Raw genomic sequence first — 57,671 nt, forward strand, 5'->3', positions numbered from 1 at the left:
GCATTGCGAAAGATCTTAAGCGTAAGGATTTCGATGAACGCAAGGTACTTGCCATCTGTGTGCAGGTAATGCAAAAGACGCTGATCCGTATTGGTAATGAATCGTACAAGGATCTTTATGGTACCTATGGCCTGAGTACGCTGAGGGATAAACATGCTAAATTTACGGATGATAAACTCACCCTGAGTTTCGTAGGTAAGAAGGGCGTAAAACATGATGTAAGCCTTACCGACCGGTCTTTAATTAAACTCGTGAAAAAATGCAAGGAGATACCTGGACAGGAATTATTTCAGTACTACACCAAAGACGGAGAGCGGCGTTCGGTAGATTCTGGTAAGATCAATAACTATATCAAAGAGATCACTGGTGCTGATTTCACCGCTAAAGACTTTCGTACCTGGGGTGGTACCCTCGAAGCACTAAGGCAGCTGGCCATCTGTACCGCAGATCCCGTAGAAGTGCTCAAGAAAAAGAAAGTGGTTGTACAGGTGCTTGATTGTGTTGCTGGTAAGCTTGGAAATACCCGTGCCGTTTGCAAAAGCTCCTATGTTTATCCGCTACTTTTAGAAGCTTTTGAGAACGATCAGCTGGGCAGGTATCTGAAAAAGATACACCGTGAAAAACCAAACTCCATCACAGCGATGGAGAATGATGAAAAGGTACTCATGAAGTTTCTTAAACAGGCGCAGCGGGATATTAAGAAGCGGGAGGCGTCTTAATTGGATTTACCGGCTGTTCATCAGTGCCTTTACGTTTGGCAGGGCCCGACATGTCCGCATTTTCCGCCTGGTAATCTTTGTCCTCCGGCTGCACAACCGCATGATCGGATGATGGCGCACCATCTTTAGGCACTTCCTCTTGATAATTGCTGTCAGGTCGCTCGTTTGTTTTTTTAGGGGTGTCGTTATTCATAATTCTTGCTTAAGGGTAAAGTAGATACTTCAGTCGCATTTCTTTGTAGGCGCTTAGCCCAGGTTCCCAGCTTGCCCGGATTTCCTTTTCAGACTTCCCTGCAATGATCTGCTGTTTTAGGGAGCTTACACCTGCAAGCTTATCAAACACCACCATTTCCTTGCTTAGTTTATTGTTAAAGAAGTCTGCTTTGTTCGGATAAGCCTTGTACAAATCAATTAACCACTTAAGCTTTAACGTTTTTTCCTTTCTAATGTTTTCAATGTCGTACTCACGCAAATCAATACCGTAGCAAACTTTATCCATGTGTAATGGTGTTTCCGCCATACCTTTAATGCTTTTTGGAGTGAAAGAAAACTTGTACTTACCTTTCAATGCCGGTGCACCCAAAACCGTGAATGGGAACATGGTGCCACGACCCTGACTTACATAGGTGCCTTCGAACAAACACACCGTAGGGTAGAGCATGATGGACTGTTGCGTATTCAGGTTCGGAGAGGGTTTAACCGGTAATTCGTAAGGCATATCATGATTGTAGTTTGCTACCTTAATGATGTTGATCTTACACTTAACCTTGTTCTTCATCCAGCCTTCACCATTTAACATCTGTGCATATTCGCCCACAGTTAAACCATGTACAATTGGAATGGGCTGTAATCCGATGCCCGATACTAAAGAGGGGTCAAGGATAGGCCCGTCAATATAAAAGCCGTTTGGATTTGGCCGATCCAGGATCAGTAACTCCTTATCGTTTTCTGCACAGGCCTCCATAACATGCTGTAGTGTGTTGATATAAGTATAAAACCTAACGCCCACATCTTGTATGTCGAAAATCATGATGTCGACATCTGCGAGATCTTCCTTGGTAGGTTTTTGATGTTTTCCATATAGCGATACCGCTTTGATACCGGTTTTGGTGTCTACATCATCATCAACCTTTACACCCGCACTTGCATTTCCACGGAAACCATGTTCCGGGCCGAAGATCTTCACAATATTCACACCTAAGGACAAAAGACTGTCTACCGAGGTTTGCGATCCAATAATCGAAGTGGGGTTTACAACCATGCCGACGCGCTTTCCCTTAAGTAATGGGAGGTAAAGTTCGGTCTGCTCTGCACCCGTCCGAATACCCGCAGTGTTTTCCTCATTAGCATTGACATCCGTTTGCGTTTGCGTTGCGGGTGGTATAACCTGCTTTACTGGTGTATTTCCACATGTTTTCAATGCGCTTAGTGCAATACTCAGGTTCAAAAGGCAGCAAAGGGTGATCTTCATATTGTGTTTTTTAGATAATATACTTTAAATCGAAATGTTATGAGCATTTTTGCTAAGGTAATCATATTGCAAAAATTTGAACACAGAATATTTCATTGCCAGGCGCATCGCTATAAAATCTGAACGTACGTTCTCCAAGCTGATTGTCCGCATCGCCATATCAGGTGTAATGCTCAGCCTTGCCGTAATGATGCTTTCCATTGCCATCATCAAAGGATTTAAAACTGAAATCCAGGAGAAAGTTCGAGGTTATGTAGGCGACATCCGCATCTATAAACTGGACCTGAATAATTCCTTTGAACTCTCCCCATTCGTGCCCGAGGCCAAAACCTATGCCGACCTAAAGGCCAACAAAGACATTGTTTATTTCCAACCCTACGCAACCAAGCCAGCCATCATTTCCGCCAATGAGGAAATTGAAGGCATCAACTTTAAAGGTGTAGATAGTACCTATAATTGGGACTACCTCAAGCAGCACCTGGTAAGTGGCAAGGTGCTCGACTTTTCTGATCCTTCAAAAACAGGCAGACAGGTGATGATCTCGCAGTACACCGCTAACCGGCTGAAGCTGAAAGTTGGTGATGATTTCATTATGCACTTTCTTATGCAGGACAGCAATGAGCCGCCCAGGAAGCGCCCGTTGAAAATTGTGGGTATTTATTCCATCGGGGTGGATGAAGTAGATAGAAGTTTTGTACTTGGCGATCTTAACCTAATCAGGCGGCTAAATAAGTGGTCTCCGGAAGAAGTTGGTGGCATTGAAGTCCGAATCAAAAAATTCCAGGAACTGGATAAAGTCACTGATGAGATCTACGAAAACCTGGAGATGAAGCTAAAGGCGGAAACAGTAACAGCTTATTTTCCAAATATCTTTACCTGGTTGTCGCTGCTTGATGTAAATACGAAAGTATTATTGGTCCTGATGATGACCGTTGGGGTGATCAACATGATCACAGCCTTACTGATCATGATTCTGGAAAGAACCAACATGATCGGGATGTTAAAAGCATTCGGTATGACCAACTACAGCATCATGAAAGTATTCCTGTATAACGCGATGTACCTGGTCGGCTTTGGTCTGCTGCTCGGCAACATCCTTGGTCTTGGACTCGGCTTCCTGCAGCAATTCACTCATGTGTTTAGTCTGGAACAAGGTTCATATTACCTGTCCTATGTACCTGTAGAATTCCATTTTCTGGACGTATTCCTGCTGAACCTCGCGACATTACTGATCTGTCTGATTGTGCTGATCCTGCCTTCATTGCTCGTGAGCAAGATCTCTCCATTAAAGGCCATCAGGTTTAAGTAAGTCCCGGCGTTCCTCTTCTAAAAACTTTCTGATGTCTGCTTTTGGCTGCTCCAGAATATAGATCTCGGTTTTAAACTCTCTCGCATACTTATTGTCAATTTGCCCGGCTAAATACACCTGTTCGAACAAGGTGTGTTCACCTTCAAGCCGTGTTGGATCATCATGATATTCTTTGATGCGGATGATCCTAACTACGGGTTCACTTTTGTACCAGTTGATGTAATCCGCGTTGAAAGATTGCGCACGGTAGGCCTCATTTTTCTTGTAATAGTTAATCGCGCCAGCCTGACCATAGTTGTCGCAGAAGACAAGAACTGAACGCTTATCCGGTATGCTTGCATAAACACTATCTACCTTCCTGGCCAGCTCCCGCCAACCCAGCATATCGGCGAAATCTTGTTGCAGTGTGTATTCTTTTCCATCTTCCCATCGGTGCATCTTACCCCTGCGAGCTGCGGTTTGCTCCAGGGTCTGAGGTGTATAAATTGGAAATGCCTCCTTTACCAAAGGGATAAAAACCAGTACTGGAAGCAATAGGCACAATGGCCGGAGATATTTTAACCAGTTTTTCTTAAGCACTTCTTCCAGGTAAACGGATCCAAATGCAAGTAAAACCGGGTACAATCCTATGGCGTAATAGCTTTTCGCCCGGAAATACAGGAACAGCAATGTCGTGAAGAGAAAGGAAAAGAATACAAAGCGATACGGCTTAAAAGGCTTGTAAATCAGTAAGGAAATTAGACCGGCAATCAACACGTATATGGTGCCTGCAAAATATAGAAACTGGTCGGTCAGATAATCGCTTATTCGTACATTCACCAACTGTGTGCGACTTAGTTCTTTCATGTGCCTGATCACCGGGAAATCGTTGTTGTATTGCCACAGCAGGTTGGGCAGAATCACGAGCAGAGCAATACCGATTGCAATGTAGAAATCTCTTTTCAGCAGTATCCGGTGTTGTCCCGTGATCAAAAGTGCAGGCAAGGTTCCAAGCAGAAGAAATAGAACATTGTACTTGTTCAGGAAGCCGAGCGCAAAGCCTGCGCCAAGTAGCCACAACCATTTTGGAGCGCCTGTACTGATGTACCGGATGAGCAAAAAATACATCAGCGTCCAGCTCAGGACATCAAAGGAATTGGGCTGATAAAGAATATTTACCCTGCTAACCACCGAAAATGTTACTGCAATAGCGCCCAATACTAAGGCAAAAAGGCCACCCTTAAGGGTTTCTATGATTTTCCAGACCAAGACGGTTGTAATTGCACCAAATAGCGCGGGAAAGAACTTCACCCAAAAAACGGAATTACCCAATGCTTTTATAATCCAGGATACCCAGGAAGTAAATGGAGGCACTGAAGTGTAACCCCATGCCAGATGGTTCGCCTGATCCAGATGCAGATACTCATCGCGTTGTAAATCATAAACCGGATGAATCAGAACATAGGTCAAAACAAACTTGAGAAGAATAAAGCCGAATAGCAGGTACTTCCTGTTAATAGCTGTAGTTAGTTGGTTAGAAAGCGGGAATTCCATGTCAGTTTAGATCAAGGGACACCGATAATGTTACAGCTGCAGGAGAAGCCTCCAGCATTACATCCGGGCTGCCAATATTCCCTGCAACGATAGTTGAGGGAATTGTGTAATTTTGCAGAAATACTAAAAAGAAAGAAGCGTGTCGTTAGATAAATTAAAGTTAAGTAAGTCGCTGGTAATCGCCATGACTGATGCCGGATACCTTACACCGAAGGCTATTCAACTTAAAGCAATGTCAAGGATCCTTGGTGGACAGGATATTATAGCAGTTGCGCCAGAGAAATCCGGTAAAACAACCACCTATGTATTGGGTGTATTAATGCGATTGAAATATACTAAAGACGACGCGCCCAAAGTGTTGATTTTAGTAGCGGATAAGGAGCGTGCAATTGCAGTGATTGATCAGTTTGTTTCTTTAAGCAAAAACCGGGATTTGAACATCATGGGTCTTTACGGCACCGGCGGGACAGATGCTGAAGTGAGTGAACTTGCTTTAGGTGTAGATATCGTTGTTGCAACACCAACGAGAGCGAGGGCGGTTTACCTGAAACTGGGACTGAACCTGAGCAAGCTACAGACCTTCATCGTAGATGATGCCGACCTGATCGTTAAACAAGGCATGCAGCTACCTGTTGCGGAACTGGCCCGCAGTGCCGGAAAATGTCAGCACCTGGTATTTACTGAGGTGGTGCATGATAAGTTGTTCAAGCTAACGGATCAGTTTATGAACTTCCCAACCCTGCTTGAAGTGGAAGAATTCGAAAATGATCAGGCGGAGGTCGTGACTCAACTGCTTTATCAGGTTCCAAACTACAAAACCAAGGTAAATCTCTTACATAGCATGTTGCGGGATGATGAGGTATTCAGCAAAGTAGTCGTATTTGTAAATACCAGATTGAATGCCCAAAAGCTGGCGAAGAGCCTGGAGAGCCAGAAGGAAGGTGAATTTTCAATGCTGAAGCCGCTACACTTTGATGAAAATGGCTTCGACGATTTTGAGGATTTCAAAGCCGAGCCTGCAGCAAGGGTGATTGTGGTCGCAAATGAGGGTGCAGCGGAGCTGGATTTAACCGGCATTCCCTTCATCTTCCACTTTGAAGTACCTGAAGAGAAGGAAACTTTCTTAGGCCGGATCATTAAAAACCAAGACAGTGAAGAGGAGGTGGTCTCCATTACCTTTGCAACCGACCTGGAGCTTGGCCTTATTCGGAAAATTGAACAATCTATCGGGCAGAAGATGGAAGTGCTTGAGTTGCCAGACGACATCCTGATTGATAAGGGCAGTAAACCTAAGAAGCCACTCAACAAAAATATGGTATCCGGTGAAAAAGATGTTGCTCCATCAGGCGGAGGTGCTTTCCATGAAAAGAAAGACAGCAATGCCAAGAACTACAACCTGGGTATCGGTCAAAAACTAAAGATGAATATGAAGAAGAAGCACAGCTAGTGCTTCTTTGCTTCATTCCAGTAAATATCCATTTCGGCAAGCGTCATATCCTGTAGGGCCTTGCCGTTTTCTTTTGCTTTCTCTTCGAGGTACTGAAAACGTTTAATGAATTTCTTATTTGTTTTCTCTAAAGCATTCTCGGGATTGATCTTAATAAATCTTGCATAGTTGATTAATGAGAACAGCAGGTCTCCGAATTCTGCTTCCGCTTTTTCAGCATCAATAGCGCTGTTGTCCTCAACGTTGAACTCCGCCTTAAACTCCTGCAGCTCTTCTTCAACTTTCTCCCATACCTGTGTTTTATCCTCCCAGTCGAAGCCAACGCCACGAGCTTTCTCCTGTATACGTGCAGCTTTAACCAATGCCGGGAGCGATGCGGGTACGCCGCCTAAAACGGATTTATTGCCTTCTTTTAGCTTAATCTTTTCCCAGTTACGCTTAACATCGTCTTCATTCTGCACATCAACGTCGCCATAAATATGCGGGTGACGGTTAATCAGCTTCTCGCAGACACCATTTAGCACATCCAGGATGTCGAAGGCACCTTGTTCTTCCGCAATGCGGGCATAGAACACCAGGTGCATCATCACGTCGCCGAGTTCTTTTTTTACCTCCTGCATATCGCCTTCCATTATGGCGTCAGAAAGTTCATAGGTTTCCTCAATGCTGAGATGGCGCAAGGTTTCCATGGTTTGTTTTTTATCCCATGGGCATTCCGTACGAAGGGTATTTAAGACTTCCAGTAGTCTGAGGAAGCCAGCGGCTGGATCTTTTGCTACTGCAGGGGGTATGAAATTTGGCATAATCTTAAAAAATGACGGCCTGTTCATTCAACAAGCCGGCACTAAAGGTAAAAATTTTAAACTACTTCCAGTCGCTTGCCTGATCCAGCAGCTGGATGTCTTCGGCACTAAGCTTTAGGTTTGCCGCATGCTCCAGGTCTTTAAGCTGCTCCATACTGGTAACACTTGCGATTGGAGCGGTTACAGATGGTCTTGCGATCAACCAGGCAATGGCAACACTTGCAGGCTGACTAGCCCGGCGCTCCGCAACCTGATCCAGGGCTTCGAGAATCTTAAATCCACGCTCATTTAAGAACGACTTAATTCCGCCACCACGCTGGCTCTTATTCAAATCTGCTTGAGACCTGTACTTTCCAGTTAAAAATCCACTCGCCAGGGCATAGTAATTGGTAACACCCAGCTGATATTCCTGTACAATAGGTTCGTATTCAACTTCGTACTGCTGTCGGCTGTAAAGGTTGTATTCCGGTTGATATACCTCGTACTTCGGCAATCCTGACGTTTTACTCGCATCCAGGGATTCCTTTAAGCGGGCTGCGGAAAAATTCGAAGCCCCGATGGAGCGTACCTTTCCTGCTTTAATCAACTCCTGATAAGCATCAAGTGTCTCTTCGACTGGTGTTTTCTCATCATCATAATGTGAGAAGTAAAGGTCGATATAGTCCGTTTGCAATCTTTTCAGTGAGTTATCCACTTCTTTCAGAATGTTTGCCTTGCTGATGTCCTTGCCGGTACCCATGTCAGCACCAACCTTCGTGGCAATGATCACCTCTTGACGATTGTTTCGTGACTTCAACCAGTTCCCGATGATGGTTTCTGATTCGCCCCCCTGGTTGCCCGGTTTCCATCGGGAATATACATTGGCGGTATCAATGAGGTTAAACCCCGCATCACTGAAACGATCAAGAATCCCGAAAGATGTTTGTTCATCAATGGTCCAGCCGAATACGTTACCCCCGAATGCAATCGGTGCGACCACTAAGTCCGTGTTTCCTAATTTTCTTTTCTCCATAATGTCTTGTGATTTTTAGACCTGAGCGACTCCGCACAGCATTCAATTCGCATGCCGATTTGAACCGCTGAAACCAAGCCTGGTAAATAAAACGCTAACAAGTCTGGTAAATAAAACCCTATAAAAGGAATGCAGTTTTAGACATTTGAAATTTGAATGTCAATTAAACTTTTGATTGTCAACTTTACGTTCAAAGCTTAGTTGCGCGAAGCATCTGCCTTTTACCAGGCGCGCCGACCAGCTTTTCGACTTTAAAGCCAAAACCAGTTAGTGCCCTTTTAAGATTACCTGTGATGGCATAGGTCACAAATACCCCACCCGGGCGTAGAAACTTCGTGGTATGTTCAATGATGTCATTGCTCCACATTTCGGGTTGATATTGCAAGGAAAAAGCATCATAGTAAACTAAATGATGGTTGTTCACAGGGGAAACTTCCGCAAGCGGGCGCTGCACAATTTCCAGTGATAGCCCAGGCATTAGTTCAACCCGGTTATCGATACACGCACTGTAATGATCTGAATAGGCCTTCCAAACTGCGGGAGCAACATACTGCTGATAATCTGTCGCCTGCAACTCTGCTTCAGTGATTGGGAAGGCTTCAATGCCGGTATACCGGACTGGAACCCGATGTTCCAATGCATAGTCCATGCTCAGCAAGAAGTTTAGTCCTGTACCGAAACCAACCTCAAGAATAGAAATCTCCTGCTGCGGGAAGAGGGTAGAGGTATGCAGCAGCCCCGCCTGCAAAAATACATGTTTGCTTTCCTGCAATGCGCCCCGAGTTGAATGGTAGTGCTCCCCAATGGTTTCATTAAACAGTGTCTTGGATCCGTCTTCCGTAAGGATAATCTTATTCATCCCACAAAATTACCGGAATTAAAGACAAACGTTTATAAATTAGCTTTTAATTACCACTAACATTCCTAACCAATAAAAATCAATTACAATGGATATCGAATCTTTCAGATCATACTGTCTAAGTCTGCCGGGAACAACCGAAGGTATGAAATGGGGTGAACACCTCTGCTTTATGATTCATGAAAAGCTCTTCGTCATCACCTCCCTCGATGATGGCCAGATTACCTTCAAATGTGATCCTGAAGAGTTCGATGAACTTGTCGCCCGCGACGGCATCATGCAGGCGCCACACATGGCTAAACGACAATGGATTTGCTTGCAAAACTTCGATGTCCTCAGCGACAAAGAACTCAAGGAGCGGATCTTAATCTCCCGTGCCCTGGTTATCAGTAAACTCCCTAAAAAAGTACAAGCCGAAATCTCCCAACTTTAGGAATTTAACAAGCATCTCGACCTTACTCTTTTGGCACATTCCCTATTATTACTCCAAAAGAAGCTATAACTGTAAATCAGCTCACAAACCGCTTACTCTTCCGTCGTGCTCCCTGATATCACTCCAAAAAGCCCTCAAATCAAACCAGTCATAAAGCGCTCACTCTTCTGGCGCTCTTATAATATCACCCCAAAAAGCTATAACGCTGAACTAGAAAGCGCCTAATTTTTCGGCAATCCCCCTAGTATTACTCCATAAAAAAAGTAGCACTGTGAAGCAACCTGCAAAACTTTGTTCTTCACAAAGGTTTGAGTTGCTGAACAGTACTACCTTTTTTTACAGTAATTTATTTCAAATTACCACATCCGGATCCTATCCTCAGGTTTCTTATACAACTTTTCCCCAGGCTTAACATCAAACGCTTCATACCAGGCATCCATATTCACTGGTGCACCAATGGTTCTGAATTCACCTGGCGAGTGCGGATCGGTCTTAATCTGTTGTGCAGCACTTTCCGGAAGAATGTTACCTCTCCAAACCTGTGCCCATGACAAGAAGAAACGCTGATCTGGCGTAAAGCCATCGATCTTCTCGTTAGACTGACCTTGCTTAGTCATCTTAAATGCAGTATATGCAGCATTTAGACCTCCTAAGTCACCGATGTTTTCACCCATGGTCAATTTACCAATCACATGAACGGTATCAAGTACGGTGTAAGCATCAAACTGCTCACCCAAGGCTTTCGCTTTTTCTTCGAATTTTGCACGATCCTCAGCGGTCCACCAGTTACGAAGGTTACCATCTTTATCGTACTGACTACCGGAATCATCAAAGCCGTGCGACATCTCATGCCCGATTACCGCACCAATACCACCATAATTGATGGCATCATCAGCATCCGGCGCAAAGAATGGGAACTGGAGAATACCAGCAGGGAAAACGATCTCATTCATCGTTGGGCTATAATAAGCATTCACTGTAGGTGGAGTCATGCCGAACAATGTGCGGTCTACCGGCTTGCCCAATTTATCGATCATATCGTTATAGCGCCATTCACCAGCACTTTTCAGGTTTTCAAAGTATGTGGTACGGGTGATCTTCATCCCATCATAGTTCTTCCATTTCTCAGGATAACCCACTTTAGGTCTGAAGGCGTGAAGCTTCGCAAGCGCTTTAGTCTTGGTTTCAGGGCTCATCCAGTCCAGGTTTTTGATCCTGATCTCGAAAGCTGAACGCAGATTTTTGATCATTTCATCCATACGCGCTTTTGCTTCAGGTTTGAAGTATTTAGCTACATATAGTTGCCCCAGTAACTCACCGATATTGTTGTCAGTCAAAGACGACATTCTTTGCCACCTTGGTGTTTGCACACGCTGACCTGTTTGAACTTTGTTGAATTCAAAACTTGCTTGTACAAAAGGAGAGCTCAAGCTGCTTGCAGAACTCTTTAATACGTTCCATTCCAGGTAGGTTTTCCAGTCCGCAAGGGGTACAGAGGTCAACATACCGTCCACAGCTGTGAAAAATTTAGGGGAGGAAACCAATACCGTATCCTGACCCTTAACTTTGAATTTGGTCAACAAGGTTGCCCAGTTCAGCTTAGGTGTGGTTTTGCTGAATTCCGCAACAGCAAATTTGTTATAGGTTTTATAAGGATCACGCATCTCCAGTCTACTCATTTGCGCCGCGGCAAATTGCTTCTCGATAGCCATCACCTTCTCTGCTTTAGCTTTTGCTTCCGCCGGACTACTTCCCGTTAATCCAAAAAGGGTAGTCATATAGGTCATGTAAGCCTCACGGATCTTTATAGAGCGTGCATCATCATTTAGATAATAATCACGATCCGGGAGGGTTGTACCACCCTGACTTAAAGAAGGCAGGTAATTGTCAACATTTTTCCGGTCTTGAGAAACGCCAAAGCCGAACATTGGACCGCCCATACCGGAGGTACGCATGTAAACCACTTCGTCGATAACACCGTTAACATCTTTAATCTTTTTAATTCTTGCAAGATCAGCCTTGATCGGGGTGTAGCCAAGTTTTTCAATCGTGGCGCTGTCCATCGCAGCAGCATAGAAATCACCAACACGACGCTTTACAGAACCCGCAGGTGCTGATTTGTCGGCAGCAGCTTCTTCAACCAGTGAACGTACCGCATTAATGTTAAAATCTCTGAGCTCATTGAAACTACCCCATCTGGTTTCCTTTGCAGGAACAGGGTTGTTTTTAACCCAGGTACCACTTGCATATTGGTAGAAGTCGTCACCTGGTTTTACACTTAGATCCATGTTTGCAGGATCAATGAATTTTTTAGGGGCTTGCGCGCTGGCAGAATAGCTCGCAGCGATTATACCCAAAGCAGCAAAATAGCTTTTAAGGTGTTGTATTTTCATATGTTTAATAAAAATGGTGTGTGATCGGGCCATCAAGTGGCAATCAGCACACAAAGTAGTAATTTGGAATTAACATCAGAATGTTCTAATGAAAATATTACTTATTGAACCAGTCGTAGATCTTGGTTAAACCGATCCGCCGAAACAAAGATTCTGAAGAAAGAAATAATTTGAACGATTTCATCTCTGGTGGTTTGATATGATATTAACATATTTTAACACTTTTTATTGTGTCGGATTGGAATATATTCAGCATGGCGAGGGGCCGTACGCTCGAGTCCGGCTAACCCTTTAACGCTCAAAAGAAATGATCGCCGAAACTGATAATCGCTTTTTTCTTGTTATTTTTGCATTTCAAAAGCATTTTCAATATTATAATGAGCATATCCACGAAATACGACCCGAAATCGACCGAAGATAAATGGTACAGCTACTGGCTATCTAAGAAGTTTTTCCACTCCGAACCAGACGAGCGTGAACCTTATACCATTGTAATCCCGCCGCCGAACGTCACAGGTGTATTGCACATGGGGCATATGCTCAACAACACCATTCAGGATGTATTGATCCGCAAAGCCCGTATGCAGGGTAAAAACGCCTGCTGGGTTCCTGGTACCGACCATGCTTCCATTGCAACAGAAGCCAAGGTGGTTGCCATGCTTAAGGAACGCGGCATCAATAAAAAGGACATCACCAGAGAAGAGTTCATGAAGTATGCCTGGGAATGGAAAGAGAAATACGGCGGTATCATCCTCGAACAGCTGAAGAAGCTTGGCGCGAGCTGTGACTGGGACCGTACACGTTTCACCATGGAGGAAGACCTGTCTGAAGCGGTTGTGGATACCTTCATACATCTATATAAAAAGGGCCGCATTTACCGCGGTATCCGTATGGTGAACTGGGATCCGGCAGGGAAAACTGCGGTTTCTGATGAAGAAGTGATCCGCAAGGAAGTGAACCAGAAGTTATACTACATCAAGTATTCCATCGCTGGAGCAAGTGGTGCTACAGACCAATCCTTGATCGTTGCAACCACACGGCCGGAAACCATTATGGCTGATGCGGCAATTTGTATTAACCCCAATGATGAAAGGTATACCCACCTGAAAGGTAAAAAGGTGTTTATTCCGCTGATCAATCGCGAGATTCCAATTATTGAAGATGAATATGTAACCATGGACTTCGGTACCGGTTGCTTGAAAGTTACGCCTGCGCATGATTTGAATGACTATGAGCTGGGTGTAAAACACAAACTCCCGGTAATTGATATTCTGAATGATGATGGTACCTTAAACGAACTTGCTGTAGTGCTTGTAGGGGAGGACCGTTTCGTCGCAAGGAAAAAGATTGCTGTGCTGTTGGAAGAAGCTGGTCATCTGGACCACGTAGAAGACTATAAATCGCAGATTGGTTTTTCGGAAAGGACCGATGCCGCTATTGAGCCGAAGTTATCGCTGCAATGGTTCTGTAAAATGGATGAGATGGCGAAGCCGGCACTTGAAGATGTGCTGAACGGCGACGTGAAGCTGATTCCTGAGAAGTTCGTAAACACCTACCGTCACTGGATGGAGAATGTTAAAGACTGGTGTATCAGTCGCCAGTTATGGTGGGGACAGCGCATCCCGGCCTGGTATGATAATCAAGGCAACTGGGTAGTAGCAAAAACAGAAGAAGAGGCTTTAGAAGAATTCCTGAAGCTTAAAGATATTGATGGTGTATTTACGGAAGAGGAAAAGGCCGGATTCAAACATCAGCTTAAACCTTTCGTACGCCAGGATGATGACGTGGTGGATACCTGGTTCTCCAGTTGGTTGTGGCCAATGTCCGTGTTTGATGGCTTCAAAGATCCAAACAATAAAGACATCAACTATTACTATCCAACAAACGACCTGGTAACAGCGCCGGAGATCCTGTTCTTCTGGGTAGCACGCATGATCATGGCGGGACATGAGTTTATGGGCAAAAAGCCATTTACCAATGTGTACCTGACCGGTATCGTACGCGATAAATTAGGTCGTAAGATGTCTAAGTCCTTGGGTAACTCTCCAGATCCTATCGGTTTGATCGAGAAGTATGGTGCTGATGGCGTACGTGTAGGCATGCTATTATGTTCACCAGCAGGAAACGACCTGATGTTCGATGAGAGCTACTGCGAACAAGGACGGAACTTCGCCAACAAGATCTGGAACGCATTCAGGCTGGTAAAAGGCTGGGAAGTGGATGAAGGTCTGGAAAATCCAAATACACAAGCTATTAACTGGTTTGAAAACAGGTTCAATCAGGCGCTTGTTGAAATTGAAGACAACTTCAAACAGTACCGTTTGTCGGAAGCCGTAATGAGCACTTATAAACTGGTATGGGATGATTTCTGTGCCTGGTACCTGGAGATGGTCAAACCTGCATATCAGCATCCAATCGATGCAGAGACGATGAAAGTGACCCTGGGGTATTTCGAAAAGATCCTTTCTTTATTACACCCATTTATGCCATTCATTACCGAAGAGATCTATCATGATGAGATCTTTGGCGAAAAGGAAGAAATGGATTGTATTATCGTTGCTTCGTACCCGGTTCCCGGAACAATCGATACCGCGCTGTTGAAGGATGTAGAAACGATCAAAGAACTTGTTGCGGGTGTTCGAAACGTGAGAAATACCAAACAGCTGTCGCCGAAGGAAGCGCTGCCTTTGAATATTAAGGTTAACTCCGCAGTGGATTACCAACAGTGGATGAATATTTTATTTAAGTTGGCTAACATCAGCGCTGTTGAATTCGTGAATGATAAGGTAAGTGGAGCAGTGAACTTCATGGTGGGCAGTGATGAGTTTTATATCCCATTGGAAGAAAATATAGATGTAGAAGCGGAGAAAGCACGTCTTAATGGCGAGCTGAACTACCTGGAGGGATTCCTGAAGTCTGTAAACGCAAAATTGAATAATGAAAGATTTGTTCAGAATGCTAAACCCGAGATCATTCAGAATGAGCGGAACAAACAGGCAGATGCCGAATCCAAGATCGCGATCATTCGCGAGAGCCTAAGCAGCTTGGGCTAAATTCTGTAAGGTTTATAATTCATGGAAAGCTGGTGTCGTCTAAAAACGGCATCAGCTTTTTTTTGTTCATGCGATTTACAGCAGTCGCAGAATTGTTAACTACGCGATATGAATTAAGCACACCTGGTCCAGACCTTAGGCACACCTCACCCACACCTTACCCACGCAAAACGTGTGTAAGGTGTTTTTAAGCCCTTGTACAGGTGTACCTAGAATCAGGCTAAGTTACGGGTTCAATGTTGTGCAGGGTTTTCGCTTATAGATCTTTGAAAAGGGGAAGTGCTTCACAAAATCGGAAGCTAGATTGTTCGTGGTCTATCCGTGCGTAACAATGGCGTAGCCCGTTGGTCACAACCAGCCAGGCCGCTTTGTGGACGGAATTATACCTGGACGCCTGGTCGAAAACCGCTTGCGTGATTTTGACCTCCGGCGCTTTACATTCAACGATCATGATCCGTTCTCCGGAGTGGTTAAATACAACGATGTCGGTTCGTTTCTGGAGCTGGTTCAAGCTAAGTCCGCCTTCTACCTGGATCAGGGCTTTTGGGAATTTTCTATCGTTGATCAGGTATTGGATGAAATGTTGCCGTACCCATTCTTCAGGTGTCAATACCAGGTGCTTCTTTCTGATGTCGTCAAAAATATAAAATTGAGAATCCTTTAATGTAATCTTAAATGGATGTTCAGGCAGGTTAAGTTCGGTAGGCGTAAACTTCATTTCTGCAAAAATAACCTTAATAATTAGGAATTAGCAATTACATTTGGGCATAATATGACTGCTTCAGAAATCATACGGGACATCAAGGCCCGGAAGTTCAAACCCGTTTATTTACTGCATGGTGAAGAGCCTTACTACATTGATCAGGTTATCGATTACATCGAAGCGCATGTCCTGAACGATATGGAAAAAGGATTTAACCAGACGGTACTCTACGGGAAAGACACCGATATGGCCACCATCCTGAATGCAGCCAAGCGTTACCCGATGATGTCTGAATACCAGGTGATCATTGTAAAGGAAGCGCAGGATCTGAAGTGGAGCAAGGAAACTGAGGGTAGCAGTAAGGCCGCGGAGTTTGTTCAAAATTACTTCGAGAAGCCGCTTAGCAGTACCATTCTGGTACTCGGGTTCAAGTATGCCACCTTCGATAAGCGGAAGAAAATCTTCAAGTCCATCAGCAAGAACGGGGTAGTGTTTCAATCTGATCCGGTGCGTGACTACAAGCTGGCCGAGTGGATCGAGAACCTGGTTAAAGAAAGGGGGGCGAAAATCGCACCACAGGCTGCTGCATTAATGGCGGAGTACCTTGGCGCAGATCTATCGAAAGTCGCCAATGAACTCGATAAGTTGTTATTGAATATCAGCAGCAATACCATGATTGATGCCGAACTGGTTCAACGAAACATTGGGATTAGTAAAGAGTACAATGTTTTTGAACTGCAGAAAGCACTGGCATTCCGGAATGTACTTAAGTGTAATCAGATCATCAATTACTTTGCGGACAACCCCAAGAGTAATCCGATGGTGCTGGTGCTTGCCAACCTGAATGCCTACTTTTCAAAGATCCTGAAGTATCATTACCTGGCAAATAAACACGATGCCGCGAAAGAACTTGGGGTAAATCCCTTTTTCCTTAAAGATTACGAGACTGCCGCCAGGAACTACAGCATCAATAAGACTTTCGAGATCATCAGTCTGCTGCGCGAATATGATTTAAAGAGCAAGGGTGTCGACAGCAGTGGTAATACGACTGATGGTGCGCTATTGAAAGAATTACTGTTCAAGATGCTGCATTAGTGTAACTGTAAAGTTATGATGGCCGCAATTCTTCATGGTTCCCAATCCGTTATATTTACGGGTTAAGAATCCACTATTTAAATGAAGAAAACATTACTACTCTCTTTGATCGCGGCGGGGGGGCTCTCCATGGCGCAAGCACAAACGCGACCTACAACAACGAAGCCAGCAACGGCTGATACAAGCAAACGCACGTCGAGCATGATGACGGCAGCGGGTAAGGCGGAACCCAAACCTTATGCAACCGTAATCACCAAGAAAGCAATTACGCGTAAGGGCATGATTACAACACATCGCCTGGAGGATAAGTTCTTCTTCGAAATCGCAGACTCGATCCTTGGCCGCGACATCTTGGTTGTAAACCGTATATCTAAGGCCGGTGCAGAAGTGCGCGCCGCATCTGGTTATGCTGGTGACCAGATTGGAAGCAATGTGATCCGCTTTGAAAAAGGTCCAAACAACAGGATATTCATGCGTAAGATCTCTTACCGTACTTATGGGCCTGACAGCACAACGGCGATGTACCAGAGTTTAAGGAACTCCAACATTCAGGCGATTGCTGCTGCTTTCAACATCGCCGCTTTTTCAGCGGATAAAAAGGGCAGTGTCATTGACATGACCTCGTTCATCAACTCAGATAATGAGATCTTTAACTTCAGTTCGGCATCAGCAAAAACCCGTTTCCGCCTGGGAAGCATGCAATCTGATCGGAGCTACATCAGCGGGATCCGCAGTTTCCCGATGAATGTGGAGATCAGAACGGTTAAAACATACGCTCTGTCGGCAGCAAGTTCACCATTCGGTGGTTCATCTTCTTCAAGCATGGGCGGCGGAGCATCAGGCTCTTCTACGCTGGAACTTAATACCTCCATGGTGATCTTGCCGAAAGTACCCATGAAAGCGCGTTACTTTGATCCACGTGTAGGCTACTTTACCGTGGGTTACACCGACTTTGATTTGAATCCACAGGGTGTAAAGGAAATTCAGCTGATCAAACGATGGAGACTGGAGCCTAAACCAGCAGACATGGCTAAATATAAGCGTGGCGAGCTGGTAGAACCTGCAAAACCAATTGTGTTCTATATTGACCCGGCAACACCGAAAAAATGGGTGCCATACCTGATTGCCGGTGTAAATGACTGGAAAGTTGCCTTTGAGAAGGCAGGATTTAAAAATGCGATCATCGCTAAAGAAGCCCCAACAGAGCAACAGGATTCTACCTGGAGTCTGGATAATGCGATGTATTCCGCCATCGTGTACAAGCCTTCCGAAATTTCAAACGCCAGTGGGCCAAGTATTGCTGATCCACGCAGCGGTGAGATCATTGAAAGCCACATCAACTGGTACCACAACGTGATGAAGCTGGTGCGCGACTGGTACATGATCCAAACTGCCGCGGTAGATCCACGTGCACGTAAAATGCAGTTCAGTGATGAATTGATGGGTGATTTGATTCGCTTTGTATCTTCACACGAAGTGGGACATACCCTGGGGTTACGCCATAATTACGGTTCGAGTTCGACCGTACCGGTGGAAAAGTTGCGTGATAAAGGCTTTTTAGAAAAGAACGGACACACCCCTTCGATCATGGATTATGCCCGCTTTAACTATGTGGCACAACCGGAGGATAACATCACGAAGAACGGCTTATACCCGAGGATTGGTGACTATGACCTTTGGGCTATTGAATGGGGATACCGTTTGATGCCTGAAGCTAAAACACCTTTGGCAGAGGTGCCTGCGTTAAACAAGCTAACCATTGAGAAGCTTAAGAATAAACGTCTGTGGTTTGGTACGGAAACAAACCCTGATGATCCGCGGTCACAGAGCGAAGATCTGGGCGATAATGCCATGATTGCAAGTACATACGGGATCAAAAACCTTAAGGTGATTATTAAGAACTTGCCGGAGTGGACCAAGACGGCTAATGAAGACTATACCGATCTTCAGGGCATCTATACGCAGTTAACCTCCCAGTTCAACAGGTATATGGGCCACGTATCAAAAAACATTGGAGGTATTCTGGAAACTCCTAAAACCGTTGAACAATCCGGTACTGTCTATGAGCGTAATCCTGCAAACCTGCAGAAGGACGCAATGAAGTTCTTGTCGGAGCAATTGTTCAATACGCCAAGCTGGATCATAGATCAAAAGATCCTGGATAATACAGGTGATGACCCGCTTGAAATGATTAATAAGGTACAAACACCGACTTTAAACCGTTTGTTAAGTGTGAATACCTTAACCAAACTAATTTCGGCTGAAGCTGCAGATGGTAAATCGGCTTATAAGATCACTGATTTCTTTGAAGATATGGATAACGCTGTTTTTACCGAATTGAAGTCTAATAAGGAAATTGACCTTTATCGTCGTAACCTGCAAAAAGCTTATGTCGATAAAATGATCGCTTTGATTAAGCCAGCAGATAGAATCCCTTCAACATTGACGATGACGGTTCAAAGAACAAGTTCAGGGTCGGGCAGCTCGCTTTCTGCCATGCAGAGCGATGTTGCATCTGTTGTTAAAGGTGAATTGAAGTCACTTAATACCAGTATTAAGGCGGCTGCAGATCAAGCTTCCGGGCTGAGTAAATACCATCTGGAGGATTTGTCTGATCGTATTGACCAGGCATTGAATCCCAAAGGCTAATAAATATAGGCTATAAGAAAAAGGCATTCTCTGATGAGAATGCCTTTTTTTGTTGCTGAAGTTTCTGATTACGAGCCTGTTCGTCGAAGAATAATGGCCTTTGGTCTATATGTTACTGATGCTGGTATATTACCCGGTTTTTTGCTGCAACGTTTCTGCTGGGAAGGCGTCTTAATAACAAAAACAAGAACAAAAATTTAAAGCATAAAGCCATGAAAAATTTAACCAAAACCGTATTCGCAGCAGTAATCGCAGCAGTAGTATTAACCTCAACAGTGGTAACAACATTTGCAGCTGACCCAGCTAAAAAAGTAAACATCAATTCAGCATCCAAACTCAACAGAATCTGGGTGAGTGGAAATGTGAAGATCGTTTTAACACAAGGTGACCAGCAAAGCATCGTAGGCGCTGAAAACTACGACGCTTCGAAAACATCAGTAGTAAGCAACGGAAAAACACTATATATTAACTCGATGGAGTCGGCACCAGTGACATTAAACATTACCTTGAAGGATCTGGAAAGAATTGAGGCCTACGGAGATGCCGAGGTGGTAACCACCAACAACTTTGATGTGAAGTATCTACAACTATTCCTGAACCACAGCGCCAACGTAAAGATGAAAACAACAGCAGAAAGCTTGTATACTGTGGTGAAAGATGATGCTGCATTGAAGTTAAAAGGAACTGCAGATCAAAGCACCATGGTGAGCAACAGCACCAAAAATCTGAAGTTGGGCGACTTTGAAAGTCTAAGGTCAGAATTGTATGCATCGGAAGCTATCATGTCGGCACACCAAACTGCCATGAATGCAATCAGATAACACGATTAAATCTCGGTAATTGATAAACAGCTGCCCGCTAAGGCAGCTGTTTGCGTGTGGACGGTGTTCAATGTTTGGCTATTTCACCGTATAGCTGATGAAAGCAATTTTCCTGCTATCCGGACTCCAGGAGGGAACGTTTAAAGTACCCTGTCCACCACAGAACACTGGTGTCAGATCTTTAACAGTCTTCGTTGCCGGATCCAATAACCGCAACTTTACATCTTTTCCAAAGAGGTGTTCCTGCTTCTGGTCGGAGGTATATGCAAGATAAACCACAGACTTGTTATCGGGTGCTGGATGCGGAAACCAGTTGGAGTTTTTGTCAAAGGTTAGTTGTTCAGGGTTTGTTCCGTCTGCATGCATACGCCAGATCTGCATATGACCGCTGCGGTAGGAATTGAAGTAAATATATTTTCCATCAGGTGAGTATTCCGGACCATCGTCAAGCCCCTCAGTGCTGGTTAAACGCTTTTCGGTTCCACCTTCCACCGGAATGGTGTAGATGTCGAAATTTCCATTACGTTCGCCACAATAAGTCAGTGTCTTACCATCAGGGCTCCAGCCATGCCAATAGGAAGGCACCTCGGGTGTAACCCTTTTCGGTTCTCCACCTTCAATGGGTACAATAAAGATCGCTGATTTGTAGGATTTGGTGGAGGTATCCGTTTTAGCATTATGACTTAATGCCAGCCATTTCTTATCTGGCGAAATTCCATGATCATTGTTGTTTTCCGTTGCAGTGCCGGTATTGATGACGCGAAGTGTTTTTGTTTCTAGATCAAGCCTATGAAGCTTTCCCATGCCATTGACGATTAAGTAATTATCCGGATGCCAGTTTGGCGCCTCGAAATGTTGCTTGGTGATTAAAATGGTATCGATTTTCCCCGTTTGCACATCCAGTGTACTGATGAATGTGGTAATGTCTTTTTTGCCTTGCGCAAAAGTGGAAGCAGAGAGGCACAGAAGGCATAGGATGCCGCTGAAGTACTTTCTTAGGGCTGATGGGGCTTGCTGTTTTAAGTTTGGATCCATACGATGCAGATGAAATGATGTACCACATTAATTTAGAAATTTTTTCCCACATGAAGACTCCAGCCTTATGCAGGTTACTTACATTCCACATAAATTTTTATCTTTCGACAAATTAACGCTACAATGAACGCATCTTTTTATCTGGTACTGATCAGCTTTATGCTGTTGGGTATGCCAGTTGCATTAGGTCAAACGACCTATTATTTGAAAAACAACGGGGATCATGCGATCAGTAAGGAAACAGCAGATTTTACCCGTATCGTAAGCGATCGGAACGAGGAGACTGTCTTGTATCCAATGAAGGAATTTTACCTGAACGGAGCGGTCCGGAGCACCGCGCATTCTTACAGAAAGGATTTGCCGGTTTACCATGGTGCTTTTACGGCCTACTTTGAAAGTGGCATTAAGAAACAACAGCTGAATTACATAAGGGGCATCATGGTCGATACCGCGGTGCACTATTATCCAAATGGGAAACTATACCAATTCGTACGGCATCCAAAATTTGGGGATAGTAGTTTAGCTTATGTTGAAACCGTTAATGACTCCGCTGGTAAAGCGCTGGTCAAAAATGGAAACGGACAGGCAGTCATTTACGACGCTGATTTCAAGTACATCACCGCTCAGGGGAATATCAAAGACGGTAAATATGATGGCGCGTGGACCGGTGAGATAAGGTCGGATGCTGTTATCCGGTATAAGGAGATCTATGAAAACGGGAAGTTGCTGTCTGGACAAAGCGTTGATGAACAAGGAAACAGCTACCAATATACCGAATCGGAGGTTAAACCAACATTTGAAGGTGGTATGAAGAATTTCTATTTATATGTTATACGCAATGTGCGTTATCCGGCTCAACTCGCATCAAAGCGAGTACCGGGTGTGGCGCAGATCAGCTTTGTGGTCCTCAAAAATGGTAAAGTCACTGACGCACAAGCCATCAATGATGTGCATCCTGCACTGGCTGCGGAGGCGATTCGTATACTTAAGGGTGCCAAAGGCTGGATACCCGGCCGTCGCAAAGGGAAACCAGTTGATATGGCTTTTGTAATGCCTTTCACATTTAACATTGCTTACTAGCGAGATATTTCCAGGCAGGGTATAAAGATTGACATTGTGTTTAAAGAGTGTCGTGTAAAATTTCTTTAATTTGTGGTATGAACTACTTTTTAGTAAAATCTGAGCCTTTTAAATATAGTTGGGAAAAATTTAATGAAGAGGGGCGTACTTTTTGGGATGGTGTTAGGAACTACCAGGCGCGCAACAATATGAAAGAGATGAAAGCGGGCGACCTGGTCTTGTTTTATCACAGTAATGAAGGAAAGTGTGTAGTGGGGATTGCCAAAGTTGTTCGGGAGTATTATCAGGATCCTACAACAGAAGATCCAAACTGGGTTGTTGTGGACCTGGCACCTGTGGAAACATTAAAAAACCCGGTTAGTCTGGCGCAAATCAAAGCCGAAGAAAGTCTTGCAGACATTTCATTGATCAAACAGGGAAGACTTTCAGTAATGAAATTGAAGAACACAGAGTTTGACAAAATTCTGGAAATGTCTCAATAATGTTTACCAAATTCTGACAATTTTAAAACATTTTATTGTATAAGTCGGTTTTATTCATATCTTAGGGTACAATCCAACATATGAGAAAGCGACTTTATCAAATATCTACCGCCATATTGTGCTTCGTCGCCACCAACGTTTGTGCACAGGTAAAGCCATATTTAGCCGTTGTTCGTACATCAGGCGAAACCATTAAGGGTATTCTTTACCAGGTTTCTGCGGATAGTATTTGTATTAAAACTGATCAGTCTAAGGTTTCACTTTGTCCTACAATGGTGAAGACGATCAAGATCAAGGAAATCACAAAGAGCTCAAAATACCAGAACTATCTGGGGCACGATTCTTACCAGGCACGTTACTTAAAGGTTTCAAAGAAGATGAAACCTGTGAGGAAGTGGGGTGAAGACGATCCGACCATAGAGGAAGAGCTAAGCGGAAGGATAATCACTGGATTTTACAATGCCGCGCTGAATGGCATTGCTTCTTCATTCCGCATCATGAATGGAAACTCTAAGTTTTTAAATATCAACTATGATAAACTGAGTTATAGTCGCGAATTGAATAGCCTGAGTGCTTATTCCATTGAAAAACAACTTAACAACCAGGCTGTGAATAATTCTTCTTCACAGTCCCTGGCGAAAGGTAACTAGCCTTAGTCTCTAAAAAATAAGGCTCTCAGTTCAGGTGCATCGTTTGGATTCATCTTGCCTGCCAAAATCAATCTTAACTGGCGGCGTCTTAATGCACCTTCAAACAGTTCAATTTCCTGAGTGGTTTCTGGAACCAGTTCCGGAACCGGGATGGTACGTCCACCTTGGTCAATTGCAACGAAAGTATAATAGGCTTCATTCGATTTTACCCGTCCACCTGTGGGAATGTTCTCTGCCCAGACATCAAGACGTACTTCTACAGAGGTGTGGAAGGCACGTGTAACCTTTGCTTCAATGGTGATTACGTCACCCAATTTTATCGGCTGCTTGAACGACACGTTGTCTACAGAGGCGGTGACCACGATCCGGTTGCAGTGCTTTTGTGCAGAAATCGCAGCGGCGATATCCATCCAGTGCAACAGCCGTCCGCCCATTAGGTTATTTAAGGTATTTGTATCGTTGGGTAAAACCAACTCATTCATGATGGTAAAAGAATGACTTGGATTTTTGGATTTTAAACTCATATTCCCGCAAAAGTAAACAAATTGTAGTACATCATGTTATTGTTTTTGCTTCGACGGAGGGGCCTTTAAACAGAAAGAATGATCAATCAGACATTGGTGCAATATTTTCATTGGTATTACAATGAAGAAGAGAAATTATGGAATAAAGCCAGGAAGGAAGCAGGGCATCTGGAGGACTTAGGTGTCACCATGGTTTGGTTTCCCCCGGCCTATAAATCTACAGAGGGCGCGAACTCTGTTGGATATGACTGCTATGATTTGTACGACCTGGGAGAATTCGATCAAAAGGGCAGCGTAGAAACCAAATATGGGTCGCGCGAGGAGTATATCGCAGCGATAAAGACCTTACAAGAAAAACACATTACCGTGATGGCCGACGTGGTGCTAAACCATAAAGCCGGCGCAGATGAGTTGGAAAAGATTCCTGTTCGCAGGGTGAATCCGCACAATCGCGAGGAATTTATATCTGACGTATTCGAGATTGAAGCCTGGACAAAGTTTACCTTCCCAGGCAGGGCAGGAAAATATTCCGCGTTTATCTGGGATTATCATGCATTCAGTGGTATCGACTGGGCGGCAGATCTGCAGGAGGAGGGTATTTTCTCCATTCAGAATAGCTATGGAGATGGCTGGGAGCAGGTTCCCTCGGGTGAGTTTGGTAACTATGATTACCTGATGTTCAACGATGTGGATTTTAGAAATCCTGCAGTCCGTGAAGAGTTGAAACGTTGGGGCGAGTGGTATTACAAAACTTGTGGCATGAAGGGTTTCCGCTTGGATGCTGTTAAACACGTATCTGCGGATTTTCTGAACGAGTGGATCGATCATATGAATGCGACTTTTAACGAGAAGTTCTTTATTGTGGCTGAAAATTGGGTTACCGCGCAGGTTGAAGAGCTGCATGCCTATATTGAAGAAACCGGTGGGCGAATGCAACTGTTCGACTCTATCCTGCATACCAATTTCTACCTTGCGGGCCTGGCAGAAGAACGCTATGATCTAAGCAAGATCTTCGACGGCACCTTAACACAAACACATCCATTCTTATCCATCACCTTTGTTGATAACCATGATTCACAACCGCTGCAGGCCTTGCAGTCGTACGTGGAATACTGGTTCCGTCCACTGGCTTACGCGCTGATCCTGCTGCGTGAACATGGTATCCCTTGTATCTTTTACCCGGATCTTTATGGTTGTAAGTACAGCGATAAAAATGAAGCAGGTGAGGAGGTGGAGGTAGAATTAATCGGACTACCAAATCTGCATGTAATTAGTAGAATCAGAAAGTTTCTGGCGCATGGACTGCAACGGGATTATTTCGATCACCCGAACTGCATAGGCTGGACCCGAGAAGGGGACGATGAAAATCCAAACTCCGGATTGGCAGTAGTCATGAGTAACGGGGATGAGGGCATTAAAACTATGGAGATCGGACAGCGGCATGCCGGCAAGACCTTTACCGATGCTTTAGGTATTTGGCAGGAGCCTGTAGTGATAGATGAAAATGGTTGGGCAGATTTTTCTTGTCAAGGAAAAAGTGTTTCTATCTGGACGTCTGGCTATAGCCAATAAGTTCTTCCCAGCGGCTGCCAGGACTCTTATAATAGATAAATACCTGGTAGCTGTTATCTGTTTCAAAATACGATCCTTCTAATGCGGTATCATCGATCTTTCCAATTTCAGCGTCTACCACTGCATATTTGTAGTCATAAAGACCCTGTTTCAATCTCAGGGTACATGTGTATACGTTTGAGCTGGCATTATACTGCATTTTATACTCCGGGTCGGTTGAATAATTGTTGAAACGGCCAAGTACATATATCGCTCTGTTCGCTAAGTTCTGACCTGCTTTTAAGCTGAAGGTAACTTGTACATAGTCGCTTTCGGTATGTTCATCACGGCCATCCTGATTACGGATAAAGAAGTTTCCATTTTCATCAAAAGTTCTAACATACCTGCCGGTGGTTGCGGCATCCGTAAAAAGCAAGGCCCGATAGATGGTATCCTGCTGGATGTCTTGCACATGCTCAGCTTTTGTGCGCAGGCTTCTGATGTCGAACTTTCGGAATTCATTTCCCGCAGGGAAGTCGTTGGTATAGGGATCCCTGTATCCGAGTTCTCCAGGTTTGATGGAAGAGGGCTTAGTGGTAAGCTTTGCAGAATACGGGATGTTATTTTGAGTGACGACCACCTTTACATCGGCAGCGGGGTTCTGAATAGCCGCGCTGTGAAAGATATTCACATTGATTTTCTGGTTTGATGTTCTTAGTGGCACCTGCATGCTTGGGAGCAGCTCTAAACCTGCATTTACACGATTGTCGACCACATGAAAACGCTGGGAGATCACTGGCTTATTAAGATCACCATCCAGGTAAACTTTGAGTAGGTAGTTGCCGGATATTTTTGGCTTGATCTGTTCGTTGGGCAGGCTTAAGCTATAATGGGTGTACTTTTGAAGAGTATTCGAGGAGTAAGCATAGTCTATGATGCGGTCGTCAGAAAAACTCTCCAGGTAGTCTATTGGCGACAAGTTTGAGGGCTTCCAGTCGTGTGTGTGATGTTCAATCGTGTACCAGTAGTTTTTACTGCCACCTTCAAGGTCGTCAAAACTAAAAATCAGCCTTTCGGCTGATTTCAGTGTTATGATTGGTGTGGACTGCTCTTTCTCCTGATTGTAACAGATTACCGTGCTGATCTCCGGACGGTAGACTTTGTTTAGGGCGGTAAATGCCAGTTGTGCCATCCCCAGTTGAATACCTGATACCATTAACAGGAGCAATCCAGCCAGTTTCTTCATGTTAGTTCTCTAGTTCCATGATTTCGGCAGCCAAGGCCTCCCATGATTTCTGTGCAGCATCAAGCAGGTGTTTATCCGCCTGATATTTCTTATTGATCTCGGCAAGTTTCGCCTGATCTCCGTAAACCTTATCGTCTGCAAGTTCCGCTTCTGTTGCTTTAACCTGAGATTCCAATGCCGCAATTTCCTTTTCGATGTTCTGCAGTTTGTCGTTCAGCTTTTTTAGCTGGCTTTGCGTAGAAACAGGTTTTTCCTGCACCTTAGGTTTTTCCTCTTTCTGTGCTTTCACTGGAATAGGTGTCGGTGCAGGTTGTACACGTTTGCTGTTCCATTCTTCGTATTCCGCGTAAGTTCCAGGGTATTCTTTGATGTCCATGTTTTCAATGAACCAGATCTTATTGGCAACATTATCCAGGAAGTACCTGTCGTGGGATACTGCAATGAACGTACCTTCATATTGCTGTAAAGCCTGGATCAGGATGTTTACCGACTGTATGTCCAAGTGGTTGGTTGGCTCATCCAGGATCAGGAAGTTGGAATCTGTAGTAAGGGATTTAGCAAGCGCAACCCTGGATTTCTCCCCTCCGGATAATACACGGATCTTTTTAAATACGTCGTCTCCGGTGAAAAGGAAACATCCCAGGATACCACGAAGCTCGGTATCTGTATGTTTAGGCGCAAATGCCTGAAGTTCTTCCAAAATCGTATTGTCCAGGTGAAGAGACTCCAGCTGGTGCTGCGCAAAGAAGGTGGTGGTAACATTATGACCGGTTTCACAAGCGCCATCAAACTTCTCGGTACCTGCAATGATCCGTAATAGGGTAGATTTACCTTTACCGTTCGCTCCAATTAAGGCGATCTTATCACCTTTCTCGATCAAACCTTCCGCATTTCTCAGTATCTCTACGTTTGGATAGCTTTTGTTCGCACCTTCGATTTTAATGACGTGGCGACCCGATGGTTTAGAGAACTTAAATTTAAAGTTTACTGTTGGATTGTCGTCGTCAACATCCTCCACCCGTTCCATTTTGTCAAGGGCTTTCATACGGGATTGCGCCATTTTAGCTTTAGAAGCTTTGGCTTTAAAACGTTCAATTAAACGCTCTTCCTGTTTGATCTTAGCCTGTTGATTTTTAAACTCGCCTTTTTGGATTTCCCCCCTCAAAGCTTTTTCTTCCAGGTAGAAGGTATAGTTACCGGCATAAGGGGTCAATTTTCCTTTGCGCGATTCAACGATCTTATTTACAACTTTATCCAGGAAGTACCTATCGTGTGACACAATGACGATAGCACCTTCGAAGCTCATCAAGTAGTTTTCCAGCCATTTGATGGAAGGTAAGTCCATGTGGTTGGTCGGCTCATCCAGCAGCAGGATATCTGGTGTTTGGAGCAGGATCTTGGCCAGCATTACACGCATTCTCCAACCTCCGGAGAAGGTGTTTAATGGTCTGTGCTGATCATCTGCGCTGAAGCCTAGGCCGGCAAGAATTTCGTTAGCGCGGTACTCGATATTGTAACCGTCTAAAGCTTCAAATTCCTGTTGTTTATCACTCAGTTTATTTAAGACTTCCTCCGAATAATCCGTTTCAATCTTCTTCAATAATTCTTCGATCTCGTCGTGTAGTCTGTTCTGGCGCTCGAATGCCTCCATGGCAACATGTAGAATACTATGGTGCGAGTCGTAGGAAAGTAAATCCTGGTTAAGGTAGCCGATCTTCAGGTCTTTAGACATGGAGATCGTACCCTCAGAAGGAGCATACTCGCCAACAATTATTTTCAGAAGGGTGGATTTTCCGGTACCATTAGCACCAATCAGGCCTATTCTTTCTCCTGGTTTGATGTGCCAGTTGGCTTCGTCATATAAGGCTCTGGAGCCAATTCGGAAGGTTAAGTCGTTTATTGAAATCATTTGTGCGCAAAAATACGATTTTTAGCTACAAAATTGGTGTTAGGATTCCGCTAGGCCGTGCTTATTTAACAATTTGAAGACGAAGCCTATTGAAATTATTATCTTCGTGCCTATGTACCGTTTTATAAAACCTGTTTTTTTCCAGCTTGATCCGGAGAAAGCGCACTATTTTGTAACCCGTAGGCTAAACTGGTTCAATACACACTTTCCGTTTGGAAAAACGATCTTAAGAAGCAGTTTTGGAGTAAATATCAAAGGGCTGGAACGAGAGGTCTTTGGAATCAAATTCAGCAATCCTGTGGGCTTAGCCGCAGGTTTCGATAAAAACGGTGAGTATATTGAGGCATTGAGTAACCTCGGCTTCGGTTTCATTGAGGTTGGTACCGTTACGCCGCTTCCTCAACCCGGCAACGACAAACCAAGAATGTTTCGTCTGGTGGATGACAATGCCATCATCAACCGTATGGGCTTCAATAACAAAGGGGTGGATACGCTTGCAGAAAGGCTACGCCTGCTCAAGTCCAAAGATTCTAAAATTGTAATCGGCGGAAATATTGGAAAGAATAAGAATACCCCCAATGAAGAAGCCGTAAACGATTACATTAAGTGTTTTGACAGGCTCTTCGATGTGGTGGATTACTTCGTGGTGAATGTTAGCTCACCGAATACACCAGGCCTTCGTTCCCTTCAGGAGAAAGGACCTTTAAAGGATATTTTAAACGCTTTGCAGGCAAGAAACCTGGTGAACGGCGTTAGTCGTCCGATCCTGCTGAAGATTGCCCCAGATCTAACGAACGAGCAGTTAGACGACATCGTAGAGATTGTTCAGGAAACCAAGATCGCAGGGGTAATTGCCACAAACACCACTATTGACCGAAACGGACTTTATAGTCCTGCTCAGGTCGTTAAAGAAGCTGGGGGACTTAGCGGGAAGCCGTTGACGCAAAAGTCTACTGCGGTTATCCGATATCTTGCAGACAAGTCCGGTCGTTCTTTCCCGATTATCGGGGTAGGGGGGATACACAGTCCTGAAGATGCAAAAGAGAAACTAGCGGCTGGTGCCTCACTGATTCAACTTTATACAGGATTTATCTATGAGGGGCCGGGACTGGTTAAAAGAATATGTAAGGCGCTGGTGTAGAAAAATCCAGCGCATAAAAAAAGCGGTCACCTGTTATAGATGACCGCTTTTTTTATGCTTTAATGCAGATTAACCGTTAGCAGCAACTAGTTGTGCAAGGATTGCATTGTTCTTAGCCAATTGATTGGTAGTCGATTGTTGTGAACGGCTTCCTAATTCAATGTTAGTTGCTAATTTCAAACGTTTAACTTCTAAACGAGAAGTTGTTTTATTTTTTCTGTCTTTTCTTTTTAATCTCGTTACTGCCATGGTCTTACCCTTTAAGTTTTTAAATTTAAATAAATCTGGAGGTCGAGAGCGGATTCGAACCGCTGTAGAAGGTTTTGCAGACCTCTGCCTAGCCACTCGGCCACTCGACCCTTTTATAATTCAGGCTGCAAAAATAGTAAATATAACTTAGGTTGCAACTTATTTGTATAAATTTCTACTAATCTCGGCACATATTATTGCAGCGGAAATTGAAACGTTCAGAGACTCAGCGGCCCCAATGCGTGGAATGGTGATTTTGCTGGAGATTAAATTGGCGACTTCATCAGAGATTCCCTGACCCTCGTTACCTAGAACCACCAATCCTTCCTGTTGCCATTCAACCTGATACAGATTCTCGCCATCAAGCATTGCAGCATAAACTGGTATTTTCAGGTGCTGCAAATATGTAGGCAAGCTGGTGTAGCAAATATCAACGCGGGCCAGTGATCCCATAGTTGCCTGCACGGTTTTCGGATTGAAGACTTCGACGGTGTTTGTAGAACAGATGATGTGCTTAAAACCAAACCAGTCGGCCGTACGGATTATGGTTCCCATGTTACCCGGATCCTGGATGCCATCAAGTACCAGCGAGAATCCAGCCGATAATGCTTCCGGAGCAATCACGTGGTTCTCCGGAATTGCAATTAATGCAAGAATTCCCTGTGGGGCCTGCAGTGTACTAATCTTTTCGAGTTCAGCGTTGTTTACTTCAAATAACTTTATATTTGAAGCCAATTTAGGTAGTAAAGATTGGTATTGAGGCAGATAATAGATACTTTGTATCTGGTACTTTGAAGAAAAAAATTCCATTAAAGTTTTCAGACCTTCTACAATAAATAGCCCATGCGCTTTACGGTACTTTTTTTGGTGTAACGATTTAATAAACCCTATCTGAGATTTTGAAAGCATACCTGAATCATAAAAAGAAGCACAAACTTCCTGCAATATTACTGTTTATTATTCTTTTTGTTACCGCATGTTCTTCTACAAAATACATTCAGGACTATCAGGCAATCGTTAAGAATGTGGAAATTGATAGTGTGCCAAAGCGTTATAATGAGGAAGCACTTAATTATGTTCAGAAAGATATTCGTCCGGCACCCAAATTCGGAATAAACGTAGGGCTATATAATCTCTTTTACGGGTTGTTTAAAACGAAGGCCGTAGGTTCACCCGCCCCGGTGTTGGATAGCGCCCTGGTAGAAATATCGCGGAATCAGATTGAAAAGTTCCTGGTTAGTAAAGGCTATTTCAAAGCTCAGGTTGATGCGCAGATAGCGGTCAAAAATCAGCGTGCTGATGTGCTTTTTAAGGCAAAACCCGGGCTTCCTTTTTCAGTGAATGATGTGCGGTTTGACATTGCAGATAGTGCGATGAAAAAGCTTTATATCGAGCACAAACATCAATTCAGCCGTTTACATTCCGGTATGCAGTACGACGATGATTCACTTGCATTTGAGCGAGAGCAAATTTATGAGTTGATGAAGCAGAATGGCTATTACGACTTTTTGCGTCCGTATGTGAAATTCTCTGTAGACTCGAACTTGAATAACAACAAGGTAAACGTGGAATTGCAGGTGGACAATCCAGAAGGCAGAAGCCGGCACGAAGTTTTTACGATCGGTCAGACCAACATATTGATTGCACCTTCTCCCGATGGCTTTCCACAACTTGACAGCATTAAACTAAATCCAAATAGCTATAGGGATATCCGCTTTACAGATATCTCAGGAAACTTCCGTCGCAATCCAATTGTGCGATATGATTTTTTAAAGCCCGGCGATAAGTATGACATCAGAAATGAGACACTCACTTATGACAGGCTCTATGAGCTAAATGTCTTTAAAAATGTAAAGATTGACTATCTAAAGGCGAAAGATAGCTCCAACAAGGTAGAGCCACTGATCAGGCTTATTCCACAGAAGCGGATGAGTAACCGGATCGAAGGCGAAGTGCCCTTTAATGCGGGAACTGTTGGTTTCACTTTGAGTAATACGTATACCAATAACAATATATTCCGTGGCGCCGAACGGTTTGAGTTTCAGGTGAAAGGCGGCTTGCAATCCAGGATCGGGAATGGCCGTTCTTTATTCAGTGAGATCTACCAGCGTGATTTTTCGGTGAGTGCAAACCTTGCGGTACCAAGGCTTATTGTGCCCTTTGATGTACCTTTAATGGGGAAAAGTGGAATGCCCTTCACCACCTTCTCATCCAGTTACGTCTATTCACTACAGAAAAACCTATTCAACAGGAAGGTATTCTTGAACTCGATCACCTACGACTGGGTAGAGACAAAAACCAAGAGACACTCGTTGACGCCATTAAATTTTGAATATCGCTTCGGTGGGCTATTGATTGACACCACAACGGAGAAAGGGCAGGAACTTATTGCGTCTAATCTTTACAACATCAATTTGCTGGATCGTAGAGATATCACCTTGGGGGTAAAATATACCTACACGGTTAATGCAAACAAGTTACTCTCCACGGAAGACTTTCTTTACTTCCGTGGAAATATTGATATGGCGGGTAACTTGCTTCAGGGCATTACCAGCATCGGCGGCGGCGGACATAATCCAGCAGCTGGTGATTATGCGAAGGTATTCGGCTTGCCATTTAACCAGTATGTACGCCCTGAGGTGGATGTTCGCTACTATAAGAGTCTTGGCGGTGCACGCCAGTTTGTAGCCCGTATAAATGCCGGGGCGGGATATGCGTACGGCAACTCGACAGAAATCCCATTTGAAAAGTTATTCTACGCGGGTGGTTCTAATGGCGTTCGCGCATGGCAGGCAAGAACCCTTGGTCCTGGTAATTATAATCGTGCAGAACGCATCCCGAATGAGGAAAACAGAAGAACGCTTTATGGCATAGACCAGTTGGGGCAAATGCACATCGAAGCAAACCTGGAATATCGATATATGCTGCTCGACAAGTTCTTCGGTGCACAGTTGAAAGGTGCCGTGTTTTTGGATGCCGGAAACGTTTGGAACATCAACTCCAACAATAATCAGCCAGAAACAACTTTCAAGTTTGCGCAACTTGGAAACCAGCTGGGCATAGGTACAGGACTGGGTTTCCGTTACGATGTGGATTTTTTTGTCTTCCGCTTCGATGTGGGCCTGAAGTTAAAGGATCCGCAATTCCGGGGTGGCGATCAGTGGGTGATCAAGAAGTTCTTCAGCGGTGGACAGGAGTTTAAAGATGAATACTTCCGCACACATAGTCCGGACGGCTATCGTTTTGTGCAATACAATTTCGGAATCGGTCTACCTTTCTAAGTTGCTAAAACAACCGTTTAAGCGCGTCGAAGATTGTTTCGAAGAAGGTACCAATGCCCAAGCCGCTGCTGTGATTGAAGTAAATTAAGATCAGGAAAATGATGATGCCCAGGATGAGCAGCTTCCTGAAAAGAAAAACGATTACTACAATAATCAATGGGATAGTCACCAACCACATGGAATTTACCGTGTAAGGGTTTAGGCTTCCATCTTTTTTATGAACATATACCAGTTTGCTATGCGTGCCTTGGTCGTTGGTGTGTTTGATGTAGACAAAGGCGGAGCGCTCCAACTGCAGCGGAACAATTGCAACGCCGTCGTGGAAGCGTAGGGATTGTGAAAATCCGCTTACCGTGAAGGTGTAAATGCCGTTGATTGTCTCCTGAGGATTTTCCAGGGAGTCTGCTGCAATGATTGCAAGTTTGCTGTTTTTAAGCAGGCTTTCCTTGACTATAAAGTTGTTAATGTCTAATTTCTGGCTAAATACAGCATTGCTCAAAGTGAGTAGGAGCAGGAAAAAACCGAATCTTAATTTAAGCATCGTAGGTTTGAAAAATAATTCAAATGTAGTAAAACCGCGTGTTTTTATTGATACTGCTTCATAATTTGCCTCGCCGATGTTGCAAGGCAATTTTTTATCTACGTTTAATGATATGTCGTGGGATTGTATATCTTTGCGCCATGTTCCCGTAGTTCAATGGATAGAATTTCTGATTCCGGTTCAGACGATATGAGTTCGAATCTCGTCGGGAACACCAAGAAGCCTCTTAGATATTAATAAGAGGCTTTTCTTTTTTAAGCAGTTTCCCCAACATTGGTATTGCCTTTACCTGCTTTCGTTCAAAACATGTTCGCTGGGGGTTCAAATATTCACATTATCCTTCACGTTTGTCATTTTGCGGCTATTTTGAAACACAATTACGGTACATTTGTCCTGAGAGCGTTAATGGATTAGGGCAGCCGGAGGGTTGCCCTTTTCTGTTTTGCTCAAATTATGAATCAAGATTTGTTTAGGAAAAGCGATTGCAAACATCTCTGATGCAGACTTGACTGTCAACTCAGGCATGTACTCTTTGTTTAAAGCTGCTTCAATTTTGTTGTGCTTTGCAGGCGGCTTCGAGTGCATTTTGGCATTGTTTTTAGAAACTAAAGGTGTTCGTAGAAAATGTGAACTAAATAAAGCAAAAGCGTTTTTTTTTAAAATAAAAACCCACTTTTGCAATCTTGTAAACAGGCAGACATGTAAAAAAGGATTCTATGGAAGAAATGATTGTGGAAGAAGTAGTTGAATTATTGGAGCAGGCTGATGATGCTCAATTAAAAGACTATCTGGACAACCTCAACATTTCTGATGTCGAACATCTCATCGATGAACTTCCGGAACATGCCGTCAAATTCATCGATACACTTGCGGTAAATCGTGCTGTAAATGTGTTCCGAATTCTGGACTTTCCAACGCAGGAGCGTATCTTAAAAAAACTTCCTGGAACTAAACTGGCGGAACTGATCAACTTACTTCCTCCCGACGATCGAACAGCGCTTTTCAGCGAGCTAAAAGGGGATGCAGTTAAAAAGCTGATCATCCTGCTTCCCGCTGCAGACAGGTTGGAAGCCTTATCGTTGCTTGGATATAAGGAAAACAGCGTTGGACGTTTGATGACACCGGACTATGTTGCGGTGAAAACGCATTGGACCATCGCTCGTGTAATTGAACATATCCGATGGTATGGCAAAAATTCTGAGACCATCGATGTCATCTACGTCATTGATGATGATGGTGTGTTGCTGGATGACATCCGGATCAGGGAAGTATTGTTAGCCGATCCACAGTCCAAGATTGGTGATCTGGCCGATAATCGAACCATCGCACTGAATGCCAATGATCCCCAGGAAGAGGCGATCAATGTGTTCAGGATGAATAATCGTGTAGCATTGCCCGTTGTTGATGACAGCAACGTCTTACTTGGCATCGTGACCGTTGATGATATCCTCTGGCTGGCCAATGAAGAGTATACTGAAGACATTCACAAAATAGGGGGTACCCAGGCACTTGATGAGCCTTACCTGGATATGCCGCTGCTCGGACTGGTGAAAAAGCGTATCGGCTGGTTGGTGGTGCTTTTTCTTGGAGAGATGCTTACTGCAACTGCCATGGCACATTTTCAGGAGGATATTGAGAAGGCTGTTATTTTGGCCATGTTTGTTCCCCTAATCATCTCGAGCGGAGGAAATAGTGGTTCGCAAGCTTCCACATTAATTATACAGGCTATGGCTCTTGGTGAAATTACCGTTAGCGACTGGTGGCGTATTATGCGCAGGGAAATTCAATCGGGGCTCTTGCTTGGGGTGGCACTGGGCGCCATAGGGTTTCTACGGATATTTGCCTGGGCGCAGTTTACGGACATCTATGGCCCGCATTGGTTGCTCATCGGCCTAACAGTTGGTGTAGCCTTAGTTGGCGTAGTGCTATGGGGATCTTTATCCGGCTCTATGCTGCCCCTTGTGCTGAAAAGATTAGGTGCCGACCCTGCAACCTCTTCTGCGCCCTTTGTGGCTACATTGGTGGATGTTACCGGCTTAATCATCTATTTTTCTGTTGCGGTAATGTTTCTCAAAGACGTACTTCTGTAATTTTTTTAGCTGAATCTATGTAAGAACAACTCAATTACACGTTAAATAGCCGGCGGCTCCTAATCCGCCTTAATACTGATCCTAAATACCTAATATAAACCTATCAAAATGCTTAGAAAACTTAAGAGCCTGCTGCAAAACCGCGGCGAGTTTCCCTCACGAATCAGAAAACGGAATGACGTCTTTTGGTCTGCACCTGATGCAAGGGAGATTAAACTGGTAAAACACAATGCAAATGACCCAATAGAGAAATGGAGAGATGCTCCGAATTGGCAGCGCAAGCTCAGCAATAAAGCAAACTCCAGGGAGTTTGCTGCAAAATTCGGATCAAGACTGCCTGACCTATATTTTAAAGGCGCTGATGTCGAGAACATAGATTTTGCTTCATTGCCCAAAAATTACGTAATCAGACCCACAATTGGTTTCGGTTCGGCCATGGTATTCGTAATGAAGGATGGTGAAAACCTTTTTGATCATACCCGTTATGAACATGAGGAAATAAGAGCAATTCTGAAGAAGATGATTTCAGAGCGGCCTGGTTTGGAAGTGCTGGTTGAAGAATTCTTGCAGAATGAGCAAGGCGAATATGGCATTCAAACTGATTACAAGTTCTATTGTTACAAGGGTGAAATTGCATGTTGTTGGGTGATCAATCGCGAAAGCCCAAGTACAGGAAATGGTTCTTATTACGACGAAAAGTGGAATAAGCTAAAGATGGTAAATAGCCTGTACCCACATCGGTATGAACCGGCGAAGCCTAAATGTTATGAAGAGATGGTGGAACAGGCGAGAAAACTTAGTAAAGCCTATGATATTTTTGTAAGAGTGGATTTTTATGCCACGCCTAAAGGTGCCGTGTTCGGTGAATTTACACCTACACCTTCTATGGGGAAAATGTACACCAGCTATGGCAAGAAGTTGCTGTTAAACTACTGGGATAAATATTGCCCGGGCGAGATCTAAGGATAAATTTCCAAAATCATATACAAACAAAGGGCAGGTGATTATTCACCTGCCCTTTGTTTGTATATGGATTTAAAATCTTAAACGTTGAAACGGAAGTGCATAATGTCGCCGTCTTCAACAACGTAGGTTTTTCCTTCAACGCCCAGCTTTCCTGCTTCTTTACAGGCAGCTTCAGAACCAAGTGTTACAAAGTCATTGTACTTAATCACCTCGGCACGGATAAAGCCTTTTTCAAAATCGGTGTGGATAACACCTGCGGCCTGAGGTGCAGTGAAACCCTTGGTAATGGTCCAGGCTCTCACTTCCTGAACGCCCGCAGTAAAGTAGGTGTAAAGGTCAAGTAAGCGGTAAGCTGCTTGTATAAGCTTGTTAACGCCCGACTCGGTAAGTCCCAGGTCAGCAAGGAACTCCTGACGTTCTTCGTAGCTGTCAAGTTCCGCAATTTCAGATTCAATCTTCGCAGAAATGATCAGGATTTCTGCCTGCTCATCTTTCACCGCCTCACGTACACGGTCAACGTACTCGTTTCCATTGATGACTGAATTTTCGTCTACGTTGCAGACATACATAACAGGCTTTTGAGTAAGCAAACCCAGATCTTTGATAAACTCAAAGTCATCGGCTTCAACCGCTGCAGAGCGTACGGATTTACCCGCCTCCAGGTGGTTTTTTATAATGCTGAGGATGTCAAATGTTCTTTTTGCTTCCTTATCAGTTTTGGCCATCTTTTCAACTTTTTGAATACGTTTTGTTACGGTATCCAAATCTTTAAGCTGAAGTTCGGTGTCTATAATTTCTTTATCACGAACAGGATCTACAGAGCCATCCACATGAATAACGTTACCGTCTTCAAAACAGCGTAGCACATGGATGATTGCACTCGTAGCCCTGATATTTCCGAGGAATTGATTTCCAAGTCCCTCACCTTTCGAAGCGCCTTTTACTAGTCCGGCGATATCAACAATCTCGATGGTATTTGGTTGTACTTTATTCGGCTTCACGAGCTCCGCAAGCTTTGTAAGTCTATGATCAGGAACAGTAATAACGCCAATATTCGGTTCGATGGTGCAGAATGGAAAGTTGGCCGCCTGGGCCTTTGCGTTTGATAAACAGTTAAATAAAGTAGATTTTCCGACGTTCGGTAAACCGACTATACCACATTGTAATGCCATGAATGATTTTTTCTAGATTCGCCGCAAAGGTATCAAAAATAATCTTTAAGTTTAGCCACATAAATCAACGCGGAATAGAGCAATATGGAAAATTATAATGAGCCGGAAATGGGGCAAGAGGAAGAGGATAGTGCGATTAGGCTTATCATTACGGAAGACGTGCGCAGCTATATTTACGAAACGGCGAAATGGACAAAGTTTCTTTCCATTGTAGGCTTTATCCTAACCGGATTGATGGTTATGGTGGCGCTTAGTGTTGGTTCTGTGATGGACAGCATGGCCGAAATTCCTGCTTATTCAGGTTTGGCAGCGATGGGGTCGGGACTATTTATCTTCTTTTATCTTTTACTTGCTTTGGTATACTTCTATCCAAGTTTCCTGATGTACAAGTTTTCCAGCTCCGCTAAGCTCGCGGTGTTGTATGGAAGCCAGGAAGGCTTGAGTGAGGCTATGGCAAAGTTGAAGTCCATATTTAAGTTCTGGGGTATTCTAACCATTGTATTTATCTCTTTATATGTGCTCATGATCATCCTGTTCAGCATTGGAGCAGGTATCGCAGCAGCATAAATGACAAAGCTCCTGCTAAAAGGCAGGAGCTTTGTTTTCAATCTTATGTTTGAAGGTTTTAATTTCCTTGGCAAGCATTTCTTCAAATACGGGGTTCATCATTTTCGAAACGCCTACACCAAGTCCGCCTGCCGGTGGGCGGTACGACAATACAATCTTTAACAAGGTTCCTGCACCATCGGGTGTTTGCTCAAATTCTACGCGGCCTACATGAGGCAGCATTGAACCTTTTACTGCTCTCCAACCAATCAAGTGCCCAGGTTCATCCTTCACGATTTCTGCTTCCCAGTTTATCGGGAGAAAGCTTCCAAGTACATTGGATTTCCACTTAGATAGATTTTCATCCACCATCTCTACATCCATCAAATGATTGATGCTTGCTGGAATGTTGCTCAGGTTCCTCCAGTAGCTGTAAACTTCTTGAGCGGGTTTGTCAATTACAAACTCACCTTTGATATTTACTGCATGCTGCTTCCGGGCATCAATACCGAGTTGATCATAGATCACACATCTTCCTGAGAAGCCACGGTAGGTCAGGTATGCTCCATACCAGAATCTGGATTTAAATGGATTTGTTATGCCTTTGCTCAAGAGTGCTCCGCCCAAGAACACGGAAACAAGCCGTTCCTTGAACCCGAGGTTGCGTCGGAATTCCCTTTGAATCGAGAAATTCCCGGAGCGCAGCTTTAATGTTTCATCATGAATTACCATCTTTTGTCTTTTTAGTTATCGCCTCACCAATGGTGTTAACATCCTCTTCCGACAGCTCACCCCATAGTTGCTCCCATTTACCTTCTGACTCCAAGCGAATTTGCGTAAGTTCATTCTCATCGTCAAATACGATAAAGTACTCTACACTGTCACTTGTTTCGTCTGGTTTAACGTGTAAATTTCTCTGCTGTCCGTTTAAGGAAACTTCAATTTTAAAGTCGGGATTACTTGTTCCTAAGTCTGCCATGATCGTTGTTTAAGTAGAATTAATAACAGTTTTTAGATTCTTCTGTTTTAAAACTTAAAATTTTGCCCCTCCCCATGCAACTTTTTGGAGCGATCAACGTCTTATTGTTAAATCTAAAAACATGAGAAAAGTATATCCATTCCTACTTGGAGCGTTATTGGCAAGTTCCGGCCTTCAAGCATCGACAGTTTTGCCCTCTACATTTCACAACTTTGAACTAAGGAGCAATCCAGACGTTAAGAACTTTCATGGACTGGCGATTCAGGGTCCGATTCAGGTGTTTGTAAAGATGGGGAACACGGAAAGTCTTCGAATGGAGGCAGATGAAGAGGTATTAGCGTCATTGGTTATGGAGGTGAGAGGAAACATCTTAGTTATCCGGCCAAAGCCAAGCATCACCAGCTGGGCTAAGAAGTATGAAGATAAAAAGATCGTAGCCTATGTAACGGCGAAAACATTGACCAGTTTGACCATGAGCGGAAACAGTTCCATTGAAGTAAGCGGAACCATCAATGCTGAGGAACTTACAACTACCCTCAGCGGAAGTGGTCGGGTTTCGGCAACTGTTGACGTGGATAAGCTGACATCTGTAATTAGTGGTTCCGGACATCTGGATATCAAAGGCAGGGCAGAGCGCGCAGACATCACCATGAGTGGTGCCTCGAGATTTGCGGGTAAAAGCCTGAAGGTTGATGTACTGAATACCCGTATGAGTGGGGCAGGACGCGTTGACATTCATGCCGATCAACAAATTGATGCCCTGATCAGCGGATCCGCTCAGGTAAATTACAGTGGCAATGCCAGTGTAAAGAAACGCGTGATTGGATCCGGTGGTGTGAATAAGATTTAATGCGGAAAGTTACGCTGGTGCCAGTATGGGTACACTGGCGTAACATCCGACACCTGATCAAGTCTTGCGACTTGTTCAGGTGTTAAATTCCAACCTACTGCACCAAGATTCTCTTTCAGTTGCTTTTCATTCCTTGCGCCTACAACCAGACTGCTGATGGTGGGCTTTTGAAGCAGCCAGTTTAAGGAAACCTGTGGGATGCTTTTTCCGGTTTCTTCAGCAATCTCCTGCAAAACATCCACAATGTTAAACAGAAATTCGTTACTGACATCCGGACCTTGCCCGCCACCCTGGCTATACCGGCTATCCGCTGAAGGTGCAGGATTATTCCTGTTGATTTTTCCGCTCAGGCGACCAGATGCCAGCGGGCTCCAAACGATGGTACCAACCTCTTGATCTATGCCCAAAGGCATAAGCTCCCACTCAAATTCCCGGTTAATCAAAGAGTAGTACGCCTGATGGGCGACATAGCGGCTCCAGCCGTACCGTTCCGAAATGGAAAGTGACTTCATTAAGTGCCATCCGGAAAAGTTAGAACAGGCGATATACCGCACCTTACCTTGTTTCACAAAATTATCCAGCGTACTTAGTGTCTCTTCTATGGGGGTGCTTGCATCAAAGCCATGCATGTGATAGATGTCGATGTGATCTGTTTTAAGGCGTCTTAGACTATCATCGAGTGCTTTGCTCAGGTGATATCTTCCAGAGCCAAAGTCATTAACGCCGGGGCCCATACGAAAGGTTCCTTTAGTTGAAAGTATGTAGTCATGCCTTGAAATGTCTTTCAATGCTTCTGCGAGGATCTCCTCCGACATTCCATTTGAATAGCTGTTTGCGGTATCAAACAGGTTTAATCCCGCATCCAGGCAAAGGTTAATAAGCTGTCTTGCTTCATCAACCTGAGTTGTTCCCCATGCTTTGAAAAACTCGTTTCCACCGCCAAACGTTGCCGTGCCAAAACTTAGGGCAGGCACCTTTAGTCCTGACCCACCTAATCTTTTATATTCCACAATGCTTCTTGTTAAATCTGAATGCTATCTACTTTGCTGAAGGTGTGTCGGCGTTGTAATTTCGGCAGCGGCACGAGGGGTTTGTTTGTTGCACTGGCCAAGTGCCCAATAAATCAATACGAAAATGATAATGGTCGAAAAGCATCCACCACCAAGTTTTTTTGCGCCGTATCCAGCAATCAGCGTTTTAAAGAATCCATTCATGTCTTTCAGTTTAGTTAATACTAATGATTAACATTCTAAAAGAATAAAAGGTTTCAACCTGCAATGCTACCTTATTTCAGCTTTTTAGACCCTGAAAGATTATACCTCAGGAAGAAGGCTTGCTGGTTGTCCATGATGCCATCAGCGTAATGATACGTAAATACAAATCTTCCGCTGATGTTTTTGAAAAGGATGGGCGTCCAACCGAAATCAATTCTGTTGTAGGTTTTAGCATCATAAAACTTGTCGCCCAAAATCAAATGATGACCCTCTCCTGCATAGAACGTATTCGTAATACTAAAGCGCTTGTAACCAGCATAGAGGTCGGCAACAAAGCCTTTGGGGGTTACAAAATCCGATACACTTCGAGTTCTTTCAAACGATATCATTCCACCTCCAGCAATTGTTAATGAGTCCAGGAAGGTTGATCTGGATAGATCCATACCTATTTTGACTGTTGCAGCGCCGTTGTCCTGCAAGTTGTCGCCTGGAACTTCTATTGCTGCACCAGCATTGTGGAACATGTAGGCGTGGTGGCTAACAAAGAATTTTCCTGGTTGATATTTACCCGCAAGTCCAAAGATGAAAGTTTCACGGTCAATATCCGTCTGTCTGCTGGTCCAATCCAGCCAAATGATTTCCCTGAATTTACTGGTTTCATATTTACCCAGCATACCCTGCACATTCGGGCGGTAATAGTTGAGTGTGTCAGATAATAGTGCACGCGGATAGTCATCAACCAGGTTTAAACGAGGGAAGGATCCAATGAAGAAATCTACTTTGTCTTTTTGGTACTGATAGTATATTACGGGTTCAATCTTGTCGAAAAAATTAGCGCGTTGTGAGCCGAACTCATAGAGTGCATTGAAGCCGACGCGAAGTCGGTGCACACTATCGATCCTTAGTCCAAGCTCTGGCGATATCCTGCTACCGAAGATTGTTTGAGAGTATCTACCGGATTTCATGTATTCACGGTTATCCATGAAGCCGAAAAAGCTAAGGTTGCCTTCGAGTTCCTGTGCGTTACTGATCGTCACGCTGAATAGCAGTAGGCATAGCATAAAAAGCCTGCGAATAAAGGAGTTTGTATGGTTCATATTATTTAACATTCATATTAATCATTTCACTGTTTCTGGATCCGGGAAATGGCGCTGTTCTGAGCGCGATAAAAAGCTTGTATTTTCCAGGTTTTCTGGGCGCCTGTATGCCAACAGTAAACCTGATACTTCCTTTTGCCGGAATTTTGATCTGCTTGTATGCTTCGGTGATGGACTTCACCTGAACAACCTGCCCCTGCTCGTAAAACCCATAAAGTAGTTCGATTTCTGCCTGACCCTCCAGGTCAGAAAAATCAACTTCCTGACCGTAAGGGTTGTGAATCAGGAAAGTCGTGTTCCTGCTTTCAGCAGCGCTCCAGTTTTCATCATAATATTCGGGGCTGAATTGTAACTTCTGGTAGAGTCGTGCCGGCTCTATAAACCTGCCGTATAGCGGACCTTTATTGGTGTTGATCTCTATCTGGGTATGCTCATCTCCCTGAGCAGGACGATCGAGCAGGTATAATACTTTTTTAAACTGCAGGCTATCTTCCAAAGGCCAGATGTCAAATTGTGTTTTGCGGTACCCGTAGGAGTTATAGCCAAATCCTTTCAGGCTGTTTGTATAGAAGTTGTAATAGGAAGGTGCCTGAAATCCGTCTTGAAAAATCACAGGATGACCTGCGGCGGCTTTCTCGATCGACTTCGCCCAGGATTGATAGCCGTAATAGTTTGCTACAAACTTAATGCGCTGTAATGCAGGAGGTGCAGCGATCAAAATCAAGCGTGTGAGTAGAATCAGACCAATATTCAAGGCAAATAAGTTGTAATAGGTTTTACTTATGCCTCGTTCGGCAATATAGATATAGGCCAAAATAAAGAGCGGTATAAATTCAATTAATGGCCAATGTGCCTGAACCCTGCCTTTAAAGGTGATGAAGAAGAAAAAAACAAAAACACCGTAGACCAGGAATTTCAATCCTTTCAGAAAAAGGTCTTGTTTTACGGGCTGCTTCCAGGCGGTCGTGATCAGAAACCAGCCCATCAATGGACCCATCATCAGCAGTTGATCGAGAAAATACTGTGCTGTATACTCAAACTTGTAGGGGCTCGCCGAACGCTCAAAAAGATGGTATTTAACAGATGGAAATTCATTTAAATATTGCCAGTAGATGTGCGGCGCAAATAGGAGCAATGCAAGCGCCATGGCTAACCAGAAAGATGGCCGTTTAAAAAGAGCAAGATTCGAAAGCAGCATAAAGAAAATAACCAGTACGCCATGATATTTACTGAGCAGCAAAGCAGCCGCCAGTAGTCCCAGCGCTAAAGCCCAACCCAGCTTGTAAGCCTTCAGATATTGCTGGTAGGCATATAGAAAAAGAATACTGAAAAAGTAAAGTGGCGCATCGGGTGTGGTGATAAAACCATAAACATGGAAGACCAGCACGGAACTAAAAAGCAGTATAAATAGCGGCAGATGTTTGGTGTAGGGCTTAACAATGTGCCACAGCACCAGGATCGAAGCTGTATTGGTAAATACGGTAACCAGCCGTAAGCCGAGCGGATTGTGCATGAGCCAGTCGCCAGCCTTAATGTATAGCGCCACCATCGGCGGATGATCGAAATAACCCCAGTCCAGAAATTTTGAGTATAGCCAGTAGTAAGCTTCATCAGGATGTAACCCTGTAAATGCTGCTTGTATCAGGTTGATGAGAAACCAGATGCCCAGAAATACATATAGCAGTTGCGTTGAAGACCGATTCTGTTCAAATCGCTGGAATAAACGAGCCATGTAAGTTTTTATGGCGTAAAAGTATCAAATATTCTTGGTAGCGGAAATTATACACTCATCCCGGCCCCCTGGCGAAGACTGGAAAGTCATTTTTTTTATATTTGGGAATACAACAAGATTATGAACATAACCCAACCTACCAGATTATTAATTGCATCTGCTTTGATGTGGAGCTTTTCGGCATCAGCCCAGGACAAGTTCGGAGCTGTATTCAGCCAGATCAATGCTGACGTGCAGCAAAACTCAAAAGCCTATCCCAATTTAAAATCCGCTACGGAAACGATTGGACATCGGTTAACCGGCTCGGAAAATGGCGCAAAAGCAGAAGCATACGCTTACAACCTGTTAAAGTCCTACGGATACGATGTCCGGTATGAACCTTTTGAGGTGGAGAGCTGGAACCGGATTAGCGTAGAAACTAAAATCGGTTCAGAAGGTAATCTGCAATTGATTAACTCAGTTACATTGGCACATTCACCTGTAAAAGCAAGTATATCTGCTGAACTCGTGGATATGGGTAATGGTACAGAGGCTGATTACCAAGCTAATCCGGATAAAGTTAAAGGAAAAATAGCTCTTGTATTTCTTGGAACGCTACCCGGATCTCCCGAAAATACACCCAGGCTTCACCGGTCGGAGAAAACCGCTTTAGCTACCCAGTATGGCGCCACAGGTATTGTAATCATTAATGGTGTAAAGGGCGATGTATTATTAACAGGTACAGCATCTGTTACCGGAAAACTCATTCCAATTCCCGCCGTTTGTATTGGGCTGGAAAACGGTATGCGCATCAAAGAAAGCCTTAAAAGCAACAAGCAATTCGCAAGTATCAACATGACCAATTTCTCGGGCATGATCAAGGCTAGAAATGTGATCGCAACACTAAAGGGTACGTCAATTCCAAAGGAGAAAATTGTAGTTGGCGGTCACCTTGATAGCTGGGATCTGGCAACTGGTGCTATTGACAATGGTATAGGTTCTTTCGCGATTTTAGATATGGCAAGAACATTTAAGAAACTGAATTTAAAAACAAAACGTACCGTAGAATTCGTGATGTTTATGGGTGAGGAGCAAGGCCTTCTAGGATCGAAGGCTTACGTGGCGCAAGCAAAGAAAGATGGCACATTAGAGCAGGTGAAGTTCATGCTGAACTACGACATGACCAATGATCCAAAAGGATTTTCAACCAGTCGGAAGGAAATGCAGGGTCTGTTTACTTCCTGGGGCGCAGAGATCAATAAAATAGATACTGGATTTAAAAACCTCTTTACCGCGGGTGCTGGTCTGCATAGTGATCATCAGCCCTTCATGCTTGCTGGTATACCTACTGGTGGTGGTGCAGGTGGTAGGTTACCCAATAACTCAGGACCATTCTATCATTCTAATGGAGACTCCTTCAAACTTGTAGACGAGCAAGGGCTTAAGAATACCGTGCGATACAGCGCGATGCTGACCTATGCCTTAGCAAATACGCCTGAAATCCCGGTTAAGGTGCAAACTGAAGAGGAGATCAAAACATTCCTGCAAGCAAATAATCTTGAAACACCATTACGTATCGCAGGTGATTGGCGCTGGGAGTAACGATCTAATTTATAATTAGTTATTAGCTTGTGTGGGAGCTTAAATAATCCTACCTTTGCAAACTTGTTTTCACAGTGCAGCAATGCACTGCTATTAACCACATTATGAAGAAAATCGTCGATTACAGAAAATTATTAGGTGTACAGAAAGATACCGAGTTAAAAGAACTTAAAACCATTTATAGAAACCTGATGAAGGACTGTCACCCTGATAAATTTCAGGACAATGACGAAGAGAAATTAGCTGCAGAACAAAGGAGTAAAGAGATTATTGAAGCTTACCACTTTTTAGTAAGTATAGCACCGGAAACACTATCATTATCTATTGAAGAATATACACAGACCACTGCTACCTGTGGCATCGCTGATTTTTCATGGGCAGGATTGGTGCTTACCGTTCACTTTTTAGATGGTAGCAGTTATGAATATTTCGAAGTGCCAAAAGCTGTTTATGTTAAACTTGTAAACGCCGACTCACCAGGTCGTTTTGCAAGAAGACATATTTTTAGTGTATATCCTTACCGCAACATTGCAAAACTGGCAACAGCTTAATTTTAGCGATCAGGACAATAAAGCATAGCGATTAACGTCTTTATTAAGAGCGTTAATTAGATGACGGGGAGATTTGCGAAAGCAATCTCCCCGTTTTTGTTTTATCTTTTTTCCTGTTCTTTAACCGTCGTAGGTTTGCCATCATTGGCCTGAACCGGAGCATCGCCCGTTTCAACCTCCACCTGCCGCGTTGTTACTGCGTAGTGGTTCGGATGGATTGGTGAACCAAAATCCATAGCATAGGCCTTGGTAAACTCTGCGCCAAAGTAAAGGATGATTGACGAATAATAGGTCCATAGGAGTAGTACAACCAAGGAGCCGGCAGCGCCATAGGTACTTCCGACGTTACTCTTGCTGATGTAGAACGAGATCCCGAACTTACCGATCATGAACAGCACCGCTGTCACAACAGACCCCAATGCTACATCCCGCCATTTGATTTTTGCATCCGGCAAGACTTTAAAGATAACACCGAAGATGAATGAGATTACCACCAGTGTTATGATCTGACCTAGTACGTTCACAACAATTACCGAGGTGTCCTCGAAATTTCGGAACAGCCGGTCACTTAAACCTTCAATCGCCCAGGTAACACCAAGGGAAACCAGCAGGATGAAAACCAGGCTTACGATAACGGAGAACGACAGAAAGCGGTTAAGCAGCATCTTTACCAGACCCAACTTTGGTTTTGGCTTTAAACCCCAAATCGTATTGATGGAATCCTGGATCTCTGCAAATACAGTCGTAGCACCCACCAATAATGTCACGGCACCAATAATTATAGCAATCGTACTTCCACCACTAATCGCCGCATTTTTGATGATGTCCTGCAGGGACTTCGCGGTGTCTGCACCCATGAAGCCTTCCAACTGCTGATAAACTTCTCCTTCGATGGCCTCTCTGCCTAAAAACACGCCGCAGATCGAGATGATTAAAATGAGCAATGGACCCATTGAGAATACCGTGTAGTAGGCTAATGATGCGCTGAGTTTGGTGACCTTATCGTCTGAGAAACCAGCAAAGGAGTCTTTTAAAAGCTTCCATATGTCTTTAAACTTCATTTTTTTCATAGTTTGCCTTTTAGATTGTTTATGGAACAATGTTGTAACCTTTTAGTTTTTCCTGGCCTTGATTCTTCCAATCTGAGCTTAGCATCTTCTATTCAGGACAGCTGTTGGCTTGATTGTTTAAGAATGTTCTTAAAAAAATAAAATCTTATATTTACAGTTATACTTTAAAGCCTGAACGATGAAAAGAACATTCAACACAACGCTTAATCACACTGCTGTGAATCTTGGACTTCTTGTTTTGCGAATTGGTATTGCCTGTTTCATGCTCACCCATGGATGGCCAAAACTGATGAAACTATTGGGAGGCGGCGAAATTCAATTTCTAGATCCCTTTGGCCTTGGTGCTACGCCTTCTTTTATCCTGGCGATTTTTGCTGAAGTGCTGTGTTCGATCCTAATTCTGTTGGGCCTGGCTACCAGGTGGGCAGCCATTCCGCTAATAATTACCATGTTGGTGGCAATATTTGTAGCACATGCTACTGATGGCTTTCAGAGACAGGAATTACCGGCACATTATGTCCTGGTGTATTGCTTCCTGCTACTTGTAGGTCCAGGAAAGTATAGTCTGGATTATTTTATCAGCAGGAAAATGAGCAGGAGGTACAGAAGTTTCTAAGCTCTTAACTTGAGCTCAAACTCAATAAGCTTCCCAATCTCATCAATGTTAAAGTCGGCAAAGGGCGGTGCAAAGTCACCGGTACTCCATTGTCCTTTGGAACCCATAAAGAAGGGACAGTTATCACCATCCTTGTAAATTTCATAGGCATTAGGTGTCCCCTTCATTTCTGAAACGTCGTAGGTTGTACCTTTAGCTGTTGTAATTGCAAAAGACTTCATGAGACTGCTTTCTTACTTAACGGTTTAAGACCTTCAATGTTTTATGTGGTCCATTAAATGCATTTCACTATTATTACCGTTATAATAGTACCTAAAGAAAAATAATGAGAAAAATCCTATTTGTTTGCATGACCTTTTTGATTGTATGTGGTTGCGGCGTAAATAAGCAAGCACAGCAAATTGCGGCCTTGGAAAAATGCAGCTATAAACTACTTTCTGCTGAGCAGATCACCGTCGGTGGCACTGATGTCAGCAATCTGGTGAACATGGAGAAACTGAACGTGGCCAGTCTTCCAGGCCTCGCTCTGGGCTTGCTTACGCAAGATGTGCCACTAAAAGCCAAACTCAACCTGGAGATAAAAAATCCTACATCAACTGCTGCTGCGATCAATAACTTTGAATATCAGGTTTTGATCAATAATCAGGAGCTTGCTACAGGGTTGGTGGACCAGCTTGTAGATGTACAACCAGGTGGAACAACGGTTGTGCCTGTCAACATCAACCTGAATGCCTACCGATTTATATCGAACAAGCAGGTTATGCAGGATATTGCCAAGCTCTTGCAGTCCGATTCTGGTGCTACGGAGACTAAGGGTTTGTTAACGGTGAAAATAAAACCGAGCATTAAGGTTGCAGGTGCATTGGTGAAATATCCCGGGTTCTTCACAATAAATAAAGAAATTACCCGAAAAATGCTATTCAAATAACCGCCCATCACCTTTCACTTGAAGTTTTAATATTTACTTGAAGTCCTAAGCAAACCTGCGATTAAACGACATATGAAATTAAAAACGCTTCCCATTTACCTTATTCTACTTTTTCCATTTTGCCTGTATGCGCAGTCACAGCGCTCCCTGAATGCGGCCGAGATTAAGCAGGGCCTTGAAGGTTTAAATGTAACCGGGCGAGTATTGTACATTGCCGCTCATCCGGACGATGAGAACACCAGGCTTTTGGCATTCCTCGCTAAAGGGATGAAATTCAAAACAGCTTACCTTTCACTCACCAGGGGTGACGGGGGGCAGAACTTAATCGGTACCGAGCAGGCTGATCTGCTTGGACTGCTGCGTACACAGGAGTTGCTGGCTGCAAGAAGAATAGATGGTGCGGAGCAATTTTTCAGCCGGGCGAATGACTTTGGATTCTCAAAGACTTCCGAGGAAGCTCTGGCTTTTTGGGGTGAGCAAAAAATTCTTGCTGATGTTGTCTGGGTGATTCGAAAATTTCAGCCAGACGTGATCATCACCCGTTTTCCCGGCGATGCCCGGGCCGGCCATGGCGCGCATGCGGCTTCCGCAATCCTTGCCGAAAAAGCGTTCAGCCTTGCTGCCGATCCAAAGCAGTTTCCGGAGCAGCTTGCTTATGTGAAGCCCTGGAAAACCAAGCGCATTGTCTGGAATACCTTCAACTTTGGCGGTAACAACACGACCTCAGATGAGCAACTGAAGCTGGATGTTGGTCAATATAACACCTTGCTTGGTCAAAGTTTCGGCGAGATCGCCGCGGAAAGCAGGTCAAGCCACCGAAGCCAGGGATTTGGCTCCATGAAACAGCGCGGGTCTGCAATGGAGTACTTCGAGCATCTGGCAGGTACACCAGCGAAAAAGGATCTTTTTGAAGATGTTAATAGTGCCTTAAGCAGATACCCCGGCATGCAGCAGGTGCAGGTACTGCTTGATGATATCAATCAGACTTATCAGGTTAATGCGCCATATAAGTCACTCGATAAGCTGCTTAAGCTGAGAGCGCTAAGTCGCAATTTGCCCTTTGAACATTCAAAATTAAATGAGTTGATCTTGGCTTGTGCGGGTATTTGGGTAGAAGCGGTGGCCAGGGCCCCTGTGTATGCGCTATCAGAACAGGTTACCATGCAACTGGAGGCATTGTCCAGGCTGCCTGCTGAATTCCCAGCCCAGGTTCAGCTGATCATTGACGATGAAAAGCCTGTGGCGCTACCAGCAGGCCAGCTGCAGCGGATAAACCGTACCTTAAAGACTGCGGCTGCCGAAATTACGCAACCGTACTGGCTCAGCAATCCGCACGGTATCGGTTCCTATGAATTTTCCGGTGTAGATAATCTTGCTGCACCAGAAAGTAAGGCGCTCTCACCAGGTAAAATCGAAATCAGCATCAATGGCACGCGGATCCCTGTAGAGCGTGCATTAATCTATAAATATGCAAACCCGGCAATTGGGGAAATCTATCAGCCGGTCGTTGTTGCACCACCAATTACAGCAACATTAAAGGAGAAAGCTTACGTGTTCAACAACCAGGTTGCCAGGAAAATCGCAGTTTCTGTGAGAGGCTTTGCGCCGAACGCAAAAGGCCAGCTCAAGATTAAAGCACCGCTGGGCTGGACAATTTCACCCGCTATGATCGACATTAACCTGGAAGGCCGTGGATCTGAGGAGCAGTATGAACTTACCGTCAGCCCCAAAGCAGATGCAAAGCCGGGGATGTTACAGCTGGAAGTCAGCACCGCGGGAGCCACTTATCACCATGGCTTCCAGCAGATCGCTTATGAGCACATTCCAGTACAGACCTTATTCCCAGCTTCCGAGGCAAGGCTAGAGCAAGTGGATCTCAAGTTTGCGGGTAAAAATATCGGATACCTCCCCGGGGCGGGCGACCTCATCCCGCAGGCGTTGAAGCAAATTGGATATGAGGTAACCGTCCTGGAGCATAATTTATTGATGAATGGAGATCTTTCCAGATTTGATGCAATTGTAACAGGGGTAAGGCTCTATAACATCAATGAGGACATGCCTGCAATCCAAGCTAAACTATTAAACTATGTTAATAATGGGGGCACCCTGGTACAGCAATACAATGTTAATGCACCATTGAAGGTCAACCAGCTTGGGCCATATCCTTTTACAATAAGCCGCAACCGAGTTACAGAGGAAGATGCTATGGTGAACTTCCTGAAACCAGATCATGCTGTGCTTAACTTTCCAAATAAGATCACCTCAAGGGATTTTGAAGGCTGGGTACAGGAACGAGGAATCTATTTCGCCGACAATCTTGATCCAAAATATACGCCGATCTTGAGTATGAAAGACAAAGGTGAACAGTCTGCTTCCGGATCACTCATTGTGGCGGACTATGGAAAAGGTAAATATATTTACACTGGTTTAGTTTTCTACAGGGAATTACCTGCAGGTGTACCAGGAGCATACCGTTTATTTGTAAACTTACTATCAGCGGGTGCCTCGGACAAGCCGTCGAAGTAAAGAAGAAATGGAAAATCATGAACGACAATAAGGAAAGACAGGAACTACCCCCATTTGTGAAGACATGGAAGCAGTTCTATGCGCTACTCGTTTTATGGCTGGTGATGCTTATCCTTGGCTTTTACCTATTTACAATCTATTTTAGATGAGTTTATTAGACTGGTGCGTGTTATGTGGAACTTTGCTGGCAATTGTAGCCTATGGCGTGTACAAAAGCCGGGGCACTCAGAATATTGATGGCTATTTGCTCGGCAACCAGTCCCTTCCATGGTATAGTGTATGTTTATCGGTGATGGCTACACAGGCAAGTGCAATTACTTTTCTGTCCGCACCAGGACTCGCTTATTCATCAGGGATGAGTTTTGTGCAGTTCTATTTTGGATTGCCACTTGCAATGATCGTGCTCTGTATCACTTTCGTTCCAATTTTTCATCGCCTAAAAGTTTACACGGCATACGAATATTTGGAACAGCGTTTCGACCTAAATACGCGGGTGCTGACAGCGATTCTTTTCCTTATTCAAAGGGGGCTGTCAACCGGCATCACCATTTACGCTCCAGCGATAATCCTTTCCACTATCCTGAATATCAACACGGTGTATACAACGTTGTTCATCGGCATTGTTGTGGTTTGCTACACGGTTTATGGTGGTACAAAGGCGGTTTCCTATACACAGATGCTTCAGATGAGCATTATTTTCCTAGGCCTGTTCGCCGCTGGATATGTTGTGGTTTCGCTTTTGCCGGAAAACATCGGGTTTATAAAAGCCATCAGTATTGCCGGTAAAATGGGCAGGGCAAATGCCATTGACTTTAAGTTCGACTGGAACAATCAATATACCGTGTGGAGCGGGCTAATCGGTGGATTTTTCCTGCAGCTGTCTTATTTCGGTACCGATCAAAGCCAGGTAGGCCGATATCTTACCGGTTCATCCGTAGGCCAGAGCAGGCTAGGTTTACTTATGAATGGATTGGTGAAAATTCCTATGCAGTTCCTAATCCTGCTCATCGGCGTTCTGGTTTTTACATTCTACCAATACACCAAACCGCCAATCTTTTTCAACAGCTACGAGCTTAATAAACTGGAGAAAAGCGATCTAAAGCCAGCACTGGATGCTATATACACCCAGTACGATGCTGCCTTTTCAGCAAAACAGCATGCACTAGAAAAGCTGAATATAGCCCTCGATCAGGGTGATGAAGCAAGGATCGATGCCCTACGGCAGGAACTTCAGACTGCAGATACGGAGAGCAAATCACTGAAGAAGGCTGCGACCGACCTGATGCTCAAAAACGACAAAAACGCTGATGTTAATGATAACAACTACATTTTCCTGAGTTTCGTAACCCGGTACCTGCCACAAGGACTCATAGGCTTATTGATCGCAATCATTTTCTTAGCCTCCATGGGATCAACTGCCAGCGCCTTGAATTCCCTGGCTTCCACCAGTGTAATAGACGTTTACAAGCGTCTGATCAGAAAAGACAGATCAGACGACCAGTACTTGTCCGCATCACGCTGGGCTACAATATTCTGGGGCGTTATTTGTATCGTCATGGCGCTGTATGCGAGTAAAATTGGCAACCTGATCGAGGCGGTAAATATTCTCGGCTCATACGTCTACGGAACAGTGCTTGGGATTTTCCTGGTGGCATTCTATGTAAAGCAAGTTGATGGCAGATCGGTGTTTTTTGCTGCGCTGCTCGCCGAACTGCTCGTTTGTGTTACCGGATATTTCGATGTCATAGCCTATCTATGGCTCAATGTACTTGGATGCTTCCTTGTCGTCCTGCTTTCCTTGCTTATACAAGCCGCAGAAGGCGTAAAACCTGCAACTACCAAGTACTGAAGCTGATGCATTGTCATGTTGCAGATAATGGGCTTTATGGCTTAGTTCTTGCATATATTTCCTATATCTTCCGCTTTATTTATCACATAACATTAAAACAGCGTAGAAATAATGGACTTTTTGCATACCATTTTTGGCAACGACATTGAAGCGGGCTTACTCATCATCTTAAATCTTGTAATTATCGAAAGTCTGCTTTCCGTAGACAATGCAGCGGTATTGGCAACCATGGTCATGGATCTTCCAAAGGATCAAAGGGACAAAGCTTTAAGGTACGGCATCATTGGCGCCTATGTATTCCGTGGTATATGTCTGGTATTGGCTGCCTGGCTGGTAACCATTTGGTGGCTTAAACCCATAGGTGGTTTTTATCTGTTATATCTTGCCATCTCTTATTTCCTTAAAAAGATGAAGAAACAGAAAGAAGATCATCATCTTGAAGCAATTGATAAGAAACGGAACTGGTTCTACCGTTCTACCGTTGGTCTGGTTGGAAACTTTTGGGCAACTGTTGCCTTGGTAGAGCTTATGGACCTTGCTTTTTCTATAGATAACGTTTTCGCTGCTGTTGCCTTTACAGACAACATTTACCTGATCTATATCGGCGTTTTCATCGGTATTCTTGCCATGCGTTTCGTCGCACAAGGCTTTGTAAAACTGATGGAAAAGTTTTCCTTCCTGGAAACAGCTGCTTACATGGTCATCGGTGTTTTAGGTTTGAAGCTCTCAGCGTCCGTAATCACTCACTTTGCCGTGGGATCGCCCATTTCTAAGTTTCTCGAGAGTGAGCGTGCGGATCTCGCCGTATCCATCATCACAGTTGCAATTTTTGTTATTCCAATTATAAGTTCCATGCTGTTTAACTTCCCTAAACATAAAGCCGGCAGGCTGGATGAGGATTTTTAAACTTCATACTTGCAATCACAAAAATATTTTCTAACACACAAACATCACTTATGAATAAACTGAATTTTAACTTAAAGCGTATGTCCGCGGTATGCCTGGTGCTACTGGTCGCGACCATCGGATTTCAGTCTTGTAAAAAGACACGTTCCGACATCTCTAAAGCCCTTTATGGCGAAACTAAAAACAAAGCTTTTAAAGATCTGCAAAGCGACACCTTTGCTGTGGTACTCAAGAAAAGATTAGAAGCTAAACGCTCCACACTGAACAATCCAAAGCTGATTTCTGCTTTTTATGAAAGAAATGATTACGAACCGGTACTCGTACTCAAGCATTTGCCTGAAGGAAAATTAAAAGTCATTACCGAATACTTTAAAAATGCACCGGCACACGGACTTGATCCAGAGATGTTTAAGACGACTGCATTGACAGGTTTAATTGGAAAGCTGTATGATAAAGACGCCATCAAGTCGAAAGATGAAGCTTATGAAACCTTAGCGGATCTGGAGATTATGGCCGCAAATTCACTGATCAATTACAGTAATGCGATGCAGTTTGGAGCAATTAGCCCGAGGAAGATCTACGCCCGGTATTATACAGAAACCAAGCGTCCAGACAGTACTTCAATGCAGCAGGTATTTACGCTCACAGATTTGAAGAGCTATCTAGACAGTATTCAGCCTAAAGATCCTCAATATCTGGCGTTGCAAAAGGCACTATCAAGCGGGTTCAAAGATCCTAAAATGTCTGCAGAAGAAACCCAACGGGTACTTGCCGTTAACCTTGAACGTTTACGCTGGAAGAATAAGCCGACTGAAGATAAATACGTGCTCGTGAACATTGCCGACTACCGCTTGGACGTCATGGAAAAGGGCAAATCTATAATGAACATGAAAGTTGTCGTAGGTGAGGGTAGGAATAAAACTTTCACAGACAACCTGGCAACCTATGATGAACACGATCTTAAGAAAGACAGACCATTCAGTCGTGAAACCCCGCAATTAAATAGCTTGATCCACAGTGTACAGGTTAATCCTGTCTGGAACATTCCGCAAAGTATTGCAACAAATGAAATCACTAAAAGTGCAGCAGCAGATCCGTACTATCTTTCAAACAACAATATTGATGTGTACAAAGATGGAAAGATCATTGAAGACACAGAAACGATCGACTGGTCTGCTCCAGATGCGGGAAAGGTATATGCCTTTAAACAGCGTCCGGGACTAGACAATGCACTTGGTAAAATTAAGTTCCTGTTCAAGAACCAAAGTAGCGTGTATTTGCATGATACACCGGCAAAGGCTGGCTTTACAAGAGCGGAACGCGCACTTAGCCACGGTTGTGTACGTGTGGAGAAACCATTGGATCTGGCCTATGCATTATTTGGCGATGGACAAAAGTTCGACCTGATCAAAAAGAACATGGAGTCAAATAATCCAGAAGCAACTGACCTGGCATTGCCAAAGAAAATTCCGGTGTATCTTACCTATTTCACAGCCTGGGCCGATCCAAGTGGGGCACTACAGTTCAGAAAGGACGTCTACGGACTCGATATTGTATTATATACCCACCTGCAGCGACTTAGCGGGAAGTAGTTCCTGTGCTTGAACAGGGATATCAACACTATTAAAAGCGAATGCGGCAGCTAAATGATTGTCGAGATACTTAGAAGTATAATGCTGGTCAGCACCATTGATAAACAACACAGTTTTACCCTCAATGGTGTTGATTAGCTTATCTGATAACTCCGGAGCAACCGCTGGGCAACCCAAACTACGTCCTAAACGGCCCAATGCGTTGATCGTACCCTGACTAACGTAATCGGCACCATGTACCACAATGGCACGTCTGCGTGCATTATCATTGTAGCCGTTGTCCATACCATCCAGACGTAAAGAACGTCCATGTTTACCATAGTATACTTCACCGGTTATGTAAAATCCAAGGCTACTTTGGTTTGATGAATTCACGTTCGAGAACCTTGTTGCTCTATCGTCACCGGTATTCTTTCCATGGGCAACCCAAGTGTTCAGCAGCAGCTCTTTCTTCTCCAGATCTATGACCCATAAGCGTTTGGTGCTACTCACCTGATTCATGTCTGCAATACTGATGATAGACTTCTCAGCTGATAACTTTCCAGCATTTTTAAGATTGTAAAATCCAGTTACGGCTTTCTCAAAAACCATTTGGTCCAGACCAGTAGCGGCTAAATTTGCAGCAAGATAAATATCGTTGAGGTATCTGTTATATGAAGAGTCGGCGGTGATTGCGGCCGGAGCTTCATTTACTTTAGTTGTAGCACTATTAACCGGTTGGCTTCCTGAACTTGGAATCCATCCGCTAATCATAACTGATAAAGTAACTAATAAAGATCCTGCGCCTGCTAAAATGTATTTTCTCATAGGTTTAAGTTTGGTTGGCTATGGGTAGATATACGATTGTTGAGGTAAGGTTCGAATCTATAAGCTTGAAGTTTTGTGGAAGGTGAGGCCAGGCGTGCCGGCGTTTGATATATCAAAGATAAGTATTCTATCATCTTTATTACAAATGAAATCTCCCTTTTACCTTCTTGTGACTTTCCTAGAATCAATCTAAACTACCAAAGACTCAGTAAATAGGTATTAAAGCCATTACAATCACACATAATGCACTTTATAGATTGCCTGTATTCATCAGCTTTCTATTTTTGCATCAAATTTCAATTGAACATTCTGAATGAAGAAACTTTTACTCCCTGCTTTACTACTGCTTAGTCAACTATCTTACGCTCAAAAACAAGAAATTTCTGGAAAACTCGTTGACGCAAGAACCAGAATTGCGATCCAAGGTGCTACTGTTGAGCTCCTTGATAAAAGTGCAACGGACATCAGCGATGAACAGGGTGTATTTAGTATAAAAAGCAACGTTGGTCCCAATCAAATTGTCAAGATTACAGCATTCGGGTATGAAAGGCTGCAGATAAATGCAGCTGACCTCGCCAAAGGGCAACTATTCCTATTGGAACCTACCGCA

Annotated in this window: 52 protein-coding genes and 2 tRNA genes (2 of these 54 cut by a window edge); 28 read left to right on the forward strand and 26 right to left on the reverse strand. The window is 44.0% G+C overall.

The annotated features are described in order from the left end of the window. Positions 1-719, forward strand: the 3' portion of a protein-coding gene (locus tag ACTHQF_RS10820; protein WP_440430232.1) for a DNA topoisomerase IB. 349 nt of this gene lie to the left of the window's left edge; the window shows 719 of its 1,068 coding nt (coding positions 350-1,068); its start codon lies off the left edge, out of view; the stop codon is at positions 717-719. Here ACTHQF_RS10820 and ACTHQF_RS10825 read toward each other — a convergent pair. Further along, positions 697-912 carry a hypothetical protein gene (locus ACTHQF_RS10825; protein ID WP_440430233.1) on the reverse strand — a complete coding sequence of 72 codons (216 nt, stop codon included), beginning with the start codon at positions 910-912 and terminating at the stop codon, positions 697-699. The two genes, ACTHQF_RS10820 and ACTHQF_RS10825, sit on opposite strands and share 23 nt — an antisense overlap. Positions 913-921: 9 nt before the next feature. Further along, positions 922-2,190 (reverse strand): exo-beta-N-acetylmuramidase NamZ family protein, encoded by a 1,269-nt coding sequence (locus ACTHQF_RS10830; RefSeq protein WP_440430234.1) that lies wholly within the window; start codon positions 2,188-2,190, stop codon positions 922-924. 76 nt (positions 2,191-2,266) lie between these two features. On the opposite strand from ACTHQF_RS10830, the gene ACTHQF_RS10835 reads away from it, so the two are divergent. Then, positions 2,267-3,499, forward strand: a complete 1,233-nt coding sequence (locus ACTHQF_RS10835) for an ABC transporter permease (RefSeq protein ID WP_440430235.1) — start codon at positions 2,267-2,269, stop codon at positions 3,497-3,499. On the opposite strand, the gene ACTHQF_RS10840 is transcribed toward ACTHQF_RS10835, so the two are convergent. Next, the gene (locus ACTHQF_RS10840; RefSeq protein WP_440430236.1) at positions 3,476-5,032 is read right to left on the reverse strand and encodes a glycosyltransferase family 39 protein; all 1,557 of its coding nucleotides are present in this window, start codon (positions 5,030-5,032) and stop codon (positions 3,476-3,478) included. The genes ACTHQF_RS10835 and ACTHQF_RS10840 overlap by 24 nt on opposite strands. A 139-nt stretch (positions 5,033-5,171) precedes the next feature. On the opposite strand from ACTHQF_RS10840, the gene ACTHQF_RS10845 reads away from it, so the two are divergent. Continuing rightward, positions 5,172-6,479: a DEAD/DEAH box helicase gene (locus tag ACTHQF_RS10845; protein ID WP_440430237.1), complete on the forward strand. Its 1,308-nt coding sequence runs from the start codon at positions 5,172-5,174 to the stop codon at positions 6,477-6,479. On the opposite strand, the gene mazG is transcribed toward ACTHQF_RS10845, so the two are convergent. The 3 genes from mazG to mnmD all read right to left on the reverse strand — a co-directional run bounded on the left by mazG (position 6,476) and on the right by mnmD (position 9,153). Further along, on the reverse strand, positions 6,476-7,282 hold the full coding sequence (mazG, locus tag ACTHQF_RS10850) for a nucleoside triphosphate pyrophosphohydrolase (RefSeq protein WP_440430238.1): 807 nt from the start codon (positions 7,280-7,282) through the stop codon (positions 6,476-6,478). The genes ACTHQF_RS10845 and mazG overlap by 4 nt on opposite strands. Positions 7,283-7,343: 61 nt before the next feature. After that, positions 7,344-8,294, reverse strand: a complete 951-nt coding sequence (locus ACTHQF_RS10855) for an aldo/keto reductase (RefSeq protein WP_440430239.1) — start codon at positions 8,292-8,294, stop codon at positions 7,344-7,346. Positions 8,295-8,484: 190 nt separating this feature from the next. Continuing rightward, positions 8,485-9,153 (reverse strand): tRNA (5-methylaminomethyl-2-thiouridine)(34)-methyltransferase MnmD, encoded by a 669-nt coding sequence (gene mnmD, locus ACTHQF_RS10860; protein ID WP_440430240.1) that lies wholly within the window; start codon positions 9,151-9,153, stop codon positions 8,485-8,487. A gap of 88 nt (positions 9,154-9,241) precedes the next feature. Between mnmD and ACTHQF_RS10865 the strand changes: the two genes are divergently transcribed. After that, positions 9,242-9,586 (forward strand): MmcQ/YjbR family DNA-binding protein, encoded by a 345-nt coding sequence (locus ACTHQF_RS10865; RefSeq protein WP_440430241.1) that lies wholly within the window; start codon positions 9,242-9,244, stop codon positions 9,584-9,586. 356 nt (positions 9,587-9,942) lie between these two features. On the opposite strand, the gene ACTHQF_RS10870 is transcribed toward ACTHQF_RS10865, so the two are convergent. Next, positions 9,943-11,979: a M13 family metallopeptidase gene (locus ACTHQF_RS10870; protein ID WP_440430242.1), complete on the reverse strand. Its 2,037-nt coding sequence runs from the start codon at positions 11,977-11,979 to the stop codon at positions 9,943-9,945. A gap of 377 nt (positions 11,980-12,356) precedes the next feature. On the opposite strand from ACTHQF_RS10870, the gene ACTHQF_RS10875 reads away from it, so the two are divergent. After that, positions 12,357-15,032 carry a valine--tRNA ligase gene (locus ACTHQF_RS10875; protein ID WP_440430243.1) on the forward strand — a complete coding sequence of 892 codons (2,676 nt, stop codon included), beginning with the start codon at positions 12,357-12,359 and terminating at the stop codon, positions 15,030-15,032. A gap of 256 nt (positions 15,033-15,288) precedes the next feature. Here ACTHQF_RS10875 and ACTHQF_RS10880 read toward each other — a convergent pair whose 3' ends face one another. Then, complete coding sequence (locus ACTHQF_RS10880) at positions 15,289-15,750, reverse strand: type I restriction enzyme HsdR N-terminal domain-containing protein (RefSeq protein WP_440430244.1); 462 nt, start codon at positions 15,748-15,750, stop codon at positions 15,289-15,291. Between the two features lie 54 nt (positions 15,751-15,804). On the opposite strand from ACTHQF_RS10880, the gene holA reads away from it, so the two are divergent. The 3 genes from holA (at position 15,805) to ACTHQF_RS10895 (ending at position 20,300) form a co-directional block, all read left to right on the forward strand. Next, the gene (gene holA / locus ACTHQF_RS10885) at positions 15,805-16,830 is read left to right on the forward strand and encodes a DNA polymerase III subunit delta (protein ID WP_440430245.1); all 1,026 of its coding nucleotides are present in this window, start codon (positions 15,805-15,807) and stop codon (positions 16,828-16,830) included. 81 nt (positions 16,831-16,911) lie between these two features. Next, positions 16,912-19,479 carry a zinc-dependent metalloprotease gene (locus ACTHQF_RS10890; RefSeq protein WP_440430246.1) on the forward strand — a complete coding sequence of 856 codons (2,568 nt, stop codon included), beginning with the start codon at positions 16,912-16,914 and terminating at the stop codon, positions 19,477-19,479. Positions 19,480-19,691: 212 nt separating this feature from the next. Next, positions 19,692-20,300 carry a GIN domain-containing protein gene (locus ACTHQF_RS10895; protein ID WP_440430247.1) on the forward strand — a complete coding sequence of 203 codons (609 nt, stop codon included), beginning with the start codon at positions 19,692-19,694 and terminating at the stop codon, positions 20,298-20,300. Positions 20,301-20,378: 78 nt separating this feature from the next. Here the strand turns inward: ACTHQF_RS10895 and ACTHQF_RS10900 are convergent, their stop codons facing one another. Beyond that, positions 20,379-21,335 (reverse strand): TolB family protein, encoded by a 957-nt coding sequence (locus ACTHQF_RS10900; protein ID WP_440430248.1) that lies wholly within the window; start codon positions 21,333-21,335, stop codon positions 20,379-20,381. 123 nt (positions 21,336-21,458) lie between these two features. Between ACTHQF_RS10900 and ACTHQF_RS10905 the strand changes: the two genes are divergently transcribed. The 3 genes from ACTHQF_RS10905 to ACTHQF_RS10915 all read left to right on the forward strand — a co-directional run bounded on the left by ACTHQF_RS10905 (position 21,459) and on the right by ACTHQF_RS10915 (position 23,547). Beyond that, on the forward strand, positions 21,459-22,415 hold the full coding sequence (locus ACTHQF_RS10905) for a TonB family protein (protein ID WP_440430249.1): 957 nt from the start codon (positions 21,459-21,461) through the stop codon (positions 22,413-22,415). Between the two features lie 77 nt (positions 22,416-22,492). Beyond that, positions 22,493-22,897 carry an EVE domain-containing protein gene (locus ACTHQF_RS10910; protein WP_440430250.1) on the forward strand — a complete coding sequence of 135 codons (405 nt, stop codon included), beginning with the start codon at positions 22,493-22,495 and terminating at the stop codon, positions 22,895-22,897. A gap of 80 nt (positions 22,898-22,977) precedes the next feature. After that, on the forward strand, positions 22,978-23,547 hold the full coding sequence (locus ACTHQF_RS10915; RefSeq protein ID WP_440430251.1) for a hypothetical protein: 570 nt from the start codon (positions 22,978-22,980) through the stop codon (positions 23,545-23,547). A 2-nt stretch (positions 23,548-23,549) separates the two neighbouring features. Here the strand turns inward: ACTHQF_RS10915 and ACTHQF_RS10920 are convergent, their stop codons facing one another. Continuing rightward, positions 23,550-24,071, reverse strand: a complete 522-nt coding sequence (locus ACTHQF_RS10920; protein ID WP_440430252.1) for an acyl-CoA thioesterase — start codon at positions 24,069-24,071, stop codon at positions 23,550-23,552. A gap of 78 nt (positions 24,072-24,149) precedes the next feature. Here ACTHQF_RS10920 and ACTHQF_RS10925 point away from each other — a divergent pair, with 78 nt between their 5' ends. Then, positions 24,150-25,643, forward strand: a complete 1,494-nt coding sequence (locus tag ACTHQF_RS10925) for an alpha-amylase (protein WP_440430253.1) — start codon at positions 24,150-24,152, stop codon at positions 25,641-25,643. Here ACTHQF_RS10925 and ACTHQF_RS10930 read toward each other — a convergent pair. Beyond that, positions 25,615-26,868 (reverse strand): DUF5103 domain-containing protein, encoded by a 1,254-nt coding sequence (locus ACTHQF_RS10930; RefSeq protein WP_440430254.1) that lies wholly within the window; start codon positions 26,866-26,868, stop codon positions 25,615-25,617. The genes ACTHQF_RS10925 and ACTHQF_RS10930 overlap by 29 nt on opposite strands. A 1-nt stretch (position 26,869) precedes the next feature. Further along, positions 26,870-28,777, reverse strand: coding sequence for an ABC-F family ATP-binding cassette domain-containing protein (locus ACTHQF_RS10935; protein WP_440430255.1), 1,908 nt, complete (start codon positions 28,775-28,777; stop codon positions 26,870-26,872). Between the two features lie 112 nt (positions 28,778-28,889). On the opposite strand from ACTHQF_RS10935, the gene ACTHQF_RS10940 reads away from it, so the two are divergent. Further along, a complete protein-coding gene (locus ACTHQF_RS10940) occupies positions 28,890-29,918 on the forward strand; it encodes a quinone-dependent dihydroorotate dehydrogenase (protein WP_440430256.1) in 1,029 nt (342 codons plus the stop codon). 69 nt (positions 29,919-29,987) lie between these two features. On the opposite strand, the gene ACTHQF_RS10945 is transcribed toward ACTHQF_RS10940, so the two are convergent. The 3 genes from ACTHQF_RS10945 to ACTHQF_RS10955 form a co-directional block, all read right to left on the reverse strand. Continuing rightward, complete coding sequence (locus ACTHQF_RS10945; RefSeq protein ID WP_188627233.1) at positions 29,988-30,167, reverse strand: spore protein; 180 nt, start codon at positions 30,165-30,167, stop codon at positions 29,988-29,990. Between the two features lie 36 nt (positions 30,168-30,203). After that, positions 30,204-30,277, reverse strand: a tRNA-Cys gene (locus tag ACTHQF_RS10950). A 49-nt stretch (positions 30,278-30,326) separates the two neighbouring features. Then, on the reverse strand, positions 30,327-31,076 hold the full coding sequence (locus ACTHQF_RS10955; protein ID WP_440430257.1) for a TrmH family RNA methyltransferase: 750 nt from the start codon (positions 31,074-31,076) through the stop codon (positions 30,327-30,329). On the opposite strand from ACTHQF_RS10955, the gene tamL reads away from it, so the two are divergent. Next, the gene (tamL, locus tag ACTHQF_RS10960) at positions 31,067-33,448 is read left to right on the forward strand and encodes a translocation and assembly module lipoprotein TamL (protein ID WP_440430258.1); all 2,382 of its coding nucleotides are present in this window, start codon (positions 31,067-31,069) and stop codon (positions 33,446-33,448) included. The genes ACTHQF_RS10955 and tamL overlap by 10 nt on opposite strands. Before the next feature lie 4 nt (positions 33,449-33,452). Here the strand turns inward: tamL and ACTHQF_RS10965 are convergent, their stop codons facing one another. Next, positions 33,453-33,989: a hypothetical protein gene (locus ACTHQF_RS10965; protein ID WP_440430259.1), complete on the reverse strand. Its 537-nt coding sequence runs from the start codon at positions 33,987-33,989 to the stop codon at positions 33,453-33,455. Positions 33,990-34,131: 142 nt separating this feature from the next. On the opposite strand from ACTHQF_RS10965, the gene ACTHQF_RS10970 reads away from it, so the two are divergent. From ACTHQF_RS10970 to ACTHQF_RS10980, 3 genes are all read left to right on the forward strand, one after another. Beyond that, a tRNA-Arg gene (locus tag ACTHQF_RS10970) sits at positions 34,132-34,206 on the forward strand. 499 nt (positions 34,207-34,705) lie between these two features. After that, a complete protein-coding gene (gene mgtE / locus ACTHQF_RS10975) occupies positions 34,706-36,079 on the forward strand; it encodes a magnesium transporter (RefSeq protein ID WP_440430260.1) in 1,374 nt (457 codons plus the stop codon). Between the two features lie 108 nt (positions 36,080-36,187). Further along, positions 36,188-37,042, forward strand: coding sequence for an ATP-grasp fold amidoligase family protein (locus ACTHQF_RS10980; RefSeq protein WP_440430261.1), 855 nt, complete (start codon positions 36,188-36,190; stop codon positions 37,040-37,042). An 80-nt stretch (positions 37,043-37,122) separates the two neighbouring features. On the opposite strand, the gene ychF is transcribed toward ACTHQF_RS10980, so the two are convergent. Then, the gene (gene ychF, locus ACTHQF_RS10985; protein ID WP_440430262.1) at positions 37,123-38,217 is read right to left on the reverse strand and encodes a redox-regulated ATPase YchF; all 1,095 of its coding nucleotides are present in this window, start codon (positions 38,215-38,217) and stop codon (positions 37,123-37,125) included. Positions 38,218-38,301: 84 nt separating this feature from the next. On the opposite strand from ychF, the gene ACTHQF_RS10990 reads away from it, so the two are divergent. Then, the gene (locus ACTHQF_RS10990) at positions 38,302-38,784 is read left to right on the forward strand and encodes a hypothetical protein (RefSeq protein ID WP_440430263.1); all 483 of its coding nucleotides are present in this window, start codon (positions 38,302-38,304) and stop codon (positions 38,782-38,784) included. Between the two features lie 15 nt (positions 38,785-38,799). On the opposite strand, the gene ACTHQF_RS10995 is transcribed toward ACTHQF_RS10990, so the two are convergent. Then, complete coding sequence (locus ACTHQF_RS10995; RefSeq protein WP_440430264.1) at positions 38,800-39,495, reverse strand: SRPBCC family protein; 696 nt, start codon at positions 39,493-39,495, stop codon at positions 38,800-38,802. Then, entirely contained in the window at positions 39,482-39,742 is a 261-nt protein-coding gene (locus ACTHQF_RS11000) for a hypothetical protein (RefSeq protein WP_440430265.1), read from the reverse strand. The genes ACTHQF_RS10995 and ACTHQF_RS11000 overlap by 14 nt, the downstream gene beginning before the upstream one ends. A 121-nt stretch (positions 39,743-39,863) precedes the next feature. Here ACTHQF_RS11000 and ACTHQF_RS11005 point away from each other — a divergent pair, with 121 nt between their 5' ends. Beyond that, on the forward strand, positions 39,864-40,592 hold the full coding sequence (locus ACTHQF_RS11005) for a head GIN domain-containing protein (protein WP_440430266.1): 729 nt from the start codon (positions 39,864-39,866) through the stop codon (positions 40,590-40,592). Here the strand turns inward: ACTHQF_RS11005 and ACTHQF_RS11010 are convergent. From ACTHQF_RS11010 to ACTHQF_RS11025, 4 genes are all read right to left on the reverse strand, one after another. Next, complete coding sequence (locus ACTHQF_RS11010; protein WP_440430267.1) at positions 40,589-41,602, reverse strand: aldo/keto reductase; 1,014 nt, start codon at positions 41,600-41,602, stop codon at positions 40,589-40,591. The genes ACTHQF_RS11005 and ACTHQF_RS11010 overlap by 4 nt on opposite strands. A gap of 24 nt (positions 41,603-41,626) precedes the next feature. Continuing rightward, positions 41,627-41,806, reverse strand: a complete 180-nt coding sequence (locus ACTHQF_RS11015) for a hypothetical protein (RefSeq protein ID WP_440430268.1) — start codon at positions 41,804-41,806, stop codon at positions 41,627-41,629. A 71-nt stretch (positions 41,807-41,877) separates the two neighbouring features. Next, a complete protein-coding gene (locus tag ACTHQF_RS11020; protein ID WP_440430269.1) occupies positions 41,878-42,903 on the reverse strand; it encodes a hypothetical protein in 1,026 nt (341 codons plus the stop codon). A gap of 1 nt (position 42,904) precedes the next feature. Next, a complete protein-coding gene (locus ACTHQF_RS11025) occupies positions 42,905-44,635 on the reverse strand; it encodes an ArnT family glycosyltransferase (RefSeq protein ID WP_440430270.1) in 1,731 nt (576 codons plus the stop codon). A 120-nt stretch (positions 44,636-44,755) separates the two neighbouring features. Between ACTHQF_RS11025 and ACTHQF_RS11030 the strand changes: the two genes are divergently transcribed. After that, a complete protein-coding gene (locus ACTHQF_RS11030) occupies positions 44,756-46,216 on the forward strand; it encodes a M20/M25/M40 family metallo-hydrolase (protein WP_440430271.1) in 1,461 nt (486 codons plus the stop codon). Between the two features lie 104 nt (positions 46,217-46,320). Next, positions 46,321-46,767, forward strand: a complete 447-nt coding sequence (locus tag ACTHQF_RS11035) for a KTSC domain-containing protein (RefSeq protein ID WP_440430272.1) — start codon at positions 46,321-46,323, stop codon at positions 46,765-46,767. Positions 46,768-46,868: 101 nt separating this feature from the next. On the opposite strand, the gene ACTHQF_RS11040 is transcribed toward ACTHQF_RS11035, so the two are convergent. Continuing rightward, the gene (locus ACTHQF_RS11040; protein WP_440430273.1) at positions 46,869-47,837 is read right to left on the reverse strand and encodes a YihY/virulence factor BrkB family protein; all 969 of its coding nucleotides are present in this window, start codon (positions 47,835-47,837) and stop codon (positions 46,869-46,871) included. A 178-nt stretch (positions 47,838-48,015) separates the two neighbouring features. Between ACTHQF_RS11040 and ACTHQF_RS11045 the strand changes: the two genes are divergently transcribed. Continuing rightward, positions 48,016-48,453 (forward strand): DoxX family protein, encoded by a 438-nt coding sequence (locus ACTHQF_RS11045; RefSeq protein WP_440430274.1) that lies wholly within the window; start codon positions 48,016-48,018, stop codon positions 48,451-48,453. Here the strand turns inward: ACTHQF_RS11045 and ACTHQF_RS11050 are convergent. Then, entirely contained in the window at positions 48,450-48,674 is a 225-nt protein-coding gene (locus ACTHQF_RS11050) for a hypothetical protein (RefSeq protein WP_440430275.1), read from the reverse strand. The genes ACTHQF_RS11045 and ACTHQF_RS11050 overlap by 4 nt on opposite strands. A gap of 104 nt (positions 48,675-48,778) precedes the next feature. Here ACTHQF_RS11050 and ACTHQF_RS11055 point away from each other — a divergent pair, with 104 nt between their 5' ends. The 5 genes from ACTHQF_RS11055 (at position 48,779) to ACTHQF_RS11075 (ending at position 56,254) form a co-directional block, all read left to right on the forward strand. Then, positions 48,779-49,381: an LEA type 2 family protein gene (locus ACTHQF_RS11055; protein ID WP_440430276.1), complete on the forward strand. Its 603-nt coding sequence runs from the start codon at positions 48,779-48,781 to the stop codon at positions 49,379-49,381. A 72-nt stretch (positions 49,382-49,453) separates the two neighbouring features. After that, complete coding sequence (locus ACTHQF_RS11060) at positions 49,454-51,907, forward strand: PIG-L family deacetylase (RefSeq protein ID WP_440430277.1); 2,454 nt, start codon at positions 49,454-49,456, stop codon at positions 51,905-51,907. Between the two features lie 145 nt (positions 51,908-52,052). Next, positions 52,053-53,756 carry a sodium:solute symporter gene (locus ACTHQF_RS11065; RefSeq protein WP_440430278.1) on the forward strand — a complete coding sequence of 568 codons (1,704 nt, stop codon included), beginning with the start codon at positions 52,053-52,055 and terminating at the stop codon, positions 53,754-53,756. Positions 53,757-53,867: 111 nt separating this feature from the next. Further along, the gene (locus ACTHQF_RS11070; protein WP_440430279.1) at positions 53,868-54,662 is read left to right on the forward strand and encodes a TerC family protein; all 795 of its coding nucleotides are present in this window, start codon (positions 53,868-53,870) and stop codon (positions 54,660-54,662) included. Between the two features lie 50 nt (positions 54,663-54,712). Beyond that, a complete protein-coding gene (locus ACTHQF_RS11075; RefSeq protein WP_440430280.1) occupies positions 54,713-56,254 on the forward strand; it encodes a L,D-transpeptidase family protein in 1,542 nt (513 codons plus the stop codon). On the opposite strand, the gene ACTHQF_RS11080 is transcribed toward ACTHQF_RS11075, so the two are convergent. Beyond that, positions 56,219-57,061, reverse strand: coding sequence for a murein L,D-transpeptidase catalytic domain family protein (locus ACTHQF_RS11080; RefSeq protein ID WP_440430281.1), 843 nt, complete (start codon positions 57,059-57,061; stop codon positions 56,219-56,221). The genes ACTHQF_RS11075 and ACTHQF_RS11080 overlap by 36 nt on opposite strands. Positions 57,062-57,374: 313 nt before the next feature. Here ACTHQF_RS11080 and ACTHQF_RS11085 point away from each other — a divergent pair, with 313 nt between their 5' ends. Continuing rightward, positions 57,375-57,671: the 5' end (the start) of a TonB-dependent receptor gene (locus ACTHQF_RS11085; RefSeq protein WP_440430282.1), read on the forward strand. The gene runs 1,962 nt beyond the window's last position; only the first 297 of its 2,259 coding nucleotides appear in the window; its start codon is at positions 57,375-57,377; its stop codon lies beyond the right edge, outside the window.

The organism is Pedobacter sp. SAFR-022, assembly GCF_051965375.1.
Lineage (GTDB): Bacteria > Bacteroidota > Bacteroidia > Sphingobacteriales > Sphingobacteriaceae > Pedobacter.

Bases quoted from the DNA above. Each gene is read 5' to 3' on its own strand.
- ACTHQF_RS10905 (WP_440430249.1), top strand. From the start codon at position 21,459: ATGAACGCATCTTTTTATCTGGTACTGATCAGCTTTATGCTGTTGGGT.
- ACTHQF_RS10840 (WP_440430236.1), bottom strand. From the start codon at position 5,032: ATGGAATTCCCGCTTTCTAACCAACTAACTACAGCTATTAACAGGAAG.
- ACTHQF_RS10995 (WP_440430264.1), bottom strand. From the start codon at position 39,495: ATGGTAATTCATGATGAAACATTAAAGCTGCGCTCCGGGAATTTCTCG.
- ACTHQF_RS11075 (WP_440430280.1), top strand. From the start codon at position 54,713: ATGAATAAACTGAATTTTAACTTAAAGCGTATGTCCGCGGTATGCCTG.
- ychF (WP_440430262.1), bottom strand. From the start codon at position 38,217: ATGGCATTACAATGTGGTATAGTCGGTTTACCGAACGTCGGAAAATCT.
- ACTHQF_RS11050 (WP_440430275.1), bottom strand. From the start codon at position 48,674: ATGAAGTCTTTTGCAATTACAACAGCTAAAGGTACAACCTACGACGTT.
- mazG (WP_440430238.1), bottom strand. From the start codon at position 7,282: ATGCCAAATTTCATACCCCCTGCAGTAGCAAAAGATCCAGCCGCTGGC.
- ACTHQF_RS10990 (WP_440430263.1), top strand. From the start codon at position 38,302: ATGGAAAATTATAATGAGCCGGAAATGGGGCAAGAGGAAGAGGATAGT.
- ACTHQF_RS10980 (WP_440430261.1), top strand. From the start codon at position 36,188: ATGCTTAGAAAACTTAAGAGCCTGCTGCAAAACCGCGGCGAGTTTCCC.
- ACTHQF_RS11065 (WP_440430278.1), top strand. From the start codon at position 52,053: ATGAGTTTATTAGACTGGTGCGTGTTATGTGGAACTTTGCTGGCAATT.
- ACTHQF_RS11045 (WP_440430274.1), top strand. From the start codon at position 48,016: ATGAAAAGAACATTCAACACAACGCTTAATCACACTGCTGTGAATCTT.
- ACTHQF_RS10900 (WP_440430248.1), bottom strand. From the start codon at position 21,335: ATGGATCCAAACTTAAAACAGCAAGCCCCATCAGCCCTAAGAAAGTAC.
- ACTHQF_RS11015 (WP_440430268.1), bottom strand. From the start codon at position 41,806: ATGAATGGATTCTTTAAAACGCTGATTGCTGGATACGGCGCAAAAAAA.
- ACTHQF_RS10915 (WP_440430251.1), top strand. From the start codon at position 22,978: ATGAGAAAGCGACTTTATCAAATATCTACCGCCATATTGTGCTTCGTC.
- ACTHQF_RS11055 (WP_440430276.1), top strand. From the start codon at position 48,779: ATGAGAAAAATCCTATTTGTTTGCATGACCTTTTTGATTGTATGTGGT.
- holA (WP_440430245.1), top strand. From the start codon at position 15,805: ATGACTGCTTCAGAAATCATACGGGACATCAAGGCCCGGAAGTTCAAA.
- ACTHQF_RS10965 (WP_440430259.1), bottom strand. From the start codon at position 33,989: ATGCTTAAATTAAGATTCGGTTTTTTCCTGCTCCTACTCACTTTGAGC.
- ACTHQF_RS10825 (WP_440430233.1), bottom strand. From the start codon at position 912: ATGAATAACGACACCCCTAAAAAAACAAACGAGCGACCTGACAGCAAT.
- ACTHQF_RS10865 (WP_440430241.1), top strand. From the start codon at position 9,242: ATGGATATCGAATCTTTCAGATCATACTGTCTAAGTCTGCCGGGAACA.
- ACTHQF_RS11070 (WP_440430279.1), top strand. From the start codon at position 53,868: ATGGACTTTTTGCATACCATTTTTGGCAACGACATTGAAGCGGGCTTA.
- ACTHQF_RS11035 (WP_440430272.1), top strand. From the start codon at position 46,321: ATGAAGAAAATCGTCGATTACAGAAAATTATTAGGTGTACAGAAAGAT.
- ACTHQF_RS10935 (WP_440430255.1), bottom strand. From the start codon at position 28,777: ATGATTTCAATAAACGACTTAACCTTCCGAATTGGCTCCAGAGCCTTA.
- ACTHQF_RS11020 (WP_440430269.1), bottom strand. From the start codon at position 42,903: ATGAACCATACAAACTCCTTTATTCGCAGGCTTTTTATGCTATGCCTA.
- ACTHQF_RS10955 (WP_440430257.1), bottom strand. From the start codon at position 31,076: ATGCTTTCAAAATCTCAGATAGGGTTTATTAAATCGTTACACCAAAAA.
- ACTHQF_RS11025 (WP_440430270.1), bottom strand. From the start codon at position 44,635: ATGGCTCGTTTATTCCAGCGATTTGAACAGAATCGGTCTTCAACGCAA.
- ACTHQF_RS10945 (WP_188627233.1), bottom strand. From the start codon at position 30,167: ATGGCAGTAACGAGATTAAAAAGAAAAGACAGAAAAAATAAAACAACT.
- ACTHQF_RS10875 (WP_440430243.1), top strand. From the start codon at position 12,357: ATGAGCATATCCACGAAATACGACCCGAAATCGACCGAAGATAAATGG.
- ACTHQF_RS10895 (WP_440430247.1), top strand. From the start codon at position 19,692: ATGAAAAATTTAACCAAAACCGTATTCGCAGCAGTAATCGCAGCAGTA.
- ACTHQF_RS10930 (WP_440430254.1), bottom strand. From the start codon at position 26,868: ATGAAGAAACTGGCTGGATTGCTCCTGTTAATGGTATCAGGTATTCAA.
- ACTHQF_RS10925 (WP_440430253.1), top strand. From the start codon at position 24,150: ATGATCAATCAGACATTGGTGCAATATTTTCATTGGTATTACAATGAA.
- ACTHQF_RS11005 (WP_440430266.1), top strand. From the start codon at position 39,864: ATGAGAAAAGTATATCCATTCCTACTTGGAGCGTTATTGGCAAGTTCC.
- ACTHQF_RS10910 (WP_440430250.1), top strand. From the start codon at position 22,493: ATGAACTACTTTTTAGTAAAATCTGAGCCTTTTAAATATAGTTGGGAA.
- ACTHQF_RS10890 (WP_440430246.1), top strand. From the start codon at position 16,912: ATGAAGAAAACATTACTACTCTCTTTGATCGCGGCGGGGGGGCTCTCC.
- ACTHQF_RS10855 (WP_440430239.1), bottom strand. From the start codon at position 8,294: ATGGAGAAAAGAAAATTAGGAAACACGGACTTAGTGGTCGCACCGATT.
- ACTHQF_RS10830 (WP_440430234.1), bottom strand. From the start codon at position 2,190: ATGAAGATCACCCTTTGCTGCCTTTTGAACCTGAGTATTGCACTAAGC.
- mnmD (WP_440430240.1), bottom strand. From the start codon at position 9,153: ATGAATAAGATTATCCTTACGGAAGACGGATCCAAGACACTGTTTAAT.
- ACTHQF_RS11060 (WP_440430277.1), top strand. From the start codon at position 49,454: ATGAAATTAAAAACGCTTCCCATTTACCTTATTCTACTTTTTCCATTT.
- ACTHQF_RS10940 (WP_440430256.1), top strand. From the start codon at position 28,890: ATGTACCGTTTTATAAAACCTGTTTTTTTCCAGCTTGATCCGGAGAAA.
- ACTHQF_RS11000 (WP_440430265.1), bottom strand. From the start codon at position 39,742: ATGGCAGACTTAGGAACAAGTAATCCCGACTTTAAAATTGAAGTTTCC.
- mgtE (WP_440430260.1), top strand. From the start codon at position 34,706: ATGGAAGAAATGATTGTGGAAGAAGTAGTTGAATTATTGGAGCAGGCT.
- ACTHQF_RS11080 (WP_440430281.1), bottom strand. From the start codon at position 57,061: ATGAGAAAATACATTTTAGCAGGCGCAGGATCTTTATTAGTTACTTTA.
- ACTHQF_RS10920 (WP_440430252.1), bottom strand. From the start codon at position 24,071: ATGAGTTTAAAATCCAAAAATCCAAGTCATTCTTTTACCATCATGAAT.
- ACTHQF_RS10880 (WP_440430244.1), bottom strand. From the start codon at position 15,750: ATGAAGTTTACGCCTACCGAACTTAACCTGCCTGAACATCCATTTAAG.
- ACTHQF_RS10870 (WP_440430242.1), bottom strand. From the start codon at position 11,979: ATGAAAATACAACACCTTAAAAGCTATTTTGCTGCTTTGGGTATAATC.
- ACTHQF_RS11040 (WP_440430273.1), bottom strand. From the start codon at position 47,837: ATGAAAAAAATGAAGTTTAAAGACATATGGAAGCTTTTAAAAGACTCC.
- ACTHQF_RS11030 (WP_440430271.1), top strand. From the start codon at position 44,756: ATGAACATAACCCAACCTACCAGATTATTAATTGCATCTGCTTTGATG.